Annotated in this window: 54 protein-coding genes and 1 tRNA gene (2 of these 55 running past the window's edge); 35 read left to right on the forward strand and 20 right to left on the reverse strand. The window is 64.5% G+C overall.

Annotation, left to right across the window (positions count from 1 at the left end; translation table 11 throughout):
* From PATSB16_RS01590 to dacB, 3 genes are all read right to left on the reverse strand, one after another.
* A protein-coding gene (locus tag PATSB16_RS01590) for an amidase (RefSeq protein WP_047216143.1) crosses the window boundary here: on the reverse strand, positions 1-1082 show its 5' portion. It extends 418 nt beyond the left edge of the window; only the first 1082 of its 1500 coding nucleotides appear in the window; its start codon is at positions 1080-1082; its stop codon lies beyond the left edge, outside the window.
* Between the two features lie 17 nt (positions 1083-1099).
* A complete protein-coding gene (locus tag PATSB16_RS01595) occupies positions 1100-1954 on the reverse strand; it encodes a sterol desaturase family protein (protein WP_047216144.1) in 855 nt (284 codons plus the stop codon).
* Between the two features lie 130 nt (positions 1955-2084).
* Positions 2085-3596 (reverse strand): D-alanyl-D-alanine carboxypeptidase/D-alanyl-D-alanine endopeptidase, encoded by a 1512-nt coding sequence (dacB, locus tag PATSB16_RS01600; protein ID WP_047216145.1) that lies wholly within the window; start codon positions 3594-3596, stop codon positions 2085-2087.
* 99 nt (positions 3597-3695) lie between these two features.
* On the opposite strand from dacB, the gene PATSB16_RS01605 reads away from it, so the two are divergent.
* The 4 genes from PATSB16_RS01605 to PATSB16_RS01620 all read left to right on the forward strand — a co-directional run bounded on the left by PATSB16_RS01605 (position 3696) and on the right by PATSB16_RS01620 (position 7844).
* Entirely contained in the window at positions 3696-4367 is a 672-nt protein-coding gene (locus PATSB16_RS01605; protein WP_047216146.1) for a response regulator, read from the forward strand.
* A gap of 8 nt (positions 4368-4375) precedes the next feature.
* Positions 4376-5686: an ATP-binding protein gene (locus tag PATSB16_RS01610; protein WP_047216850.1), complete on the forward strand. Its 1311-nt coding sequence runs from the start codon at positions 4376-4378 to the stop codon at positions 5684-5686.
* Positions 5687-5853: 167 nt separating this feature from the next.
* Positions 5854-7335 (forward strand): DegQ family serine endoprotease, encoded by a 1482-nt coding sequence (locus tag PATSB16_RS01615; protein WP_047216147.1) that lies wholly within the window; start codon positions 5854-5856, stop codon positions 7333-7335.
* Positions 7336-7418: 83 nt separating this feature from the next.
* Entirely contained in the window at positions 7419-7844 is a 426-nt protein-coding gene (locus tag PATSB16_RS01620) for a carboxypeptidase-like regulatory domain-containing protein (protein ID WP_047216148.1), read from the forward strand.
* A 102-nt stretch (positions 7845-7946) separates the two neighbouring features.
* On the opposite strand, the gene PATSB16_RS01625 is transcribed toward PATSB16_RS01620, so the two are convergent.
* Complete coding sequence (locus PATSB16_RS01625; protein ID WP_047216149.1) at positions 7947-8954, reverse strand: XdhC family protein; 1008 nt, start codon at positions 8952-8954, stop codon at positions 7947-7949.
* Between the two features lie 254 nt (positions 8955-9208).
* Here PATSB16_RS01625 and PATSB16_RS01630 point away from each other — a divergent pair, with 254 nt between their 5' ends.
* From PATSB16_RS01630 to PATSB16_RS01660, 7 genes are read left to right on the forward strand one after another with little or no spacing between them, the layout of a single operon-like run.
* Complete coding sequence (locus PATSB16_RS01630; RefSeq protein WP_047216150.1) at positions 9209-9682, forward strand: (2Fe-2S)-binding protein; 474 nt, start codon at positions 9209-9211, stop codon at positions 9680-9682.
* A gap of 4 nt (positions 9683-9686) precedes the next feature.
* Positions 9687-12059, forward strand: coding sequence for a xanthine dehydrogenase family protein molybdopterin-binding subunit (locus tag PATSB16_RS01635; RefSeq protein WP_047216151.1), 2373 nt, complete (start codon positions 9687-9689; stop codon positions 12057-12059).
* Positions 12060-12074: 15 nt separating this feature from the next.
* Positions 12075-12875 (forward strand): FAD binding domain-containing protein, encoded by an 801-nt coding sequence (locus PATSB16_RS01640; RefSeq protein WP_047216152.1) that lies wholly within the window; start codon positions 12075-12077, stop codon positions 12873-12875.
* A complete protein-coding gene (locus tag PATSB16_RS01645; RefSeq protein WP_418303881.1) occupies positions 12872-13828 on the forward strand; it encodes an AAA family ATPase in 957 nt (318 codons plus the stop codon). The genes PATSB16_RS01640 and PATSB16_RS01645 overlap by 4 nt, the downstream gene beginning before the upstream one ends.
* Positions 13828-14991 carry a vWA domain-containing protein gene (locus tag PATSB16_RS01650; protein ID WP_047216153.1) on the forward strand — a complete coding sequence of 388 codons (1164 nt, stop codon included), beginning with the start codon at positions 13828-13830 and terminating at the stop codon, positions 14989-14991. The genes PATSB16_RS01645 and PATSB16_RS01650 overlap by 1 nt, the downstream gene beginning before the upstream one ends.
* Positions 14992-15036: 45 nt before the next feature.
* A complete protein-coding gene (locus tag PATSB16_RS01655; RefSeq protein WP_047216154.1) occupies positions 15037-15636 on the forward strand; it encodes a CoxG family protein in 600 nt (199 codons plus the stop codon).
* A 12-nt stretch (positions 15637-15648) separates the two neighbouring features.
* Positions 15649-16020 (forward strand): winged helix-turn-helix domain-containing protein, encoded by a 372-nt coding sequence (locus PATSB16_RS01660; protein WP_047216155.1) that lies wholly within the window; start codon positions 15649-15651, stop codon positions 16018-16020.
* Between the two features lie 6 nt (positions 16021-16026).
* Here PATSB16_RS01660 and PATSB16_RS01665 read toward each other — a convergent pair whose 3' ends face one another.
* On the reverse strand, positions 16027-16674 hold the full coding sequence (locus tag PATSB16_RS01665; protein ID WP_047216156.1) for a TetR family transcriptional regulator: 648 nt from the start codon (positions 16672-16674) through the stop codon (positions 16027-16029).
* Positions 16675-17036: 362 nt separating this feature from the next.
* On the opposite strand from PATSB16_RS01665, the gene PATSB16_RS01670 reads away from it, so the two are divergent.
* The 9 genes from PATSB16_RS01670 (at position 17037) to PATSB16_RS01710 (ending at position 26595) form a co-directional block, all read left to right on the forward strand.
* A complete protein-coding gene (locus PATSB16_RS01670) occupies positions 17037-18227 on the forward strand; it encodes an efflux RND transporter periplasmic adaptor subunit (protein ID WP_047216157.1) in 1191 nt (396 codons plus the stop codon).
* Between the two features lie 15 nt (positions 18228-18242).
* Positions 18243-21413 (forward strand): efflux RND transporter permease subunit, encoded by a 3171-nt coding sequence (locus tag PATSB16_RS01675; RefSeq protein ID WP_047216158.1) that lies wholly within the window; start codon positions 18243-18245, stop codon positions 21411-21413.
* On the forward strand, positions 21410-22906 hold the full coding sequence (locus PATSB16_RS01680) for an efflux transporter outer membrane subunit (protein WP_047216159.1): 1497 nt from the start codon (positions 21410-21412) through the stop codon (positions 22904-22906). The genes PATSB16_RS01675 and PATSB16_RS01680 overlap by 4 nt, the downstream gene beginning before the upstream one ends.
* A 95-nt stretch (positions 22907-23001) precedes the next feature.
* Positions 23002-23259 carry an acyl-CoA-binding protein gene (locus PATSB16_RS01685; RefSeq protein ID WP_047216160.1) on the forward strand — a complete coding sequence of 86 codons (258 nt, stop codon included), beginning with the start codon at positions 23002-23004 and terminating at the stop codon, positions 23257-23259.
* A 173-nt stretch (positions 23260-23432) separates the two neighbouring features.
* The gene (gene pilV / locus PATSB16_RS01690; RefSeq protein WP_047216161.1) at positions 23433-23915 is read left to right on the forward strand and encodes a type IV pilus modification protein PilV; all 483 of its coding nucleotides are present in this window, start codon (positions 23433-23435) and stop codon (positions 23913-23915) included.
* A gap of 6 nt (positions 23916-23921) precedes the next feature.
* Complete coding sequence (locus PATSB16_RS01695) at positions 23922-24797, forward strand: PilW family protein (protein ID WP_047216162.1); 876 nt, start codon at positions 23922-23924, stop codon at positions 24795-24797.
* A gap of 44 nt (positions 24798-24841) precedes the next feature.
* A complete protein-coding gene (locus PATSB16_RS01700) occupies positions 24842-25531 on the forward strand; it encodes a PilX N-terminal domain-containing pilus assembly protein (RefSeq protein ID WP_156884546.1) in 690 nt (229 codons plus the stop codon).
* A gap of 15 nt (positions 25532-25546) precedes the next feature.
* Complete coding sequence (locus tag PATSB16_RS01705) at positions 25547-26008, forward strand: type IV pilin protein (protein WP_052892787.1); 462 nt, start codon at positions 25547-25549, stop codon at positions 26006-26008.
* Between the two features lie 5 nt (positions 26009-26013).
* Positions 26014-26595, forward strand: a complete 582-nt coding sequence (locus PATSB16_RS01710; protein WP_052892788.1) for a GspH/FimT family pseudopilin — start codon at positions 26014-26016, stop codon at positions 26593-26595.
* A gap of 7 nt (positions 26596-26602) precedes the next feature.
* Here the strand turns inward: PATSB16_RS01710 and PATSB16_RS01715 are convergent, their stop codons facing one another.
* Positions 26603-27934, reverse strand: a complete 1332-nt coding sequence (locus PATSB16_RS01715) for a ferredoxin reductase family protein (RefSeq protein WP_052892789.1) — start codon at positions 27932-27934, stop codon at positions 26603-26605.
* 370 nt (positions 27935-28304) lie between these two features.
* On the opposite strand from PATSB16_RS01715, the gene PATSB16_RS20980 reads away from it, so the two are divergent.
* A complete protein-coding gene (locus PATSB16_RS20980) occupies positions 28305-28817 on the forward strand; it encodes a cytochrome b (RefSeq protein ID WP_047216855.1) in 513 nt (170 codons plus the stop codon).
* A 49-nt stretch (positions 28818-28866) separates the two neighbouring features.
* On the opposite strand, the gene PATSB16_RS01725 is transcribed toward PATSB16_RS20980, so the two are convergent.
* From PATSB16_RS01725 to PATSB16_RS01735, 3 genes are read right to left on the reverse strand one after another with little or no spacing between them, the layout of a single operon-like run.
* A complete protein-coding gene (locus tag PATSB16_RS01725) occupies positions 28867-29334 on the reverse strand; it encodes a DUF3318 domain-containing protein (RefSeq protein ID WP_156884548.1) in 468 nt (155 codons plus the stop codon).
* Between the two features lie 5 nt (positions 29335-29339).
* Positions 29340-29723: a phage holin family protein gene (locus PATSB16_RS01730; RefSeq protein WP_047216165.1), complete on the reverse strand. Its 384-nt coding sequence runs from the start codon at positions 29721-29723 to the stop codon at positions 29340-29342.
* Between the two features lie 22 nt (positions 29724-29745).
* Complete coding sequence (locus tag PATSB16_RS01735; protein WP_072628590.1) at positions 29746-30054, reverse strand: ElaB/YgaM/YqjD family protein; 309 nt, start codon at positions 30052-30054, stop codon at positions 29746-29748.
* A 194-nt stretch (positions 30055-30248) separates the two neighbouring features.
* Between PATSB16_RS01735 and PATSB16_RS01740 the strand changes: the two genes are divergently transcribed.
* Positions 30249-30887: a peroxiredoxin gene (locus PATSB16_RS01740; protein WP_047216166.1), complete on the forward strand. Its 639-nt coding sequence runs from the start codon at positions 30249-30251 to the stop codon at positions 30885-30887.
* Between the two features lie 82 nt (positions 30888-30969).
* On the opposite strand, the gene PATSB16_RS01745 is transcribed toward PATSB16_RS01740, so the two are convergent.
* Positions 30970-32160, reverse strand: a complete 1191-nt coding sequence (locus PATSB16_RS01745; RefSeq protein WP_047216167.1) for an acyl-CoA dehydrogenase — start codon at positions 32158-32160, stop codon at positions 30970-30972.
* Between the two features lie 149 nt (positions 32161-32309).
* Between PATSB16_RS01745 and PATSB16_RS01750 the strand changes: the two genes are divergently transcribed.
* Complete coding sequence (locus tag PATSB16_RS01750) at positions 32310-33107, forward strand: IclR family transcriptional regulator (RefSeq protein WP_047216168.1); 798 nt, start codon at positions 32310-32312, stop codon at positions 33105-33107.
* Between the two features lie 3 nt (positions 33108-33110).
* On the opposite strand, the gene kynA is transcribed toward PATSB16_RS01750, so the two are convergent.
* The 3 genes from kynA to kynB are packed head-to-tail and all read right to left on the reverse strand — an operon-like array spanning position 33111 to position 35907.
* Positions 33111-33992: a tryptophan 2,3-dioxygenase gene (gene kynA, locus PATSB16_RS01755; protein WP_047216857.1), complete on the reverse strand. Its 882-nt coding sequence runs from the start codon at positions 33990-33992 to the stop codon at positions 33111-33113.
* 23 nt (positions 33993-34015) lie between these two features.
* Positions 34016-35269 carry a kynureninase gene (kynU, locus tag PATSB16_RS01760; protein WP_047216169.1) on the reverse strand — a complete coding sequence of 418 codons (1254 nt, stop codon included), beginning with the start codon at positions 35267-35269 and terminating at the stop codon, positions 34016-34018.
* A gap of 23 nt (positions 35270-35292) precedes the next feature.
* Positions 35293-35907, reverse strand: a complete 615-nt coding sequence (kynB, locus tag PATSB16_RS01765; RefSeq protein ID WP_418303889.1) for an arylformamidase — start codon at positions 35905-35907, stop codon at positions 35293-35295.
* Between the two features lie 154 nt (positions 35908-36061).
* Between kynB and PATSB16_RS01770 the strand changes: the two genes are divergently transcribed.
* Positions 36062-36556 (forward strand): Lrp/AsnC family transcriptional regulator, encoded by a 495-nt coding sequence (locus PATSB16_RS01770; RefSeq protein WP_047216170.1) that lies wholly within the window; start codon positions 36062-36064, stop codon positions 36554-36556.
* A gap of 7 nt (positions 36557-36563) precedes the next feature.
* On the opposite strand, the gene PATSB16_RS01775 is transcribed toward PATSB16_RS01770, so the two are convergent.
* Both PATSB16_RS01775 and PATSB16_RS01780 read right to left on the reverse strand, forming a co-directional pair.
* A complete protein-coding gene (locus PATSB16_RS01775) occupies positions 36564-37016 on the reverse strand; it encodes a MarR family winged helix-turn-helix transcriptional regulator (protein ID WP_047216171.1) in 453 nt (150 codons plus the stop codon).
* 1 nt (position 37017) lies between these two features.
* Positions 37018-37530: a flavin reductase family protein gene (locus PATSB16_RS01780; RefSeq protein ID WP_047216172.1), complete on the reverse strand. Its 513-nt coding sequence runs from the start codon at positions 37528-37530 to the stop codon at positions 37018-37020.
* A 141-nt stretch (positions 37531-37671) separates the two neighbouring features.
* Here PATSB16_RS01780 and PATSB16_RS01785 point away from each other — a divergent pair, with 141 nt between their 5' ends.
* The 5 genes from PATSB16_RS01785 (at position 37672) to msrA (ending at position 43022) form a co-directional block, all read left to right on the forward strand.
* The gene (locus PATSB16_RS01785) at positions 37672-38718 is read left to right on the forward strand and encodes a 2,5-dihydroxypyridine 5,6-dioxygenase NicX family protein (protein ID WP_047216173.1); all 1047 of its coding nucleotides are present in this window, start codon (positions 37672-37674) and stop codon (positions 38716-38718) included.
* Complete coding sequence (locus tag PATSB16_RS01790) at positions 38715-39560, forward strand: alpha/beta fold hydrolase (protein WP_047216174.1); 846 nt, start codon at positions 38715-38717, stop codon at positions 39558-39560. Before PATSB16_RS01785 ends, PATSB16_RS01790 begins: the two co-directional genes overlap by 4 nt.
* Before the next feature lie 9 nt (positions 39561-39569).
* On the forward strand, positions 39570-40823 hold the full coding sequence (locus PATSB16_RS01795) for an acyl-CoA dehydrogenase family protein (protein ID WP_047216175.1): 1254 nt from the start codon (positions 39570-39572) through the stop codon (positions 40821-40823).
* A 39-nt stretch (positions 40824-40862) separates the two neighbouring features.
* On the forward strand, positions 40863-42374 hold the full coding sequence (locus PATSB16_RS01800) for a class I adenylate-forming enzyme family protein (protein WP_047216859.1): 1512 nt from the start codon (positions 40863-40865) through the stop codon (positions 42372-42374).
* A 102-nt stretch (positions 42375-42476) separates the two neighbouring features.
* Positions 42477-43022, forward strand: coding sequence for a peptide-methionine (S)-S-oxide reductase MsrA (msrA, locus tag PATSB16_RS01805; RefSeq protein WP_047216176.1), 546 nt, complete (start codon positions 42477-42479; stop codon positions 43020-43022).
* Here the strand turns inward: msrA and PATSB16_RS01810 are convergent.
* From PATSB16_RS01810 to PATSB16_RS01825, 4 genes are all read right to left on the reverse strand, one after another.
* Entirely contained in the window at positions 43009-44100 is a 1092-nt protein-coding gene (locus tag PATSB16_RS01810; RefSeq protein ID WP_047216177.1) for a DUF72 domain-containing protein, read from the reverse strand. The genes msrA and PATSB16_RS01810 overlap by 14 nt on opposite strands.
* 18 nt (positions 44101-44118) lie before the next feature.
* Positions 44119-45327, reverse strand: a complete 1209-nt coding sequence (locus PATSB16_RS01815) for an SAM-dependent methyltransferase (RefSeq protein ID WP_047216178.1) — start codon at positions 45325-45327, stop codon at positions 44119-44121.
* Positions 45328-45405: 78 nt separating this feature from the next.
* On the reverse strand, positions 45406-46050 hold the full coding sequence (gene pdxH / locus PATSB16_RS01820; RefSeq protein WP_047216860.1) for a pyridoxamine 5'-phosphate oxidase: 645 nt from the start codon (positions 46048-46050) through the stop codon (positions 45406-45408).
* Positions 46051-46180: 130 nt separating this feature from the next.
* Positions 46181-48259 (reverse strand): AsmA family protein, encoded by a 2079-nt coding sequence (locus PATSB16_RS01825; RefSeq protein ID WP_052892792.1) that lies wholly within the window; start codon positions 48257-48259, stop codon positions 46181-46183.
* Between the two features lie 61 nt (positions 48260-48320).
* Here PATSB16_RS01825 and tcdA point away from each other — a divergent pair, with 61 nt between their 5' ends.
* The gene (gene tcdA / locus PATSB16_RS01830; RefSeq protein ID WP_047216179.1) at positions 48321-49112 is read left to right on the forward strand and encodes a tRNA cyclic N6-threonylcarbamoyladenosine(37) synthase TcdA; all 792 of its coding nucleotides are present in this window, start codon (positions 48321-48323) and stop codon (positions 49110-49112) included.
* Between the two features lie 7 nt (positions 49113-49119).
* Here tcdA and PATSB16_RS01835 read toward each other — a convergent pair whose 3' ends face one another.
* Positions 49120-50772: an AMP-binding protein gene (locus PATSB16_RS01835; RefSeq protein ID WP_047216180.1), complete on the reverse strand. Its 1653-nt coding sequence runs from the start codon at positions 50770-50772 to the stop codon at positions 49120-49122.
* 300 nt (positions 50773-51072) lie between these two features.
* On the opposite strand from PATSB16_RS01835, the gene PATSB16_RS01840 reads away from it, so the two are divergent.
* From PATSB16_RS01840 to PATSB16_RS01865, 5 genes are all read left to right on the forward strand, one after another.
* Positions 51073-51149, forward strand: a tRNA-Arg gene (locus tag PATSB16_RS01840).
* A 728-nt stretch (positions 51150-51877) separates the two neighbouring features.
* A complete protein-coding gene (locus tag PATSB16_RS01850; RefSeq protein ID WP_047216182.1) occupies positions 51878-53191 on the forward strand; it encodes an MFS transporter in 1314 nt (437 codons plus the stop codon).
* 454 nt (positions 53192-53645) lie between these two features.
* Entirely contained in the window at positions 53646-55193 is a 1548-nt protein-coding gene (locus PATSB16_RS01855; RefSeq protein ID WP_237170339.1) for an acetolactate synthase large subunit, read from the forward strand.
* 52 nt (positions 55194-55245) lie between these two features.
* On the forward strand, positions 55246-56058 hold the full coding sequence (locus PATSB16_RS01860) for an SDR family NAD(P)-dependent oxidoreductase (protein ID WP_047216184.1): 813 nt from the start codon (positions 55246-55248) through the stop codon (positions 56056-56058).
* Positions 56059-56082: 24 nt separating this feature from the next.
* Positions 56083-56119: the start of a WD40/YVTN/BNR-like repeat-containing protein gene (locus PATSB16_RS01865; protein WP_047216185.1), read on the forward strand. 1001 nt of this gene lie beyond the right edge of the window; only the first 37 of its 1038 coding nucleotides appear in the window; it begins with the start codon at positions 56083-56085; its stop codon lies off the right edge, out of view.

Here is a 56119-nt window from a genome sequence, read left to right on the forward strand (position 1 = left end):
CGTTCGTAAGCACCGTAATACTCATCGGCGCGCGTGGCGCGGCCCATCGCCGCGAGCGACAGCGTGTCGGGCTCGAAGCCATGACGGCCGCATCCAAGAAGGGTCTGCGCCTGGCCTAGAACATGGGCGGTGACGGCGAACCAGATCGTCATGAAATCGCGCGCCAACTGGTGTCCGTCGATTGCCGGCGCGGCCGGCTCGACGTCATGCCCCAGCGAGTCGAGCAAACTGGCGGTGCGCTCCACTGCGTCGACGGCCTCGGGATGGAGCGGCGTGTCGATCGGCGAGCGCGTCATGAAGGCGATGCGCAACGGTTCGGGCTCGCGAGATACCTCGGCCAGATACGAGCCGGCCGGCGGCGCCGGCACATACAGCGAGGCCGGTTCCGGGCCGTGAGTCGCATCGAGCATGGCGGCGCTGTCGCGCACCGAACGCGTGAGCACGTGGGTCATTGCCGCGCCGTGCATCTGCTCGCCCAGGTCGGGGCCCCATGGCGTGCGTCCGCGCCCGGGCTTGAAGCCAAACAGGCCGCAATACGAGGCGGGAATACGGATCGAACCGCCGCCGTCGCTGGCGCCGGCGATCGGCACGATGCCGGCGGCGACCGCGCTGGCCGAGCCGCCCGAAGATCCCCCCGAGACATGCTCGAGGTTCCAGGGGTTGCGCGTCGGGCCCCAGGCCAGCGGTTCGGTGACCGCCTTGCTGCCGAATTCAGGAGAATTGGTGCGACCGAATACCACCACCCCCGCGTTCAGCCAGCGCTTGACGATTTCGGCGTGCACCGCCGGTCGGTAATCGGCGTCCTTGAAAGCGCGGCTGCCGGAGGTGCTTGGCGCGCCGGCATAATCCTGCAGCAGATCCTTGAGCAAAAACGGCACGCCGGCGAACGGCCCGTGCAACGCCTCGCCAGTCCTCTGGCGGGCAATCTCGGTCATCGGAATCACGATTGCATTGAGTGCCGGATTGACCGCTGCCGCGCGCGCGAGCGCCGCCTCCAGCAATTCGGCCGCACTGACTTCGCGCCGGCGCACCAGATCGGCCAGCCCGAGTCCGTCGTAGCGGACATATTCCCCGTATTCCAATCAGTTCTCCCCGTGGATCACGACGGCAGGTCGGTACGCCGACGGCGCCACTCGGGCGGCCCGAACACCGCCATCCATTTATTTTTCCAACCCGGCAACAATAGAAAATCCCGTAGCATAGCGCGCCATTCGTGGAAGGTGAGCGTCACCGGGTTGTGCGAATGAATTTGCTCGACGATGCCATACTCGCATGGGTCGGCCTCGTTCTCTGGCACGAACGAGCCGAACAGACGATCCCAGATCACCAGCACACCGGCGTAATTGCGGTCGATGTAGCGCGGATTGCGTGCATGATGGACGCGATGGATCGACGGCGTGTTGAACACGTATTCGAGCCAGCCGAGCCGGGGGATGGCCTGGGTGTGCACGAAAAACTGAAATGCAAGATTCAACAGCACGATGGCGACGATCTGGCGCGGTGGAAAACCCAGCAGCGCCATTGGCGCCCAGAACAGCCACATGCCGGCCACCGGGTACATCAGGCTCTGCCGGAACGCGGTCGAGAGATTCAGGCGGGTCGACGAATGGTGCACGACATGCGCGGCCCACAGCCAGCGCACGCGGTGGCTGGCGCGATGGAACACGTAGTACAGCAGGTCCTGCACCAGGAACAGCAGCAGGAATTCGACCCAGCCCGGGCGCATCGTGAAGATCCGGTAGTGCGTGTAGATCCACGCATAGACCGGAATCACGAAGAGCCAGGCCAGCTTGTCGGCCCCCTGATGCATCAGCGCCAGCGCCGCGTTACTGACAGTGTCGGTCAACGAGTAGATGGGCTGCTGGCGGCGTCGCCAATACCACGCCTCCCAGCCGATGCACAGCAGGAATACCGGCGCGAGGGCCAGCAAAATGAGTTCGGGGTCGAAATGCACGCGCGTCTCCTGGCGGCTGGTTGTGCCGCTCGGTATTGTCGGTTTGCCCGCATGATGGCATGCGCAGCCGAGCGCGCGCGCTGCGGCATGTAGAGTAATGCTTCGAAATTTCGCCGCTCGCGCCGGCGTATTACGGCGCGTGGTGGTAAACCCAGTCGAGCAGCCCATTGAGCAGCGCAATGCCGTCGCGCGCCTGCGGGTCGTTGACGATGCCCACCACCACATAGCTGCTGCCCGCGGCGGTGCCGACGTAGCCGGCGATGGCACGCACGTCATCGAGCGTGCCGGTCTTGACGTAGGCATTGCCGCTTACGCCGTCGCCCCGGAGCCGATTGCGCATCGTGCCGTCGACGCCCACCAGCGGCAGGCTCTGCATGAACTGCTGGCCGGTCGGACGATTGATCGCGTACTGCAGCAGCCGGCCCATGTCGGCCGCGGTAATACGCGCACGGCGCGACAGGCCGGAGCCGTTGTCCAGCACCAGGCCAGGCATCGACAGACGGGCTTGCGCCAGCCAGGCGTGAACCGCCTGACGTGCTTTGTCGAGCGTCGCAGGCGGCCTCTCCTCGCGCGCGCCCAGGGTCAGGAAGATCTGGCGTGCCATCACGTTATTGCTGAACTTGTTCATGTCGTAGATCGCCTGCGCCAGGGTCTGGCCGCGATACGACGCAACCAGGCGGGCGCCGGGCGGCACCACACCGTCGCGCACACCGCCGTCTAGCTGTCCGCCGGCGGCTAACCAGAGCGCACGGAAACCGTCGAGGAAAAACTGGTTGGCGTCAGGTGCGGCGACGTTCCACTGCTGGGCGCCGCACGACACCGGGTAGCCGCCCGAGAAATGTGCCACCAGTGCGCCGTTCGCGTCGGCCTCGAGTCGCGGATGGATGCGGCTGAGCCAATCGCCGCAGGGCCCGCCGACGGCAGTCAAGCCGTTGTCGATGGTCAGTGGCGACAGCGGCGGCAGCACGCTGATATCGACGCCTTGCCCGGCGCTCGCATCGAAACTGAACGACAGCGCCTTGAATGCATACAGCAACGGATCTGGAGAAACGTTATACGGACGGTCGAGTCCGTCGTCGATCGGCCCGCCATCGCGGATGCCGGGGCCGTAATAGCTGCGGTCGAGCACCAGGTCGCCGTCGATCCGGTCGATGCCGGCATCGCGAATGTCGGCGACCAGCTTGACCATCTCTTCGGGCACCAGCTTGGGATCGCCCGTGCCCCGTACATAGAGATTGCCGTGCAGCACGCGGTTCTCGATCACGCCATCGGTGTAGGTGGCCGTGCGCCATCGATAATCCGGACCGAGCAGATCGAGCGAGGCCGCCGTGGTGACCAGTTTCATGGTCGAGGCGGAGTTGCGCGGCAAATTGGCGTTCAGGGACAGCAGGGGCCGGGGGCTCGCGCGGCGTGTCGCATCGGCGTCGCCGATCGGTGCCACGTAGAGGCTGACGTGGGCGGCCGGCAGCCGTGACGCGGCCAGCAGGCGAGCGAGTTGCGGCGGCAGGCCGGTATGCCGCGCGAGCGCGTGAGGCGGACGATGGCGCGCCTGCTTGCCGTGGGCCTGGCTTTGCGGCGCACCGATCAGACCGAGGGCGCAGACAGCGCAGAGCAAGGGGGCAAACAGGAATTTGGAACGCATGAGCAAATCGCTGGATCGAACGGATTGGGTAGGGCAGCCGTCATTGTAGATAAAATGGCCGGCAACCGACGATTCGATAAAGCAATGGGAGCAAGCGCGATGCGGATTTTGCTGGTGGAAGACGATCGCATGATTGCCGAGGCCGTGAGCAAGGGCTTGCGTCAGGATGGCTGGACGGTCGACTGGGTGGCCGATGGGCAGCAGGCGCTCAATGCCGTCGACCTCCAGCCTTACGATGGCGTGCTGCTCGATCTTGGGTTGCCAAAGCGCGACGGCATCGACGTGCTGCGCACGCTGCGCGCGGCGGGCAAGACGTTGCCGGTGCTGGTGGTGACCGCACGCGATGCGGTCAAGGAACGCGTGCTGGGCCTGGATGCCGGGGCCGACGACTATCTCGTCAAGCCGTTCGAGCTCGACGAGCTGGCAGCACGCATGCGCGCGCTGCTGCGCCGCCACGCCGGGCGCAGCGAGCCGGTGATCCGCCATGGCGCGCTGACACTGGATCCGGCGGCGCACGCGGTCAGCCTCGACGAGCGGCCGGTGCCGCTGTCGGCGCGCGAATACGCATTGCTCGAGGCGTTGCTGATGCGCCCCGGCGCAGTACTCTCGAAAAGTCAGCTCGAGGAAAAACTCTATGGCTGGGGCGAGGAAGTGAGCAGCAATACGGTCGAGGTCTACATTCACGGCTTGCGCAAGAAACTCGGCGGAGACTGGATCCGCACCGTGCGCGGCGTCGGCTACATGGTGGCGCCCGCCGGCGCCGCGCAATGATGCGTGCGATGCGCTCGATCCGGCGCGAATTGCTGGTCAGCCTGCTGCTGACGATGCTGCTGGCGCTGGTGCTGGCCGGCGTGGCCATCTACCGGCAGGCGTTGTGGCAAGCCAATGAGCTGTTCGATTTTCAATTGCAGCAGATGGCCCTGTCACTGCCGCCGGAGGCGTTCTCCTCGGTACCCGGCATGCGTGACAGCGAGGGCGGGCTGGTCATCCAGATCTGGAGCCGCAATGGCGTGCAGCTCTATTATTCGCATCCGCGCGCGCCATTGCCGCACCGGGCCGAACTCGGCTTCAACACCATCAGCACGCCCCAGGGCGACTGGCGCGTCTACGGCGCCGTGGTCGGGCACAACGTCGTGCAGCTGGCGCAGCCGATGAGCGTGCGCGATACGCTGGCTGCTGCGCTGGCGGTGCGTACGCTGCTGCCATTGGTCATACTCGTACCAGTCCTGGCGTTGCTGGTGTGGCTGATCGTCGGACGCGGCCTGCGTCCGCTCCGACGGGTCGCGCACGCGCTCGATCAGCGCGCGCCGGGTGCGCTCGAGCCGCTACCCGACACCCGCCTGCCCGATGAGGTGCGCCCGCTGGTGCTGGCGCTCAACAGCCTGCTCGAACGTCTATCGCATGCCCTGGATCAGCAAAAGGCGTTCGTCGCCGACGCCGCGCACGAACTGCGCACGCCGCTTACCGCCCTGCAACTGCAGTTGCAGATCGTGGAGCGCGCGAGCGACGACGAGGAGCGGCGTGGTGCGCTGGCGGACTTGCGGCACGGCATGCAGCGCGCCACGCGTCTGGTGCAGCAGTTGCTGACGCTGGCGCGACAAGATCCCGAAGCGCCCAGCAATCTTCAAAAAATCAATCTGGACGATGTGTTGCAGGCCGTTGTCGCATCCTATGCGCCGCTGGCCGAAGCGCGCCGCATCGATCTGGGTCTGGAGCGCGCCGTCTCGGATGAGATGCCGACTCAGGTGTCGGGCGATGCCGACGCACTGCGCACCCTGTTCGGCAATCTGATCGACAATGCCATCAAATACACGCCCGAAGGCGGGCGCGTCGATGTCCGGCTCGCGCCGCGGCGGGTCGACGTGATCGACACCGGGCCGGGCATTCCGGCCGACGAGCGCCCGCGCGTGTTCGATCGCTTTTATCGCCGCACCGGGCAAGCCGGCGACGGCAGCGGCCTGGGCCTGGCGATCGTCAAACGTATTGCCGAGGCCCACCATGCCGACGTCATCCTGAGCGACGGCGCCGATGGCCGCGGCCTGTGCGTGAGCGTGCGATTCGCCGAGCCCGCTGCCGCCCCGCTGCTGTAAGCCGATCGCCCGAAGGCGGGAGCGGTCCTGGTTGAACGCGGATGCCGGCGTGGGGGGAACCTTGGCCGTTTCATCCCCGCACAAAATCCAAACCTGCCGTTAAGGTTGCCTTAAGTCTGCCTCGTTACGCTGCAGTCATACGAACTGCTTTGTTAGAGGAGAGGCTCATGCAAACCAAGAAATTAACGCGTGCGCTGGTCGCCGGCGGGGTGATCGCCGCGCTGTCGGCGAGCTATCTGGCGGGACGCCAACACTGGGAGACCACCATGGTCACGCCCGCGGTGGCGGCGGCAACGACCGTGTCGCAACCGGCGCCGCAGATGATGGTGCCGGACTTTTCCTCGATCGTGCAGCACTATGGCCCGGCCGTGGTCAACATCAGCGCTTTGCACGACGCCAGCGCCGCAAGCGAGTCGAATACGGTTCAAATGCCACCTGGGATGAATCAGAACGACCCGTTCTATCAGTTCTTCCGGCAGTTTTACGGCGGCATGCAGCAGCAACCGCAAAACAGCCAGCCTTCGGAGGATCTCGGCTCGGGGTTTATCGTGAGCCCGAATGGGTATATCCTGACCAATGCGCATGTCGTCGACGGCGCGCAGCACGTCACCGTCAAGCTGACCGACAAGCGTGAATACAAGGCCAAGGTCATCGGCAGCGACAAGGCCAGCGACGTTGCGCTGCTCAAGATCAATGCCACCGGCCTGCCGACGGTCAAGATCGGCAATCCGGCCGATACCAAGGTCGGCCAATGGGTGCTGGCGATCGGCTCGCCGTACGGCTTCGACAACACGGTTACCTCCGGTATCGTCAGCGCCAAGTCGCGCTCGCTGCCGGACGAGAACTATGTACCGTTCATTCAGACCGATGTGCCCGTCAACCCCGGCAACTCCGGCGGGCCGCTGTTCAACCTCAAAGGGGAGGTGATCGGTATCAACTCGATGATCTATACCCGCACGGGCGGCTTCCAGGGTCTTTCGTTCGCCATCCCGATCGATCTGGCGATGAAGGTCAAGACGCAGCTGCAGCAATACGGCAAGGTCACGCGCGGCCGTCTCGGGGTAGCGATCCAGGAAGTCAGCCAGCCGCTGGCCAAATCGTTCGGCCTGTCCTCGCCGACCGGCGCGCTTGTCAGCTCCATCGACAAGAGCGGCCCGGCCGCGAAATCCGGCCTGAAGCCGGGTGACGTGATTCTCGCGGTCAATGGCAGCAAGGTCGACGACTCGACGCAATTGCCGGCGATGATCGCCGACATGCGCCCAGGCGATACCGCCGATCTGCTCGTTTGGCACGATGGTGCGAAGCATCACGTGAGCGTCAAGCTCGGGTCGTACAACGCGACCGAACTTGCGTCGAATGGCGGCAGTCAAACAACGCATACGAAGCTTGGCGTGAGTGTGCGCAGCCTGACGCCGAACGAAATGAGCGAGGCCCAGGTCTCGCACGGCCTGCTGGTCGAGCGCAGCAGCGGTCCGGCCGAACAGGCGGGCGTGCAGGCCGGCGACATCATTCTGTCGATCGACGGCACGCCGGTCAGGAGTGCGGCGCAACTGAGCGCCAAGATCAAGACTGCCGGCGAGAACGTGGCCTTGCTGATTCAACGCGATGGCCAGCAGATCTTCATCCCGGTCGATCTGGGCCTCGGTTGAGCGGGTGTGAGCCGCCCGCGAAGCTTGGGGCGGGGCCGGCCCACACCGGCCCCGTGAGGCGGTGTTCTAAAAAGGAGTCGAACATGAAACAGGGAATGGTACGGTGGGCCGCATGTGCGACGTTGGTGCTGGCAAGCGGTGCGCAGATCGCATGGGCGGAGCCGGCGGCATTGCCGCAAGTGCATCACTCTGGCGCGGTGAGCTATCTGTCCGGCGGCGTCGGCAGCGACGAATCGTCGGCGATCAAGGCGGTCACGCCCGACTACCCGCTGGCCCTCGAGTTCTATGGGAAGAGGAAAAGCGGCAACGTGTACCTCGCCGACGTGCCGGTCACGATCACTTCGAACCATGGCACGGCGGTGCTCGACGCGACGTCCCAAGGGCCTTTCATGCTGGTCAAGCTGCCGCCCGGCAATTACACCGTGACGGCGCGGCACGACGGCAAGAAGCTCAGCCGCAACGTGTCGATTTCCAAGGCCGGACATGCCAGAGCCGCGTTCTTCTGGTAGGCGCGGCATATCGAATTGAGTCTCCAACGCGAACTTGCGCCGCCCGCGGGCGGCGTTTTTTTGTTGGGCGGCAGCCGGCGCGCAAGCGCCGATGCGCCGCGCTCAAGCGGTGGTCGCGCAGGCCGTGCCAAGCGGCGCCGATTCCTTGGCGGAGAAATTCTGCAGCACCGGAATGCCGTTCTTGATGGCGGTCATCTCGGCCATGATCGCCACGGCGATCTCGGCCGGCGTGCGCGCGCCGAGATATAACCCTATGGGGCCATGCAGCCGGGCGATTTCGCTGCTGCTCAGATCGAACAGCGACAATCGCTCGCGGCGCTTTTCATTGTTGATGCGCGAACCGATCGCGCCGATATAGAAAGCAGGTGACTTGAGCGCTTCGAGCAAGGCCATGTCGTCGAGCTTGGGGTCGTGAGTCAGCGTGACGACGGCACTGTGCGCGTCCAGCCGCAAGCGCACGATCAGGTCGTCGGGCATCTCTCGTACCAGTTCGGTATTCGGCACATCCCATTCCTCGGCATACTCCTCACGCGGGTCGCAGACGATTACGTGATAGTCGAGCGCCACCGCCATGCTCGCGACATAACGGGAGAGTTGCCCGGCGCCGATCACGATCAGGCGAAAGCGCGGTCCATGGGAAGTGATCAGGCGCCGGCCATCGAATTCCAGCGCGGGTGTGCGATGGCCGGGCACGATGCGAACCTCGCCGGTGGCCATATCCAGCTCCCGCACCACCAACCGGTACTGGGCGATCGCCGCCAGCAGGTCCCGCAGCCGCGCTTTCGCCCCGATCGGCTCGAGCACGATCTGCAGTGTGCCGCCGCACGGCAGGCCAAAGCGCTGCGCCTGCTCGGCCGATACACCATAAGTCGTCAATTCGGGTGTGCTGCTCGGCCACTGGCCGCCGCGCACGCGGTCCATCATGTCGTCCTCGACGCAGCCGCCCGAGACCGAGCCCTTCAGGTGGCCGTCTTCGCGAATCACCAGCATCGAGCCCACCGGGCGAGGTGCCGAGCCCCATGTGCGCACGACCGTGCCGAGGGTGACGAAATAGCCGGCCTCGGTCCATGCCGCCGCAATTTTAAGAACCTCCAGATCGACGCTGTCCATGCGTTTCTCCCATCGGAGTTCGCCCGCCGATGGGCGCTCCGAAGCACAATCGACGTACGCGGCCTGACGGCCGCACGTCCTACCCGAACCAGTATAGCGGCAAATCTCTCGCTGTATACCGCGGAATATACGGGGCCGGTAGCGCGAGGCGGTGGCCGCAACCCGGGAAAATGCGCTTGCGTTGCAGCAGGCTTGGGACAACAATGAAATCTGCTTGTCGGTTCATGCCTTCACCAAAACCTGAGGAGACACGCATGACAGTCAAGGTGTCCTTGACGGTCAACGGCCGCGCCGTGACCGCTGAAGTTCCTCCCGAAACCCTGCTGGTTCAATTCATCCGCGACAACCTCCGCCTGACCGGCACCCACGTCGGTTGCGACACCTCGCAATGCGGCGCGTGCACGGTGCTGCTCGACGGCCGCGCGGTCAAGTCGTGCGCGATGCTGGCGGCGCAGGCCGACGGCGCCTCGCTGACCACGATCGAGGGGCTGGCCGCCGCGGATGGCGCATTGCATCCGATGCAGGCGGCATTTCGCGAACATCACGGGCTGCAATGCGGCTTCTGCACGCCGGGCATGGTGATGAGCGCGTGCGAGCTGGCCGGGCGCAAGCCGGCGCCGAGCGAAGCGGAGATTCGGCGCGCCCTGGAGGGCAATCTGTGCCGTTGCACCGGTTACCACAACATCGTCAAGGCGGTGCAGGCCGGCTTGGCAGCGATGGAGGGCTGACACCATGACGACCGATCTCGCGGGCGGCATCGGCCAGGCCGTGCGCCGCAAGGAAGACTATCGTTTTCTCACCGGCGCCGGCCAGTACACGGACGACGTCCAGATGGACGGGCAGACGTATGCGTACTTCGTGCGTTCGCCTTACGCCCACGCGCGCATTCGCGGCTACCGGCTCGACGCCGCGCGCCAGGCGCCCGGCGTGGTGGGGATTTTCACGGGCGAAGACATCAAGCGCGCCGGCATCGGCGGCTTGCCGTGCGGCTGGCTGATTACCGACGTGCACGGCCAGCCGATGAAGGAGCCGCCGCATCCGGTGCTGGCCATCGACACGGTGCGCTATGTCGGCGACCAGGTTGCGCTGGTGATCGCCCAGACGCTGGCGCAGGCGCGTGATGCGGCCGAGTTGGTCGACGTCGATTACGAGCCGCTGGATGCAGTTGTCGCGCCCGATGCCGCAGTGCGCAGCGGCGCGCCGGCGGTCCACGATATCGCGCCGGACAACGTGTGCTACGTGTGGAGTCTGGGCGACCAGGCGGCGGTCGACGCGGCAATGGCCAAGGCCGCGCATGTCACGCGCCTGGACTTCGTCAACAACCGCCTGATTCCGAATGCGATCGAGCCGCGCGCCGCGGTGGCGCACTACAGCCGCGCCGACGACAGCTACACGCTCTATGTCGCTAATCAGAACCCGCACGTCGAACGCCTGCTGATGGCCGCTTTCGTGCTGAACCTGCCCGAGCACAAACTGCGCGTGGTGGCGCCCGACGTGGGCGGCGGCTTCGGCTCGAAGATTTTCCTGTATGCCGAGGAAACCGCGCTGGTATGGGCCAGCAAGCAAATCAATCGCCCGATCAAGTGGACCGCCGAGCGCTCCGAGTCGTTTCTTTCCGACGCGCACGGGCGCGACCACGTGACCACGGCCGAGCTCGGGCTCGACGCGAACGGCAAGTTTCTCGCCCTGCGGGTGCATACCAAGGCCAACCTGGGCGCCTACCTGTCGACCTTTGCCTCGAGCGTGCCGACCATCCTGTATGCGACTTTGCTCGCCGGCCAGTACACCACGCCGGCGATCTTCTGCGAAGTCACGGGTGTTTTCACGCATACCGCACCGGTCGATGCCTACCGCGGCGCGGGCCGCCCCGAAGCGACCTATGTGGTCGAGCGCATCGTCGAGACCGCGGCGCGCGAGATGAAGATCGATCCGGTCGAGCTGCGGCGCCGCAATTTCATCACGCAGTTCCCGTATCAAACGCCTGTGGCCTTGTGCTACGACACCGGCAATTACGGCGCCAGTCTCGACAAGGCGCTGCAACTGGCCGATGTCGCGGGTTTTCCGGCGCGCCGCGAGGCGGCCCGGCAACGCGGCAAACTGCGCGGACTGGGTTATTCGTGCTACATCGAGGCCTGCGGCCTGGCACCGTCGAATATCGCCGGACAGCTCGGCGCGCGCGCCGGGTTGTTCGAGGCCGGCGAAGTGCGCGTGCATCCCACCGGCAAGGTGACTGTATTCACCGGCTCGCACAGTCATGGGCAGGGACACGAGACGACCTTCACGCAAATCGTTGCCGACCGGCTCGGTATCGCCTACGAGGACGTCGACATCGTGCACGGCGACACCGGACGCGTGCCGTTCGGGATGGGCACCTACGGCTCGCGCTCGCTCGCGGTGGGCGGCTCGGCGATCGTCAAGGCGCTCGACAAGGTGATCGCCAAGGGCAAAAAGATCGCCGCGCACATGCTCGAGGCGGCCGAAGGCGACATCGAGTTCAAGGACGGGAAATTCAGCGTCGCGGGCACCGACAAGGCGCTACCGTTCGCGCAGATTGCCCTGTCGGCTTACGTGCCGCACAACTACCCGCTCGAATCGCTCGAGCCTGGGCTGGACGAGTCGGCATTCTACGATCCGACCAACTTCACTTATCCGGCCGGCAGTCATATCTGCGAGGTCGAGGTCGATCCGGATACTGGCCAGACCGAAATCGTCGCCATGACCGCGGTCGACGACTTCGGCAACATCGTCAACCCGATGATCGTCGAGGGACAAGTGCATGGCGGCCTGGCGCAGGGCATTGGCCAGGCATTGCTCGAAGGGTGCGTCTACGATCCCGAGAGCGGACAGCTGCTCACGGGCTCCTACATGGATTACGCGATGCCGCGCGCCGACGATCTGCCCAGCTTCGCGGTGGACACCACCTGTACGCCATGCACCCACAACCCGCTGGGCGTCAAGGGGTGCGGCGAGGCCGGCGCGATCGGCTCGCCCCCAGCTGTCATCAACGCGATCACCGACGCGCTGGGCGTGCTGCATCTGGAGATGCCGGCCACGCCCGAGCGCGTGTGGCGTGCGCTGCAAACGTCGTCCAATGGCCGTGCCTGAAGCGAGGGAGTCCTAATGAAATCATTCAACTACCATCGTCCGGCCGATCTTGCCGATGCGGCGAAGTGGCTTGCCGCGCACCCCGAGGCCCGCCTGCTGGCCGGCGGCCAGAGCCTGTTGCCGGCGATGAAACTGCAATTGGCGGCGCCCTCCGATCTGATCGATTTGGGAGCGCTGGCCGCGCTCAAGGGCATCCGCGTCGACGGCTCGCAGGTGGTGATCGGCGCGATGACCCCGCACGCCGAAGTCGCCGCATCGGCCGAAGTGAGACGGGCAATTCCCGCGCTGGCGGCACTGGCCGACGGTATCGGCGACCGGCAGGTGCGCAATCGCGGCACCCTGGGCGGCTCGCTGGCCAATAACGACCCGGCCGCGTGCTATCCGGCGGCGGTGCTCGGCCTGGGCGCGGTGGTGCGCACCGACCGGCGCGAGATTGCCGCCGACGATTTCTTTCTCGGCATGTACGAGACCGCGCTCGCGCCCGACGAAATCATCACGGCGGTGGCGTTCCCGGTGCCGCGCCGCGCGACGTATCTGAAATTCCGCCAGCCGGCATCGCGCTTCGCGCTGGTCGGCGTGTTCGTCAGCGACGGGCCGCAGGGCGTGCGCGTGGCCGTCACTGGAGCCGGGCCGTGCGTGTTTCGCGCGAGCGCGCTCGAGGCGGCGCTGGGCAAGCAGTTCAGCGCCGACGCACTGCGCGGCATCACCGTCGACCCGGCGGAGCTGAATTCGGACATGCACGCCAGTGCCGACTATCGCGCGCACCTGATTCCGGTGCTGACCGGGCGTGCCGTCACCGCGGCGCTGGCTGCATGAGCGACGCGACCGGCATGCCGGACTTGCCCGGCACGGTCGACGCGGTGCAGGCGGCGTTGGCCGGGACCGGTTATATCGCGCCGCGCAATCTGGCGACCACGATTTTCCTGGCGCTGCGCATGGGCCGGCCGTTGTTTCTCGAGGGCGAGGCCGGCGTTGGCAAAACGGAAGTCGGCAAGGCCCTGGCCAGCGTGCTCGGGCGCCGGCTGATCCGTCTGCAATGCTATGAAGGGCTAGATATCTCGGCGGCCGCCTACGAGTGGAACTACGCGCGCCAGATGCTCGAGATCCGTCTGGCCGAGGCCACGCGTGCGGCGCCCACGCTGGACAACCATGCGCTGAGTGCGCATCTCTACAGCGAGACTTTCCTGCTCAAGCGGCCGCTCCTGCAAGCGCTGGAGGCCGACCTGGCCGGGCCGCCGATTCTGCTGATCGACGAACTCGACCGGGCCGACGAGCCATTCGAGGCCTTTTTGCTGGAGATCCTGTCAGACTTTCAATTGACCATCCCCGAGTACGGCACGATCCGCGCGGCCGAACCGCCGGTGGTGGTGCTGACCTCCAATCGCACCCGCGAGATTCATGACGCGATCAAGCGCCGCTGCCTGTATCACTGGGTCGACTACCCGAGCGCCGCGCGCGAGCTGGAAATTCTGCAGAGCAAAGTGCCGGATGCGCCGGCCGCACTGTCGCGCCAGGTGGTCGCGTTCGTGCAGCGCCTGCGCGGCGCCGACCTGTTCAAGTCGCCCGGCGTGGCAGAAACGATCGACTGGACCCGCGCCTTGACCACGCTTGATAGCCTGGTGCTCGACCCCGACACCATCGATGCAACGCTCGGCGCGCTGCTCAAATACCAGGACGATCTGCTGCGCGTTCAGGGCCAGGTCGCCGCCGATATGCTGCGAGACATTCAAGCCGGCTTGGCTCAGGCCGCGCCGGGCGCCGTATCGTGATGGCGGCAGCGGCACCCGCCGGCAAGCTTGCCGAGAACCTGCTGCATTTCGCCCGCGTGCTGCGCGCCGCGGGCGTGCCGGTCGGTCCGGCGCAGGTTGCCGATGCGCTGGTCGCCGTGCAGCTGATTGGCGTCGAGCGGCGCGACGACTGGTACGCCGCGCTGGCAGCGCTGTTTTTGACGCGGCATGAACAGCGCCCGCTGTTCGATCAGGCTTTCCACGTGTTTTGGCGCGCGCCCGACCTGCTGGGCCAGGCGCAGCGCCTGCTCTTGCCGCAGATTACGGGACGTCTGCCGCGCCCGCGCGAGCTCAGCCCGCGCCTGGCCCAAGCCTTCGCGCCGAGCGGGCTCGAGCAGCCGCGCGTTGGCGCACCTGCCGAGCAGCAGGAATTCGACGCGGTGCTCGAATTTTCCGCGCGGGAACGGTTGCAGTCGCGCGACTTCGAGCAGATGACGCCGGACGAGTGGGCAGTGGCGCGGCGTTATGCGGGACGCCTCGCACTGCCATTGCGGCCCGTGCTCACGCGCCGCTGGCGACCGGGCGAGCCGGGCGCTGTTGACATGCGGCAGACGTTGCGCGCGAGCCTGCGGTGCGGCGGCGAACCGGTGCTGTTGCGCCGTCGCCGCCAGGTGCGCCGAACTCCGCCGCTGGTGGCGCTGTGCGACATTTCCGGCTCGATGCACCGTTACACCCGCGTGCTGCTGCATTTCCTGCATGCGCTGGGGCAGCAGCAGAAGCTGTCGGTGTTTCTGTTCGGCACGCGCCTGAGCAATATCACGCGCTGTCTGCGCGCGCGCGACGTCGATGACGCGATGCGCGCGGTGAGCCGCGCGGTGCCCGACTGGTCGGGCGGTACACGGATCGGCCCCTGTCTCGAGCAGTTCAATCGTGTGTGGGCCCGGCGCATGCTCACGCAGCGGGCCGCGGTGCTGCTCGTGACCGACGGTCTCGACCGGGCCGAACCGGGCGTGTTGCAGGCAGCGATGCAGCATCTGCGACTGGCCAGCCGGCAAATCCTGTGGCTCAACCCACTGTTGCGGTACGAGGGGTTCGAACCCAAGGCCGCCGGCATTCGTGTCATGCTACCGTTGGTCGACCGGCACCTGCCGGCGCACAATCTCGACTCGCTCGCGCAACTGGCGCAAGTGCTGCGCGGCGCCTGAGCGGCGTGCCGGCGCCGCAACCCGTTCAAGCCAAGGAGGTTGGTCATGGAAATGCAGAATTCCCGCGTGCTGCCCGTGTCGCAAGAGGCCGTGTGGCAGGCGCTCAACGACCCGGCCGTGCTGCGCCAGTGCATTCCCGGGTGCGAGTCGCTGGAGCGGGCCGCCGACGACACCTACGACGTCGCGATGCTCGCCTCGGTCGGGCCGGTCAAGGCCCATTTCAAGGGGCGCATGACGCTGGCCGACGTGGTGCCCCCTACCTCTTACGTATTGCGCTTCGACGGGCAGGGTGGCGCCGCCGGGTTCGGGCGCGGCGAGGCACAGGTCACGCTGGCCGCGCAGGGGGCGGCCGAGACATTGCTGACCTATCACGTCAAGGCCCAGGTCGGCGGCAAGCTGGCCCAGCTCGGTTCGCGGCTGGTCGATGGGGCTGCACGCAAGCTGGCGGACGATTTTTTCTCACGCTTTACCGACGCGCTGGGCGTGACGCCCGAGGCGCCGGCACCAGCCCAGGCCGACGCTGCCTCAACGGTGGCCGAGCCGGCCGCGCGCCAGCCTACGCCGGCGATGCGGCGGCTATGGCTGTGGGTCGCACTGGCTGCTGCCGTAGTCGTCGCGGTGCTGTATGGCGGCCACGTGGGCTAGGGGCGCGGCGCAATGAGCGAGATCGGCTATGACCTGCGGGTACGGATTCGTTGCGGCCAGACCCGCGTGCTCGGGCCCGGCAAGGTGCAATTGCTGCGGGCCATCGAGCAGACCGGGTCGATCTCGGCCGCGGCGCGGCAACTGGAGATGTCGTACCGCCGCGCCTGGCTGCTGGTCGAGGCGATGAATCGCGATTTTCGCGAGCCGCTGGTGACGCGTCACATCGGCGGCGCGGCCGGTGGCGGCGCCAACGTCACCCCGTTCGGTCACACGGTGCTCGAGACTTACGCGCGCCTCGAGACCGATCTGCGCGAACAGCTCGACGCCCGCGCGGCGGTGTTTGCGCCGCTGCTCAATCAGGCGTGCGCCGACCGGTCGCCGTGAATTGCATCAATTCGCCGTGGCCACACGCAGTGCCGGACTGTAGCGCAGCATGTCGAAGAAGCCGTCGGCCATTGCGCTGGCCTCGGCCTCGAGATCGAAGCTGCGCGGCAGGAACAGCCAATTACTGATCAGGCCGGTGAGCATCGCGTGCATCAGCACGGCGGCGCGGCGCGTATCGAGGTCGGCCGGCAATTGCCCCAGGGATACCGCGTCGCACAGACAACGCTCCATGCGGTTGCGCCCGTCGGCGCAAGCCTCCTGGTGGCGCTCCATCACCGGACCCATTTCCTCGGTGTATTCGCACTTGTGAAACAGGATGTCGAGCACCCGGCGGCGGTGCGGATTGCGCGCCGTCTCGCACAAAACCTGGGTGAATACGCGGCGTAGCGTCTGGGCGGGATCCGGGTCGGGATCGCTGATGCGGCAACGCTCGACCATGGTTTCCATCGGCAGCCGAATGCGGTCGAACATGGCCGTGAAAAGATCCGCCTTGTTCTTGAAATGCCAGTAAATCGCACCGCGCGTGACGCCCGCGGCCGTCGCGATATCGGCCAGCGAGGTGCGCGAGACACCCTGCTCGAAAAACACCTGTTCGGCGGCATCGAGAATCTGGTGACGGGTTTCGAGAGCCTCTTCCTTGGTTCTGCGGACCATTTTTCTGGTTCTCTGGAGCGTTTCAGAAAGCCGCCGGCGCAGCCTTGCGGCGCGGGGCGAGCGGGCATGCGATCGGCGAATTTTTACTATGTGGAACCGATCATTACAACGTATTTCAATTAAAACATTCATTAATGAATGTATATATAATAGCAGCCGCACAACGGACTAGCCACACCGGTTGCCACACGTGTGACGGCGTCGCCGCCAGTGGGCGGATTGCCAGGAAAGCCTGGGCAGCGCCAAGTCAGGCGAGGCACGTCCCATCCTTTGACGTCGCGGGGCCGGGCGCTGCCCGGCGATCACGATGCCGCCGCTTACCCCGTTACCGAATGACTCAGCCTAGACACAGAGGTCGCTCCATGCGTTTTGGTCGGAATTCCACGCGTTTGATCTACGCCGTTGCTGCGGTTTCGGCGCTGCTGCTCGCCGGCTGCGCCAAGAAACAGACGCCGTCGCCGAAGCCGTTCGAAGTCGGCGTGGTCACGGTACATGCGCAGAGCGTGCCGGTTACCACCGAATTGCCTGGGCGCACGTCGGCGTATCTGGTTGCGCAAGTGCGCGCCCGCGTCGATGGCATCGTGCTGCATCGCGAGTTTACCGAGGGCGGCCAGGTCAAGGCCGGCCAGCGTCTCTATCAGATCGATCCGGCGCCCTACCGGGCGGCTTTGGACAGCGCTCGCGCAACGCTGCAAAAGGCGCGCGCCAACCTGAGCTCGACTTCGGCCCTGGCGGCCCGCTACAAAGTGCTGGTGGCCGCGCATGCGGTCAGCCAGCAGGATTACGACAACGCCGCGGCCGCGCAGGCACAGGCGGCCGCCGACGTCGCCGCGGGCAAGGCGGCGGTGGAAACCGCGCGCATCAATCTTGGCTACACGGACGTGATCTCCCCGATCACCGGCACCATTGGCGTGTCGAACGTCACGCCCGGCGCCTATGTGCAGGCGAGTGCCGCGACACTGATGGCGACCGTGCAGCAAACCGATCCGATCTACGTCGACGTCACGCAATCGACCGTCGATCTGCTGCGCCTGCGCCGCGAGCTGGCCAACGGCCGGCTGCAATCGGCCGGCCCCAACGAGGCCAAGGTCAAGCTCGTGCTGGATGACGGTTCGATTTACCCGCTCGAAGGCAAACTCGAGTTCACCGACATCACGGTCGACCAGACCACGGGCACGGTCACGCTGCGCGCGGTTTTCCCAAATCCGAAGCATGAGCTTCTGCCCGGCATGTTCGTGCGGGCGCGCCTGGAGGAGGGCGTCAACGACCGCGCGATCCTGGTGCCTCAGATCGGTGTCACGCACGATGCGAAGGGCACGCCGACCGCGTTGGTGGTCGGCGCCGACGACAAGGTCGTGCTGCGCACGCTGAGCGCGAGCCAAACCTACGGCAATGACTGGATCGTCAACAGCGGCCTCAAGCCAGGCGACAAGGTGATCGTGGCCGGCGTCCAAAAAGTGCAGCCCGGCATGACGGTCAAGCCGGTCGAGCAGCCGATGCCGCCGGTGAACGCTTCCGGCGCGGCGGCTGCCGCGGCCGGACAGGCCCAATAAGCGGGAGCGCGGTCCATGGCCAAGTTTTTTATCGATCGCCCCATTTTTGCGTGGGTGATCGCAATCGTCCTGATGCTGGCCGGCGCGCTGTCGATCAAGACACTGCCGGTCGAGCAGTATCCGACCATCGCGCCGCCCGGCGTGCAGATTCGCGCGTCCTATGCCGGCGCCTCCGCGCAGACGGTGGAAGACACGGTGACGCAGGTCATCGAGCAGCAGATGAACGGCCTCGACAATCTGCTCTACATCGCCTCGACCAGCGACGACTCCGGCACGGCGCAGATCACGCTGACCTTCGCCCCGGGTACGGATCCGGATATTGCCCAGGTGCAGGTGCAGAACAAGCTGCAGTTGGCCACGCCGTTGCTGCCCCAGGCGGTGCAGCAGGCGGGGGTGAGCGTGACGAAATCGCGCACCGGCTTCCTGATGGCGATGGCGTTTGTCTCGACCGATCACAGCATGACGAAGTACGACCTGGCGAACTACCTCGTCTCGCATGTGCAGGACCCCATCAGCCGGGTCAACGGCGTTGGCACGGTGACGGTGTTCGGCACGCAATATGCGATGCGCGTCTGGCTCGATCCGAACAAGCTGGCTCGTGTGGGCCTGACCCCGGTGGACGTCGTCAATGCGCTCAAGGAGCAGAACGTCCAGGTCGCCGCCGGGCAACTGGGCGGCACGCCGGCGGTGCCGGGCCAGTCGCTGACCGCGACCATCAGCGAGGCGACCCTGCTGCGCACCCCGGCGCAGTTCGGCAACGTGCTGCTCAAGGTCAATCCGGACGGCTCCCAAGTTCGCATCAAGGACGTCGCACGCGTTGCGTTGGGCGGCGAAAACTATATTACGGCGACTAAATACAATGGCGCGCCCGCGGCCGGCCTGGGCATCCAGTTGGCCACCGGCGCCAACGCGTTGCAGACCGCCGATGCGGTACGCGCGAGAATCAACGAGCTGTCGCGGTATTTTCCGCATGGCCTGAAAGTCGAGTATCCGTACGATACGACGCCGTTCGTGAAAATCTCCATCGAGGAGGTCGTCAAGACGCTGCTCGAGGGGATCGTGCTGGTGTTCCTGGTGATGTATCTGTTTTTACAGAACCTGCGCGCCACCCTGATTCCGACCATTGCGGTGCCGGTCGTGCTGTTCGGCACGTTCGGCGTGATGGCGTTGGTCGGCTTCTCGATCAACACGCTCTCGATGTTCGGCATGGTGCTGGCGATCGGGCTGCTGGTCGATGACGCGATCGTGGTGGTGGAGAACGTCGAGCGGGTCATGGCCGAGGAGGGCCTGTCGCCGCGCGACGCGACACGCAAGGCCATGGGGCAGATTACCGGAGCGCTGGTCGGCGTGGCGCTGGTGCTCTCGGCGGTATTCGTGCCGATGGCGTTCTCCGGCGGCGCGGTCGGGGCGATCTATCGGCAATTCTCGCTGACCATCGTGGTGGCGATGATTCTGTCGGTGCTGGTGGCGTTGATCCTCACCCCGGCGCTTTGCGCGACGCTGCTCAAGCCGATTCCGAAGGGGCATCATGCCGAAAAGCAGGGCTTTTTCGGGTGGTTCAATCGCACCTTCGACAATGGCCGGCAAAAATATCACGCCGGCGTGCACCACGTGCTCAAACGCTCGGGCCGCTGGCTGCTGCTGTATCTGTTGCTGATCGGCGCGGTCGCGCTGCTGTTCGTGCGCATGCCGACTTCGTTCCTGCCCAACGAAGACCAGGGCACTATGTTCATCCAGGTGCAGACGCCGCCGGGCACGACGCAGCAGCGCACCGAGCAGGCGCTCGACGACGTCAGCCACTACCTCCTGAATCAGGAGCGTGACGTGGTCCAGTCGACCTTCGAGGTGGCGGGCTTCAACTTCGCCGGGCGCGGCCAGAATTCCGGGTTGGTATTCGTGCGGCTCAAGGACTGGAGCCTGCGCACGGCCGACAAGGACAAGATGCAGGCACTGATCGGACGGATCTTCGCGCATTTCTCCTCGTACAAGAATGCGGTGGTGATCCCGATCAATCCGCCGCCGATCCCGTCGCTGGGCACCGCATCGGGCTTCGACTTCGAGCTGGAAGACCGTGCCGGCCTCGGCCACGCGGCCCTGATGGCCGCGCGCAACGAGCTGCTGAGAACGGCCGCGAAAGACCCCGATCTGTCGCTGGTGCGGGCCAATGGCCTGGACGACCAGCCCGAGTTCAAGGTGCATATCGACCGCGAGAAAGCCAGCGCGCTGGGCGTGCCGCTCGCCTCGATCGACCAGACCTTCTCGATTGCCTGGGCCTCGGCCTACGTCAACAACTTCCTCGACACCGACAACCGCATCAAGCGTGTCTATGTGCAGGCCGATGCGCCGTATCGCATGAATCCCGCCGATATCGACCGCTGGTACGTGCGCAACACGCAAGGAAAAATGGTGCCGTTCTCGTCGTTCGCCACCGGTTCATGGACTTACGGATCGCCCAAGCTGGAACGCTATAACGGCGTCTCGTCGATCGAAATCCAGGGTAGCGCCGCGCCCGGCAAGAGCTCGGGCCAGGCGATGAACGAAATCGAAAAACTCGCCAGCAAGTTGCCCAAGGGCATCGGCTACGAGTGGACCGGGCTGTCCTATCAGGAGCGCCTGTCGGGCTCTCAGGCGCCGGCGCTGTACGCCATCTCGATTCTGGTGGTGTTTCTCAGTCTGGCGGCGCTGTATGAAAGCTGGTCGATCCCGTTCTCGGTCATCATGGTGGTGCCGCTTGGCATCATCGGCGCCTTGCTGGCGGCGACCGGGCGGGGCCTCTCGAACGACGTGTACTTCCAGGTCGGCTTGCTGACCACGGTGGGGCTATCGGCGAAAAACGCCATTCTGATCGTCGAGTTCGCCAAGAGCCTTCAGGAGCAGGGCATGTCGGCGATGGCCGCGGCCATGGAAGCGGCCCGCCTGCGGCTGCGGCCGATTCTGATGACGTCGATGGCGTTCATTCTCGGCGTGTTGCCGCTGGCCATCAGTAACGGCGCGGGGTCGGCCAGCCAGCACGCGATCGGCACGGCCGTCATCGGCGGCATGGTGACGGCGACCTTCCTGGCTATCTTCATGATTCCGATGTTCTTCGTGGTGATTCGCGAGAGATTCTCCAAACGCAAGCCGGACTCGCGGGGCGCATCGGCTGTCAATGGCGATGCGCAGGATTCCGAAGGAGATCAATCATGAACCGGCTTTCTCTGCCGCTCGCCCTGGGAGTCGCCGCCCTGATGGCGGGCTGCTCGCTGCAGCCGCATTATGAGCGTCCGGCAAGCGGCGTGGCCTCGGCTTTTCCTACCGGCGCCGCGTATCGGAGCGGCGCGCCGGCCGATGGCGCCAAGCAGCTTCCGGCGATCGACATCGGCTGGAAGAATTTCTTCGGCGACCCTCGCTTGCGCGCATTGGTGGCGCTGGCGCTGCGCAATAACCGGGATCTGCGCGTCTCGGCGCTCCAGGTGCAGGAAGCGGCAGCGCAATACCGGATCGTGCGCGCCGGCCTGTTTCCGACCGTCAACGCGACGGCCAGCGATACGCGTTCACACGTTCCTGCCGACTTGAGTTCGTCGGGCAAGCAGGTGTCCGGCGCATATTCGGTAGGGTTGGGCGCGGCATCCTGGGAGCTCGATTTCTGGGGCCGCATCCGCAGCCTCAAGGCACAGGCGTTGGCTCAATATCTGGCGAGTGCGCAAGCGCGCAAAGCGGCGGAAATCTCGCTGGTATCCCAGGTCGCCGACCAATACATCACAGTACGTGCCTACGACGAACAGCTCGAGGTCACGCGCGAGACGCTGCGCAATGCCCAGGCGTCCTACCAGTTGGCCAGGCTGCAGTTCAACGTCGGCACCGGTTCGGAGCTCACCCTGCGCGAAGCCCAGGGCGTGGTCGAGCAGGCCCGCGCCAGTCTGGCCAGCCAGGTGCGTTTGCGTGCGCAGGCTGAGAACGCCTTGACGCTGCTGGTCGGCGAACCGCTGCCGGCCGATCTGCCGGCCCCCATGCCGCTCGACGACCAGCATATCCTGGCCGACATCCCGGCCGGGCTGCCGTCCGACCTGCTGGTGCGCCGGCCCGACATCATGGCCGCCGAACAGCGGTTGCGCGCGGCCAATGCGAATATCGGCGCGGCTCGCGCGGCATTCTTTCCGAAGATCGCGCTGACGGCCCAGTTCGGGACCGAGAGCGCGACGCTCGGCGGGCTGTTCAAGGCCGGCTCGGCGGCATGGACGTTCGCGCCGCAGATCACCTTGCCGATCTTCGATGCGGGCACCAACCTGGCCAATCTCGACCTCGCCCATCTGCAGAAGAACGTGGCGATCGCGCAGTACCAAAAGACGATTCAAACGGCTTTTCGCGAAGTCTCGGATGGTCTGGCCGCGCGCGGCACCTACGACGATCAGATCGCGGCGTTGCAGCAGTACGTCGTTTCTCAGCAGCGCCGGCTCGACTTGTCGAATCTGCTTTACAAGAACGGCGCCGCTAGCTATCTGACGGTGCTGACGGCACAAACCGATCTGTACTCGGCCCAGCAGTCGCTGATTACCGCCCGCATGCAGCGCCTGACCAATCTGGTCGATCTGTACCAGTACCTCGGCGGCGGTTGGATAGCGCATACGGGCGATGCGCCACGGCCGCCGGATGCGCCGCTACAGGTCGGCGCATCCGGCACCGGCGCGGCGTCCGACTAGAGGCATGCGTCTAGCCGCGCGCTAGGTGCGCGCGGCAATCGCAGCTATGCTCGAACTCATCGCATCCGTTCGATTCTTTATGGAGGAAGTTTGCAATGAGCGATTTGAAAGCGCGTTTCGACGACGCGGTGGCCGCGTCCAAGGCACTGTCCGAGCGCCCCGATAACCTGACGCTGTTGCGCATCTACGCGCTGTACAAGCAAGCCACTCAGGGCGACGCGAGCGGCGAGCGTCCCGGCATGACGGCGATGGTCGAGCGCGCCAAGTTCGACGCCTGGGCCATGCTCAAGGGCGTCACGCCAGACGCCGCGATGACGAGTTATATCGAACTGATCGAATCGCTCAAGCGTTGAGAGATCGACGCCGCCCGTCTCCCCGCTAACGGCAGCCTCGGCTGCCGTTTTCCTTTGCATTAACATCATTCACTCTGAATGCCATGCATTTCGGAATCTTCACCTTTGACGAAGATTCCGCTTCTCCGCACAATGCGCGTTCCTGAACCAGTCCAGTCGGAGAAGAGGCGTCAATGCAAGGGTTCTCGCTGATCGAGATTCTGATCGCGATGGCGATCATGACGGTCGGCCTGCTGGGCGCCGCAAAACTCCAGGCGCTGGTTCTGCAGGCTCACCGCGATGCATCCCACCACATGACTGCGGCAGAGCTGGCCGGCGATCTGGCCGAGGCGATGCTCGTCAACCCTGCGCTGGCGCATGCGGCCGCCCTCGGTGCCCATGGCGATTCCCGGGCTGGGTGCCATACCGGCCCCTGCCAACCCGATGTCCTTGCAGCCGCACAGTGGGCTTCGTGGCAAGCGTCGCTGCGCACGCGGTTGAGCGGCGCACGCGGCGTGTTCTGTCCGCGAGGCAAATTGCTCGTGTCGGGCGCTCAATGGCGGTGCGGCGATATCGGCGCGTCGGCGCCCTCGCTCGGCATCGGTTGGCGGGTTGGCACGCAATCCGAGCATTTGCGGGTTTTCTATCTGCCGGCGCCCCATTATTTTTCGAACTGATACCGCATGATGCGAGCGCTTGGGCAATCGCACTGGCGAGGTGCGTCGCTGATCGAACTGATGATCGCGCTGAGCCTGGGATCGCTGCTGATGCTTGCCGCCACCGCCATGCTGCTCGCCTCGAAGCGAGCTTACGTGCACCAGATGGAGCTTGCCGCGTTACAGGAGCGAGGCGCCTTCGCATTGACGATCCTCAGGCGCGTGGTGCGCATGGCAGGGTATCGCAACTGGGATCTCGACGCTGGCCGTGTCGTCTGGCCGCCGCCGCGCGAGCGGGTGCCGGCCATTCGCGGCAAGGATAACTGCGCGCTGGCGTTTGCCGCCTGCGGGCCGAGCGTGAGTGGCAGCGATTTGCTCGAGGTGCGGCACGAAGGCAGCGGCGCGGGCGACGGTGACGGCGGCGTGCTCGACTGTGCCGGCCGGCGCGTGCCGGGCCCCCGTGCCAATGGCGCGGGCTCGGCCGACGAGCGCGGTCGCAGCGTCTTTTATGTGGCACGCAGCAGCAGCGGCGAGCCAGCATTGTATTGCCGCTATTTCCGCGCGTCGGGCGGCAGCCGCGCCGAGGCGCTGGTCGAGGGAGTCGAGAACTTTCAGGTGATCTACGGCATCGATGCGAACGGCGATGGCGTGCCGGAGCAGTTTCTGCCGGCGCGTCGGCTGCAGGCTGCGCAATGGCGGCAGGTCGTCGCCATACAACTGGGCCTGGTGTTGCGCAGTCCGATCGCGCTCGGCTCAGCGGAGCCGCCCGGCGTGTTTTATCTGTTCGGGCGAGATTATCCGGAGGCGGACGGCATATACCGCCCGGCTGCCGACATACCACGGGCGCGCCATCAGGTGAGCGCTACGATTCAGTTGCGCAATGCAATGCGCCAACCATCGTGAGCGAGAGCGGGGCGGCGCCTCGCGCGACGTTCGCCCAGCGCGGCATGGCTCTGGTCGTAACGCTGTTGACGCTGGCCGGCATGATGATGCTTGGTATGTCCGCGCTGCGAGTGGTGCAACTGAGCACGCGCATTGCGCACGCCGAGCGTGAGCGCACTCACGCGTTTTACGCGGCCGAAGCGGCGTTGGCCGATGCCGAGCGCGATATCGCACTCGGTTCTCGGGCCGCGCTGTTTGCGACGTCGCCGGCGATGCCTCGCCGGCTTGCCGAGCGCGCGCGTGAGTCCTTCGTGCCCGGCGTATGCCAGCGCGGGGGTATGCGGCAGGGGCTGTGTCAGAGCGCGCCCGGGCAACCTTCCGTTTGGCTGACGGTGGATTTCGACGACGTTACCGCGAGCGCAGCGAGTGTCGCCTACGGCACCTTCACCGGCGCGCGGCTGTCCGTCGCCCGGTTGCCGCGCTACGTTATCGAGGCATTGCCGGCGGTCGCGCGGGCGCGCGGCGCGGCGCCGCTCGACGCGCTATATCGGATCACCGCGGCCGGCTACGGGCCGACACTGCGGCAACCGGTGATCCTGCAAAGCGTGTATCGCCTGGCGCGGCCGGACGGCGAGGGAGCGACAGTCGAGCAGCTCCCGGCGGGCCGCCTGAGCTGGCGAGAGATCACCACCTGGGACGAGATGCGGGCCGGCATGGCTCGCGCGGTCCGGCCGATCGACGGCGCAACCGATTAACGAGATCGACGAGAGATGAAAAGACATACCGCAACCGCCGGATTCACGCTGATCGAGTTGCTGATTGCGATGGCCATTGTCGCCGCGCTGGCGTCATTCGCATACAGCGGCTACGCGACCTATGTGCTGCGTGCGAAGCGCGCCGAAGGCCAGGCCGCGTTACTGCGCAATCTGCAGCGACTCGAACTGCACTACCTGACGAGCGGCACCTACGGTCATGACCGTGACAAGCCCGAGGATCCGTGGCAGGGCCTCGATGCCTATTCGTCCGACACGCCGGCGCGCAGCGCTTACCGGTTGGCGATGGCGAGATGCGCTGCCGCGGCGTCGGGCGAGCAGACCTCCTATCGCCTGTGCGTGCGTTTGCGCGCGATCCCACACAGGTTCGACGACAGCATCTGTGGCGAGCTGCTGCTGCAAAGCGACGGTCAACGTGGCGCGGCAGGGCGCCTGCCTGGCCCGGCCGGCTGCTGGTGAGGCCGATGCGCAATGCATGGTGGCGCGCAATCCCCCGGGCGAGCGGCGTGACCCTGGTCGAACTCCTGATCGTGCTGGCCATCGTCGGCTCGCTCGCCTTGGCCGTGACACCTTCGCTGCAAGGTGTGATGGGCCGTCTGGCCCTGCGCAGCGCCGCCCGCGATTTTCTGGCGACACTGCACCATGCGCGCGCTGCCGCGCTTGCCCGTCAGGCGCGCGTGGTGGTCGCGCCGCTCGATGGCGCCGACTGGTCGTCCGGCTGGATCACGTTCGTCGACAGCAACCTGAACAACCGGCACGATCTGGGCGAGGCCATATTGATACGCCAGTTGGCGCTGCGCGGCGGGATCGTTGCGACGTCGCGTCAGAGCGGTGGTGAGGCGATGCCCTTTATCGCTTACGCGGCCAATGGCTACACCCGCGCGGGTCGTTGGAACTGGCTGTCGGGAACGGTCACGTTTCGGCAAGGCGACGAAGCCCGCGCCATTGTGGTGAATGCGCTCGGACGGGCCAGACTGACCGATGCGGCGCCGGCATCGCCACCGGTTGCCCCGGCAACCTCCACGGACAGGTTGCGAGCCTCATAGGCCGCGCTCAGCGCATTTCGAACCATTCACGGTGAAAGCGCCGGCCAGGCAGCCCGGTGGCGCGCCAGGCACGCTGCAGCGCCGCGCCGAAGCGGGCCGGGCCGCAGAACCACAGCTCGGCACCGGCCGGATCGTGCAGTCCCGCGGTGATCGCTTCGAAGTCGAGCGGTCGTTGGCGCGCGCTGTCGACCAGCACGAGCGTCACGCCCGTCTGCGTGCAAAGCGCGCGCAACCGCGGTACGTAGGGATCCTTTGCGGTGTCGCGCGTGCAGTAAAAGAATGTCACCGACGGCGAGCGGCGGCCGAGCCAGCGCAAATATTCGAGACGCGCCAGAAATGGTGTCAGGCCGATGCCGCCGGCGACCCAGACCTGCTCGCTAGCCGTGCCGCGAAAATCGAAGCCGCCATAGGGTCCTTCGATCGTGACCGGCTGTGCGAGCGCCAACCGTCTGGCGAGCTGCCCGGTGTAGTCACCGAGCGCCTTGATGACAAAACGGATTTTCCTCGCCTGCGGGTCGGCGCCGGCAATCGTGAATGGGTGTGGTCCCTCGGCGGGATCGAAGCAGACGTAGGCGAATTGCCCCGGCCGATGCGGCAGGCTGCGTGTGTCCAGCGTGCACTCGACTTCCAGCATGCCATCATGGGCTTCGAGCCAGGTGATCGTTCCGTTCACGCGCCGGTGCCGCCCGACTCCGCCAGTGGCGGACACGGCGGCCGCGGCGCCCCCCAATAATGCGCTCAGCCCGACCAGCGCGCCGAGCGGTGTGAGGCGCAATTGCGGCGGCAGTAGCAGCAGCGCATGCCAGGTCGTCGCCAAATACAGCAATGCCGATAGCCGGTGTGTTTTGCGGAACCAGCGATAAGGAATGCTGCGCAACAGCGCAATAGCAATCAGCGCGCACAGCAGCGTACCGTTGGCCAGTTCGGCCATTTCCTGCGTCGCTGCGTTCCAGTCCAGGCCAACTTGTCTCGACGCGTCGGCCGACTGTGCGGTGCGAATTCGGGCGAGTCCATCGGGAAGCCATTCCAGGATGCAATGGAGCAACACCACTGCGCCGGTCGCAATGCCTGCCCATTTGTGCAGCCGGTAGCACCGGTCGAGTCCGCCCAACGGTTTCTCGATCCAGCGCCAGCGCATTACCACCACGATCGCCAGCGTCAGCAGCACGTAGGCCCAGACTCCGCTGAGCACGATGGCTTCGCGCGCCAGCACGGCAGTGCTTGGTGGCGCGGAGAATAGATCGCGCGGAGCGCTGAGCGACCAGAGCACGGCAACCAATAAGGTAACGCCCAGCAGAAGTCGGCCCAGGGATTGTTCAGCGGCTTTCGTTGGAAACATGGTGAGTGGTTCGGATGGACTGAGTCGGCACGACTGTATCGATATCCGCTGCCGGGCGCGGCGGGAAGGCGTCACTGGAGAGATAAGAATTTGCCGGCCCTGGCTTCGGAATGTTTCCGACTCCGCCGATCGGGCGTGGGCTCGCCCGATCGGCCTGTCGGGATTGCCGTGGGACGGGGTGGTGGTGGGAATTGTCTTAACGTGCGGCGGCGCGGTTCTGCCACGGCCGCCTCTTTTTCTCGTTCAGCAGTCTCGCTCCCGGCAGCACAATGCAGGCGGTGAAATCACTGACCTGTTGCCCGCGCGTGCGATTGCAGCCATTACGGCTTCGCCCATGGGGGTAACGATTTTTTGGATGAATCAATCGATCATGAAGACTCAAAAATTCCCGCCGCTGGCGGTTGTGCTGCACTGGCTGTTTGCCGCTCTGATTATCTGGGGCATTTTTTCCGGCTTTTACGCGTCGTTCGGCAAGCCGAGCCCGGCGGTGTTCAATTGGATTTCATTTATCAATGTGTCGGCCACCGCGCTGTTCACGCCGCTGTTTTTCTTCCGCGTCTTTTACCGCATGACTTTTCGCGCGCCGCCGCTGACCGAGCTCAGCGTGCCCAACGTTGTGGTGGCCAAGGGGGTGCAGGTCCTGATTTATTCGATGGCATTGGTGTCGTTCGTATCGGGCTGGCTCATGATGTCGCGGCCCGTGAACGTCTTTAACCTGATTCACATTCCTCAGCCGTTGCACGATCCGCGAGTCCTGGCGATGTGGGTGAGTATCCACTTCTACTCGAACGCCTTGCTGGCCGGATTTGTCTTTCTGCATGTCGCCGGCGTACTCAAGCATCAGGTGATGGGCAAGCGCATTTTGCAGCGCATGGCATTCTGACCGGGATCCACCGCGGTGCCACCCCGGCCGACCAGGCGCGGCGCGTCGGTCACGGCGGGGAGAAATCGTCGTCGCTGTTCGGTGCGCCACGCGTTGTGCCGGCGGTGTCGCCGCCGGCGGTCGCGGCTTGCCACAGCGCGTAGCCTTTCCATGCGAGCATGCCGAATGCGCCCCATTTGGCCAACGGCCGCGCGAATTTACCCAGCCGGGTGCGCGTCAATCCGGTCAGGACGAGCGAGGCAACCGAGCTCAGGTACGGATAACGCTGCAACAGGCCACTGAGCGTCAGCAGGCGCTGTGCGGCGGATTGCCCGCGACCGCGCGCCAGCAGGCGCACCCAGCCAAAGCCGCGCGCGGCGCTGCGCCATTGGTCGAGGGCCTCGCCAAGTTCGGCGCGCTCGACGGTGATGCGGGTCAGCACGATCTCCTTGCGCAACGCCAGCAGGTCGCGCCGAGCGTAATGCGAACGGTGCGGTCGCGGCCGCATGCGAGACGGGTCAGGCGAGCGGGGTGCCATGGCGTTCAGTCTCCGCGCAGTGCATCGCGATCTTTCTGAAATTCGTTGAGGGTTGCCTCGAACGGCAGCGGCGCCTCGCGCAGCATGCGCCGCGCCAGCGCCGCGCAGATCAGCCCGGCCACCAGATAAATCACCGCGATCGCGCACAGGGCTTGCCAGCGGTAGGTGTCCCAGAACAGTACGGCGACCAGCGCGGTCAAGGTGATCAGCGCCAGCAGGCCGAACAGCATGCCGGTGAGCCCGAGAAAGGCGATTGTCAGCAGGCGATCCTTTTCCTCGCTCAGTTCGATGCCGATCAATTCCAGCCGGGATTGAACGATCTCGAGCGCTACGCCGACCGTGCGGCGCAGCGAGGGACGGCCCGCAGCGGAGCGGTCGTTGTCGGTCATCGGTGTCGGCCGCGTGCCCGCTTTATTTGCGATTGATCAGCAAGCCGAGCAGCAGGCCGACGCCGGCGGCGATACCAACCGCTTGCCAGGGATGGTCATGCACGTAGTCATCGGTGGCGCGCGCCGCCAGCTTGCTTTTCTCCACGACCACGACCTGGACATCGGAGGCCTTCTCCTTCGCCTGCTTGAGCAGGGCCATGGCATTTTCGCGCAATTCGGTGGCACGCTCGCCAGTGGCGTTGGTGGCTTGTTTGAGCAGATCTTCCGCGTCGGCGAGTACCGCCTTGATATCGGTCATGAGCTTCTCCTTATTGGCTTGCGATTGCGACATGGTCATTCCTGCATGAATACGAATACGTCAGTGTCTATGCTACCCCGGGTTGGCATGCGTTGCCACGAAACGACAACCGGCGGAGACCCATATAGCAAAAAATTATTTGCTACTGATTTTATATTCCTTTTGCCGGCCTCCCGCATCCTATAATCTTCTAAGACCGCAATGAAGCACCTCAAGGAGACCATGTCATGAGTTTGCGTTTGGGCGATACCGCTCCCGATTTCGAACAGGATTCCTCGCAAGGCCGCATCAAATTCCACGAGTGGCTCGGCAACAGCTGGGGCGTGCTGTTTTCCCATCCGGCCGATTACACGCCGGTGTGCACCACCGAGCTCGGTCTGACCGCCAAACTCAAGGGCGAGTTCGAGAAGCGCGGCGTCAAGGCTATCGCGTTGTCGGTCGACGACGTCGAATCGCACAAGGGGTGGATCAACGACATCAATGAAACCCAGAGCACGTCGGTGAATTTCCCGATTCTGGCGGACAAGGACCGCAAGGTGTCGAATCTGTATGACATGATTCACCCGAACGCCAATGAAACGCTGACGGTGCGCTCGCTGTTCGTGATCGATCCGAAAAAGAAAGTGCGCCTGATCATCACTTACCCGGCCAGCACCGGCCGCAATTTCGATGAAGTGTTGCGCGTCATTGATTCGCTGCAGCTGACCGACAATTACTCGGTCGCCACGCCCGGCAACTGGAAAGAAGGCGAAGACGTCGTGATCGTGCCGTCGCTGCAGGATCCGGAAGTGCTGAAACAGAAATTCCCGAAGGGCTACAAGGTCGTGCGTCCGTACCTGCGCATGACGCCGCAGCCCAACAAGTAATTCGGCATCGAGTTTCGCGGCGTGCGATCCATGCCGTATTTCGGGCCCACCGCTGACACGGTGGGCCATTTTTATTGGTGCTTCAGAAAAACGCCTGGATGCCGGTTTGCGCGCGCCCCAGAATAAGCGCATGGATATCGTGGGTGCCTTCGTAGGTGTTGACGACTTCCAGGTTGACCAGATGGCGTGCCACGCCGAACTCGTCGGAGATGCCGTTGCCGCCCAGCATGTCGCGCGCCAGGCGGGCCACGTCGAGTGCCTTGCCGCATGAGTTGCGTTTCATGATCGAGGTGATTTCGACGGCCGCCGTGCCTTCGTCTTTCATGCGGCCCAGCCGCAGGCAGCCCTGCAGACCCAGCGTGATCTCGGTCTGCATGTCGGCCAGCTTTTTCTGAATCAGCTGGTTGGCCGCGAGCGGGCGGCCGAACTGATGCCGGTCGAGCACATACTGGCGAGCCGTGTGCCAGCAGGCTTCGGCCGCACCAAGCGCGCCCCATGCGATGCCGTAGCGCGCCGAATTCAGGCACGTGAACGGACCCTTGAGGCCACTCACGCCGGGCATCAGATTCTCTTCCGGCACGAACACCTGATCCATCACCACTTCGCCGGTGATCGAGGCACGCAGGCCGACCTTGCCGTGAATCGCCGGTGCGCTCAAACCCTTCCAGCCCTTTTCCAGAATGAAGCCGCGGATTGCTTCCTTGCCGTCGTCGCCCTGCAGCTTGGCCCAGACGACGAACACGTCGGCGATCGGCGAATTGCTGATCCACATTTTGCTGCCGCTGAGCTCGTAGCCGCCGGCGACTTTTTTCGCGCGGGTGGTCATGCCGGCAGGGTCGGACCCGTGATTCGGTTCGGTCAGGCCAAAGCAGCCGATCCATTCGCCGGTGGCCAGCTTGGGCAGGTATTTCTGTTTTTGCGCTTCGCTGCCGAATTCATGAATGGGCACCATCACCAGCGAGGACTGCACCGACATCATCGAGCGGTAGCCCGAATCGATGCGCTCGACCTCGCGCGCGATCAGGCCATAGCTGACGTAATTCAGCCCCGGGCCGCCATATTGCTCGGGAATGGTCGGGCCGAGCAGGCCGAGTTCGCCCATTTCACGAAAGATCGCCGGATCGGTTTGCTCGTGACGAAACGCCTCCAGCACGCGGGGGGCCAATTTGTCTTGGGCGTAGGCCTGTGCGGCGTCGCGCACCATCCGCTCTTCTTCGGTGAGCTGCATGTCCAGCAGCAGCGGATCTTCCCAGTGAAATTGCGCTTGACTCATACCCACTCTCCTTTTTCCTTCGGCATCAAATGAAAAATTGCAGCTTGACGGAAGTTCCGCAATGCGGAACAATGTTCTGAAATCCGTTTTAGTTTAGCACTAAAGTATTTGTGCGACAAACGCAAAATAACCTGTCGGAGGGAGTCACTATGAAAGCGTTGGCGCGTCTGCCACAAATCGATGCCGCGGCGGTGGACGAGCGCAAATTCGTTACCGCGCTTGCGCGCGGCCTCGACGTGCTGCGCTGCTTCGGCGCCGACGATGGCCTGCTCGGCAACCGCGAGATCGCCGATCGCACCGGTTTGCCCAAGGCAACCATCAGCCGGCTGGTGTATACGCTGACCGAACTCGGTTACCTGCGCTACGACGCCGACGTCGGCAAATATGCGCTCGATGCCGGCGTGCTGGCGCTTGGCTATGCTTTCCTCGGCGGCGCCGACATTCTCACGCTGGCGCGGCCTCACATGCGCGCGCTGGCCCGCGAGATGCAAAGCGCGGTATCGCTCGGTTGCCGGGAAGGCCTGGAGATGGTCTATCTCGAGACGATCCGCAGCGAGGCCGCGCTCACGCTCGGGCTGACCGCTGGCTCGCGCCTGTCGATGCTGACCAGCTCGATGGGCCGCACCTGCCTGGCAGTGATGTCGCCGGGCGAGCGCAGCGCGACGCTTGCGGCACTGCGCAAGGCGCATCCGGATAACTGGGAGCAACTGAGCGCGGGGGTCGAGCGGGCGGTGGAGACGTTTCAGCGCGACGGTTGCTGCTATTCGTTCCGCGAATGGCACGAGGGCGTCAACGCCGTCGCGGTGCCGGTGCGCGACACGCGCCAGCAGCGCTGGCTGGCGATCAGCTGCAGCGGACCGGCCTCGTCGATCCCGGAGGAGAAATTCCGCCTTGAAATCGGTCCGCGCCTGAAGGCGATGGCCGCGCGCCTGAGCGGCCATCGCTAAGCGTTATAGCGCCGTGCGTACCTGCCACAATTCGGGAAACAGCACGACGTCGAGCATCTTGCGCAGGTAAGGCGCGCCGCTCGTACCGCCGGTGCCCTGCTTGAAGCCGATGATGCGCTCGACGGTGGTGACGTGCCGAAAGCGCCACTGGCGAAAGGCATCCTCCAGATCCACCAGTTCCTCGGCCATTTCGTAGAGGTCCCAGTGGTGCGAGGGGTCGCGATAGACGGCCAGCCATGCGGCTTCGACCGATGCGTCGTGCGGCGTCGGCTGTGTCCAGTCGCGCGCCAGGCGCGTTGGTGCGATCGCAAAGCCGCGCCGCGCCAGCAGTGCAACCACCTCGTCGTAGAACGACGGTGTCTCGAGCGCGGTCTGGACCTGCGCGAGCAGGTCCGGTCGATGCGCGTGCGGTTTGAGCATGGCGGCATTTTTATTGCCGAGTATGAATTCCAGCACGCGGTACTGATACGACTGAAAGCCCGATGAGGTGCCCAGATACGGGCGCATCGCCGAATATTCCGATGGCGTCATGGTCGCCAGCACGCTCCAGGCCTGCACCAATTGCTCCATGATGCGCGAGACGCGCGCCAGCATTTTGAACGCCGGCGGCAAGTCGTCCTGCCGCACCGCTTCGCGCGCGGCCTGCAGCTCGAACAGCGCCAGCTTCATCCACAGCTCGGTGGTTTGGTGCTGGATGACGAAAAGCATCTCGTTGTGGTCAGGCGAGCGTGGGTGCTGCGCCGACAGAATCGCGTCGAGCGACAGATAGTCGCCGTAGCTCATGGACGTCGAAAAATCCAGTTTCGCGCTGTGCCAGCCGCCCTCGGCGGCCTTGTCTTCCCCGTGAGAGGTGGACGGGTGATTCATGGTTTTTTTACTCCGCAGGAGATGGGTTTTCGGTCGATCGATCAGGTAACGGCGCCGCGGCGGTGAAATTCCGGCCGATCCCAACTGCCCGTGGCGAGAATCTCGCGCAGGATGGCGACCGCGTCCCACACGTCGGCGAAGCGGGTGTAAAGCGGCGTGAAGCCGAAGCGCATGATGCCCGGCTCGCGGTAATCGCCGATCACGCCGCGCGCGATCAGCGCCTGCACGATGGCGAAACCTTGCGGATGCTCGAAGCTCACCTGGCTGCCGCGCATGTCGTGCGCGCGCGGCGTGACCAGCGTCACCGGAAAGTCCGCACAGTGCTGCTCGACCAGTTCGATGAACAGATCGGTCAGCGCCAGCGATTTGGCGCGGATCGCCCGCATGTCGGTTTTGCCGAAGATATCGAGCCCGCACTGCACGAGCGCCAGCGACACCATCGGCTGCGTGCCGCACAGGTAACGGCCGATGCCCTCGTCGGGCTGATAGTCGGGCAGCATCGCGAACGGCTGGCGGTGCCCCCACCAACCCGACAGCGGTTGCCAGAACGTCGCCTGATGGCGCGGATTCACCCACACGTAGGCCGGCGCGCCGGGCCCGCCGTTCAGGTATTTATAGGTGCAGCCGATCGCATAGTCGGCGCCCGCGCCGTTCAGGTCGACCGGCACGGCGCCGGCCGAATGGCTCAGATCCCAGATCGCCAGCGCGCCGGCGGCCTGGATGAGCGAGGTTTGCGCGGCCATGTCGTACATCGCGCCGGTCCGGTAGTTGACATGGGTGAGCAGCGCCACGGCGACGTCGTCGCGCAATGCCGCCGGCAGTTCCTCCGGCGCATCGATCAGGCGCAGCGCATAGCCGTCGTCGAGCAGGTTCGCCAGGCCTTGGGCGATATACAGATCGGTGGGGAAGTTGCTCCGTTCGGAGACGATGATCTTGCGCTGCGGCGCATGCTGCTTCTGGTGATGCAGTGCCGCGGCAAGCACCTTGAACAGATTCGACGAGGTGGTGTCGGTGACCACGACTTCATTGGCGCCCGCGCCGATGAGCGGCGCCAGCTGGTCGCCCAGGCGACGCGGCAGCGCGAACCAGCCGGCGTCGTTCCAACTGCGAATGAGGCCGTTCCCCCATTCCTGCGTGATGACCTGCTGCGCGCGCGCGGCCGACTGGCGCGGCAGCGCGCCCAGCGAGTTGCCGTCGAGATAGATCACACCCTCGGGCAGATCGAAGTGCTGGCGCAGCGCGCCCAGCGGGTCGTCGCGATCTCGTTGCTCGCAATCGGGGCGGGTTATCGTCATGGCATTTTCCTTATCGAAGAAATTCAAAGCGCGCGCAGTACGGCTCTGACCGGACTGGCGTCGAGGTTGGTGAATTTGAGCGGCAGGGCGATCAACTCGTAATCGCCGGGCGCGACGCCGTCGAGCACGATGCCCTCGAGGATCGCCATGCGATGGGCGCGCACGCGGTGGTGCGCATCCATGGTCTTGGAGGTTTGCGGATCCAGCGACGGGGTATCGATGCCGATCAGCTGCACGCCGTGCGCGGCGAGCAGGTCGATAGTGGCCGCCGCCACGGCGCAGAACGCTTCGTCCCAATCGGCCGGGCTGCGCTCGTACGTGCGCAGCAGCACGCGCGGCGGAACATCGAGCAAGTGGCCGTCCAGGTGATGGGGCTCGACGCGCGGCTGCGCGCCGATGCAATCGATGACGCGGCATGGCCCCAGGTACGGCGTCAGCGCGACCGCGCCGATGGCGTCACCGGCGGCATCGTAGTGCAGCGGGGCATCGGTGTGGGCACCGGTATGCGGCGACAGCGTGATCCGCCCGACATTGACCGGACAGTCGGGACTCATCGTCCATACGCGTTCTTCCGTCACGCGTGTGTCGCCCGGCCAGGTCGGTGTCTGTGGATTGACGGGAGGGCTGATATCCCAAATTTTGCGGGGGGTGTCCACGATGCGCAAACCTGCCAAGAAATGTAATTGTTAGCGCATGATAGAAGAAAATTATTCGAAAGTGCTTGCTAAATGATCTAATTAAATTCGATTGATTCGAATATAATTCTTTTTTTATTTTGTTTTAAGAAATAATATGCAATCGATTTCCCTCGACACGCTGGATTGCAAGATTCTGTCGTTATTGCAGGCCAACGGCCGGATCAGCAATCTCGAGTTGGCCGAGCATATCGCGCTGTCGCCGTCGGCGTGTCTCAGACGCCTGCGCCTGCTCGAGGAGCAGGGGGTGATTGCCCGCTATCAGGCATGCCTGAGCCACGAGAAGCTGGGTTTCGAACTCGAGGCCTTCGTGCACGTGTCGCTGCGCCATGACCTGGAGAGCTGGCACGAGAAGTTCGCGCGCACCATTCAAGAGTGGCCTGAGGTCGTCGGCGCGTTCGTGGTGACCGGCGAGAGCCACTATGTGCTGCGCGTGCTCACGCCGAGTTTGAAGCACTATTCCGATTTCGTGTTGCAGCGCCTCTATAAGGCACCTGGCGTCATGGACATCCGCTCGAATATCGTCTTGCAAAAACTCAAGGATGAAATCGGCGTGCCGGCCGAATTGCTATCGGCCGTGGCTCGCGCCTGAGCGGGCACTAAGCGCGCCGCGGGCCCAATTCGTCGATCAGCGCGCGCAGGGTGGCCTTGAGCTGCGCCGATTCGGTTGCCCCGAAGCGCTGCAGCAAGCGTTCCTCGTGCGCCTTGGCGCTGGCCACCAGCGGTGCGGCCAGGCGACGGCCGGCGGGCGTGCCGCTTACCAGTGACTGACGGCGATCGACGGTGCCGGGCTGGCGTATCACCAGGCCCGCGTTTTCAAGCCGGTCGACCACCTTGGTCACCGTAGGCTGCTTGGCCAGCACGATGTCGGCCAGTTCGCTGATCGTGCAGGCGCGCCCGTCCGAGAGCGTGGCCAGGATGCGCCATTCCGAGACGGCCAGCCCGGCTGCCTGCACTTCCTGATGGAATTCATGCGAGACCAGGGTGCTCGCGCGCGCCAGCAGGTAGGCGAAATAGTCGTCGATGAAGGGTGAGCGCTCAGGATGTTTCATATCAATCGAGCGACTGGGGTTCGTGAAAACCGCCGCGATGAAAGATCAGCGGCGCTACGTTCTCGGCATGCGGATGGACGCCGCAGCGCTCAACCTCGCCGACGAAAATCACATGATCGCCCTCGACGTAACGGCTGCGGTTGTGGCATTCGAACCACGCCAGCGCGCCGTCGAGCACCGGTACACCGGTCGCGCTCAGCGTGTAGGGAACACCGGCGAAACGATCTCCCTTGAGCGTGGCGAAACGCCTGCACAGATCCAGTTGCGAGGACGCCAGTACGTTGACCGCGTAGTGCGAGTTGTCGCGAAACACCGGCATGCTGCCGGCGGCGCTGGACAGGCTCCACAGAATCAGCGGCGGCGCGAGCGAGACGGAATTGAATGAACTGGCGGTGATGCCGATCAGTTGACCGTGGTCGGCGCGCGTGGTGATCACTGTCACGCCGGTTGCGAATTGCCCCAGCGCCCGTCTGAAACTGGCGTCGTCGAAGTCGGGAGCGGCGGCGCGCCTCATGACGGAAGACTCCTTGCGGCGAGTTGATTTATATGATCTTTCATATACTATGACGTGGATAATAGATCGACAAGCGTTCCGTTACCCGCGCGGCCATGACCTGCCTCGCTGGGCCGGGCGCTGCTGCCATCAGGAGACGACGTGCTGATCGAGCGTATCGAGCATAAATGGATCGAGGCGTTCGCCGCGACCTTGCGCCTGTGCGATATCCAGCCGGGCGATGCGGTGGCGATTGTAGCCGAATCGCAATCCCGCCCCGTCAACGTGGAATTGGCCCAGTTGGCGCTGGAGCGGCTCGGCGCGCGGCCTTATCGTATTGTGATGCCATCGCCCGCGCAGAGTGCACCCGTGCCGGTGCGCTCGACCGGGGCAAGCGATGCGCTGCAGGGACTCGCCCCGGTGATCGCCGCGCTCAAGGCCTCGACGCTGGTGGTGGACTGCACCGTCGAGGGACTGCTGCACGCGGCCGAATTACCGGCGATCCTGGCCGGCGGGGCCCGCGTGCTGATGATTTCCAACGAACATCCGGAGATTCTCGAGCGATGCGCGGCCGACCCCGCCCTCGAGGCCAAGGTGCGCCAGGGCATCAGGCGTCTGCGCGCTGCCGGCCGGATGCGTGTGAGCTCGAGCGCCGGCACCGCGCTCGATGTCGCGTTGGGCGGCGCTCGCGTGGGCGGCGTGTGGGGGTGGTGCGCCAAACCCGGCCAGGTCGCGCACTGGCCCGGCGGCCTGGTGCTGGCCTTTCCCGCCGCGGGCAGTGTGAACGGCACTTTGGTGCTGGCGCCCGGCGATATCAATCTGACCTTCAAGCGCTATTTGCGCGAGCGTGTGGTGCTGAGCATACGCGACGACTACGTGACCGATATCGACGGCCATGGGCTGGATGCCGATCTGATGCGCGAATATTTCGCCGCATGGGGCGAGCGCGACGCCTATGCGGTGTCGCACGTCGGCTGGGGCATGAATCCGCGAGCGCGCTGGGAGTCGCTGGCCTGCTATGACAAGCGCGACTGCAATGGCACCGAGCAGCGCGCCTTCGCGGGCAACTTTCTCTATTCGACCGGCGCCAATGAGGTGGCGGGGCGGCATACGCTCGGGCACTTCGACCTGCCGCTGCGCCACTGCACGGTCGCGCTGGACGACGAGGTGATCGTGCGCGACGGCGTGCTGCAGGGAGATCTCGCATGAGTTCCAGTCTGCCCCGATCCGGCATGGCGTTCGACGTGACCGGCGATGGCGACACGGCAATCTTTCTGTTGCACGGCATCGGCGGCAATCGGCACACCTGGCCGGCGCTGGTCGATGCGCTCGGTCGGGCCGGTTACTGCGCGGTGGCCTGCGATCTGCCAGGGTACGGCGCCAGCGCGACAGTCGAACCATACACGCTCGAGCAACTCGCGCTCAGTTGTGTGCAATGCATGGATATCGTCGGCGCGCGCCGCGCAGTGGTGCTTGGCCACAGCATGGGCGGCATGGTGGCGCAGACAATCGCTGCACTGGCGCCGGGCAGGGCCGATGGCCTTATCCTTTACGCTACCTCGGCGGCGTTCGGACGGCCCGACGGCGATTGGCAGCGGGATTTCGTGCGGCAGCGTACGGCCCCCCTCGATGCGGGCTGCAGCATGAGCGAGCTTGCCCGGGATCTGGTGGCGCGCATGGTCGGCCCCACCGCATCGGCCCAAGCCATCGCCGCCGCGGTTGCCGCGATGGGCGCGGTGCCTCCCGAGACCTACCGCGCCGCACTCGGAGCGCTGGTCGCGTTCGATCGTCGCGCCGACTTGCCGCGCATCGCCGTGCCGACCCTCGCGCTGGGCGCCGAAAACGACGGCAACGCGCCACCGGCGGTGCTGCAGAAAATCGCACAACGCATCCCCGGCGCCGAATACGTTTGCCTGCCGCAGGCCGGCCATTTGGCGCACCTCGAGACGCCGGCCGCATTCAACGCGGCGGTGCTCGCATTTCTGTCCCGGCACTTTCCGGCAGCCTCGGCGACATCGCCGATGCCGCCGCGTCCATCCCGTTTTTCGTAGGAGGCTGTCTTGCCATCTCCGTCACGCTCGATCGTCGGCGAACATTTTCCCCTGACCGACGAACAACAGAATCTGCTCTCACTGGCCGAGCAGGTCGGCCGCGAGTCGCTGGCCCCGCGCGCCGCGCGGTGGGATCGCGAGGCGTCGTTCCCGTTCGAGAACTACCATGACATGCGCGCCGCCGGCTTGCTGGGCTTGTGCGTTCCCAAGTCACATGGCGGCCTGGGAGCGGACTATGCGACCTACATGATGGTTTCGGCCGAACTCGGACGTCATTGCGGCGCCACTGCGCTGACGTTCAACATGCACAGCTGCTCGATGATGTGGACCGGCATTCTGGCGGACGATCTCGATATGTCGGACGCGCAGCGGGCCGAGCACCTGCGCTACCGGGAACACCATTTCGAGCGGGTGGTGCGCGATGGCGCGATCTATGCCCAACCATTCTCCGAGGGCAGCGCCGCGGCTGCCGGCAAGGCGCCGTTCGGCACCACCGCGACCAAGGTGGCGGGCGGCTGGCGTATCAACGGTCGCAAGATTTTTGCCTCGCTCTCCGGTGCCGCCAATTACTACGGCGTGCTGTGCACTGAGGAAAGCGCCGCGCCGAGCATGCGCGATACGCTCTACATTGCGGTGCCGGGCGATGCGCCCGGCCTGACCGTGACTGGCGAGTGGGACCCGCTGGGCATGCGCGGCACCGTCTCGCGCACGCTTATCTTCAAGGACGTGTTCGTCGCCGATGAGCTGCAACTGATGCCGCGCGGCGTCTACTATCAGGCCGCCGGCCGCTGGCCGCACATGTTCATGACGCTGGCGCCTACCTATATGGGCATTGCGCAAGCCGCTTATGATTTCACGGTGCAGTACCTGCGCGGCGAGGCGCCCGGCATGGGTGCCCCCGTCAAGCGGCGCATGTACCCGACCAAGCAGATTGCCGTGGCGCAGATGCATATCATGCTCGAACAGACACGGGCGCTGTTCCTGCGGGCGATTCAGGACGCGCGTATCGATCCGGGCAAGCAGGCGCGCTTGCGGGCCTATGCCGCGCAATACACCATCATGGAAAACGCCAATGCGTTGTGCCAGTTGGCGATTCGCACGTGCGGCGGCCAGTCGATGCTCAAGACGCTGCCGCTCGAACGGCTTTACCGCGACTCGCGCTGTGGCGCCCTGATGCTGCCCTGGACGGCCGAACTGTGCCTCGACCGGATCGGCCGCGAGGCGCTGTACGAGCCGGGCGAGAGCGACGACAGTCCGGCCTGAACTGGCCGAGCGATGATCCAACCGGTGCAAGGGAACTCGATGAACAGTCTGGCCGATTTGATTGAACAACATGCGCAGCGCACGCCGCAGCAAATCGCCGTGCGCTGCGTGTCGGCGCGTGACGGCCAGGCCGCGGCGGTCTTCGACTACGCGACGATGTGGCGGCGCATCGAGCGTATCAGCGGTCATTTGAGCGAGACCTGGCGGATCGCGCCCGGCGATCGGGTGGCGTGCCTCGGCTTCAATCACGAGTTGCAGATTTCTCTGCTGTTTGCCTGCATGCGAGTCGGTGCGATGCTCGCGCCGCTCAATATCCGGCTGGCCTTGCCGGAGCTGGCCGCGATCGTGCAACAGGCGGGCGTGCGTGTGCTGTGGTTCGACGAGGCGCATCGAACCCAGGCCGAGGCGCTGCAGGCGCGCCTGGCGGGCCTGCATGCGCTGGAAATCGGTTCGATTCACGACCTGGTGATTCACCCGTCGCCAAAGGGGCTGACGTACGCGCCGGTCGACCCGCATACGCCGGCATTGCTGGCATATACATCGGGTACCACCGGCGAGCCCAAGGGGGCCGTGCATACACAGGCCGCGTTGCTGGCCAACGCCCGGGCGAGCTGGTGGGCGCATGATATGAGCGCGGCCGATCACGTGCTGTCGGTGCTGCCGCTGTTTCATGTCGGCGGCCTGTGCATCCAGACCCTGCCTGCGCTGTTGTGCGGCGCCAGCGTGACGCTGCACGCGCGCTTCGACGCGGGCGCCTGGCTCGATGCAGTGCGCACCGACCGTCCCACGCTGTCGCTGATGGTGCCGGCTACGCTGCGCGCGGTGCTCGGTCATGCCGGCTGGGCCGACGCGGACCTCTCGTCATTGCGCGGCGTGATGGCGGGCTCGTCGGTCGTGCCGCGTGCTTACATCGATGCCTTCCACGAGCGCGGCGTCCCGCTCGGGCAGGTCTATGGCGCCACCGAGACCGGGCCGGTGTCGATCGTGCTCAAATTCGCGCGGGCCATGCGCAAACCCGGCAGTACCGGCATGCCGTGTCCTGGCGTCGAAATCCGCTTGGTACGGCACGGCAAGGATGTCGCGCCCGGTGAGGTGGGCGAGATCTGGGTGCGCGGTGCGAATCTGATGCAAGGCTATTGGGGCGCGCCCGATCATCCGGCGTTCGTCGATGGATGGTTTCACTCGGGCGATCTGGCGCGCTGCGACGCCGAGGGCGATTACGAGGTCGTCGGCCGCAGCAAGGAGATGATCATTTCCGGCGGCGAGAATATCTATCCGGCCGAGATCGAAAACTGGCTGGTGGGATTGCCCGGCGTGGCCGAATGCGCGGTAATCGGGGTGTCCGACGAACGCTGGGGCGAAGTGCCGGTCGCGGTGCTCAGCCTGCATCAGGCCGGGTCGCTCGATGCCGATGCCGTACTGGCGTTTCTCGGCGAGCGTATCGCCCGCTACAAGCTGCCGCGCCGTATCGTGTTCCTGCCGGCGCTGCCCAAGAGCGCGCTGGGCAAGGTGCAAAAGGCAGTGCTGCGCGACGAACTCGCGAAGGGGTAACGCACCGGCGCGGGCGCGGCGGCCCACCGGCGCAACGCTTGCTGCCAGGAATCGCCGCTTGGGCGACAATAGGCGTTTCGTGTCAGCCAGAGAGAGGGCATCATGACGGATTCTGCTGAAACGGCGACCTTGGGCAACGGTTGCTTCTGGTGTACCGAGGCGGTATTCCAGCAGGTCGAAGGGGTGCAGCGGGTGGTCTCGGGGTATGCCGGCGGGCATGTGCGGCAGCCGACGTATCACCAGGTGTGTGACGGCGATACGGATCACGCCGAAGTCGTGCAGGTGACGTTCGACCCGCAGGTGATCAGTTACCGCGAGATCCTGGAAATTTTCTTCGCCACGCATGATCCGACCACGTTGAACCGGCAGGGCAACGACGTGGGCACCCAATACCGCTCGGTGATTTTCTATCACTCGCCGGCACAGCGCGAAGTCGCGGAGCAGCTGATTGCGGAACTCACGCGAGAGCAGTTATACCCCGGTCCGATCGTCACGCAGGTGGTGCCGGCGGCCGAGTTCTGGCCTGCCGAGGGCTATCACCAGAATTACTATCGCGAAAATCCGCAACAGGGCTATTGCGCCGTGGTGATTTCACCGAAGTTGGCGAAATTCCGCGCCAAATTCGCCTCGCGCCTCAAGGCGTCGTAGCCGTATCGGCTACGGCCTCTGCCAGTTTCAGGCAGCTCAGCGGCGACGACCCCTCGGCCTTGTTGTTGACCACCAGGTAGACCGGCTGGCCGGCGCGCGCATAGTGCGCCGCCAGCGTCGCCAGCACGCGGCGTGTATCGGGATCAGGATCGACCAGCTTGTCGAACGGCGCGTATTTCGCTTTGGCCTGTTCGTAGCGATGCGCACTGTTCAGGCTCCAGCGCACCACCAGCGGTCCGGCTGCCTGCTCGTCGAGCAGCGCCAGCGCCGCGGCCTGGCGGGCGGCGTTCGGCGTGCGCGCGTGCAATCCCAGGCAGTAGCGCACGCCTGCCTGACGCAATGTCTTGATGAGTCTGGGCGTGAGTAGCGTCGCGTCACGGATCTCCACCGCATAGCATGGTCCTGTGCCGGACGGCGAGCGCGCCAACGGCGGCAGGGCGGAGAGAAACTCGCCGAGTCGCTCGGCGAAGCGGTGGCCGGTTCCCAGCCACTCGGACGGCAATGGCGAGAACTGAAACACCAGCGCTCCCGCCTTGTCGCCCAGCCCCAGCAGGCAGGGCGTGACGAATTTGTCGACAGCCAGCGTGGCGTCCAGAAAGCAAGGGTTGGCGCTCACACCCTGGCCCTTGTCGTTGCGTACCGTGGCGTCGCACACCAGGCTCGGCGCCTTTACGACGAAGCGGAAATGCGCCGGCACCTGGCTGGCATAGCGCTGGTAATCGGCCAGGGCCAGCGGTGCGTAAAACGACCGGTCGATGCCGACGCAGCGCAGCAGCGGGTGGTTGGCGTAGGCGCCGAGGCCTTGCCGCGCGAGCTTGGTTTCCGCGTAATCGTCATCCCATACGATGCCCCGCCAGCCGGGGAATGACCAGGAAGACGTGCCGAGATGCAGGCCCGCGGGCAAGGCTGCGGCGAGTCTCAGGAGTGCAGTGTCGGCAGGTGCGGGCAGGACAGCGCCTCGCCGGGGCGACGGAGTTTTCGTGACGGCGATCACCTCCGGCGAACCATCGGCCGCATCCATTGGCTCAGTTGGCGCGGCAGCGGCATGCGCCGATCCGAACAGGTCGAACTGACTCACGTTCTGCCGCGCACTGCCTTATGCGCCGTAAATGTAGCGGCGCGACCAGGGCAGCCGGCTGGCAGGCTGGCCGGCTTTGCGGCAAATGACCTGGAACAGCGACGTGTGATCGTGCTCGAATGCATAGGCACAGCCGGCCAGATAAACCCGCCAGATTCGGTAGCGCTCTTCGCCGACCAGCGCCTTGATCTGGTCGGTGTGTGTTTCGAAGCGCTCGGCCCAAAGCGTGAGCGTGCGCGCGTAATGGCGTCGCAGGCTCTCGGCATCGAAAGGCTCGAGGCCGCCGCGCTGCATGGTTTCGAGCACCATGCTGATATGCGCCAGTTCACCGTCGGGGAAGACGTATTTGTCTATGAACTCGCCGCCGCCCAGCGCTGTCTCGCCGCTGTCCGGGTCGGTCGACGTGATGCCGTGGTTCATGGCGACGCCGTCGTCCTTGAGCAAGGCGTTCATCTTGCTGAAATAGGTCACCAGATTCTTGCGCCCGACGTGTTCGAACATGCCGACGCTGGTGATGCGGTCGAACTGGCCTTCGAGATCGCGGTAGTCCTGCAGGCGAATTTCGATGCGGTCCTGCAACCCTGCAGCCTTGATCCGTTCGTTGGCCAGATCGAACTGGTTTTGCGAGAGCGTGACGCCCAGGCACCTGGCGCCGAATTTTTGCGCCGCGCGGATCACCAGCGCACCCCAGCCGCAGCCGATATCGAGCAGTTGCTGGCCGGGTTGGACCTGAATCTTGGTGAGGATGTGATCGATTTTTTTCAGCTGCGCGGTATCGATGTCTTCGTCGCCGTTTTCGAAATAGCCGCACGAATAGACCATGTTCTTGTCCAGCCAGAGCTGGTAGAACTCATTCGACACGTCGTAGTGGAATTGAATGGCGCGCTTGTCGGTCTGCTTGCTGTGCGTGAAGTGCCGGGTGATCCGGCCGAACTTGCCGGTCGGGCTCACCGTGCCTCCGGCCAACGCATAGCCCATGTCGATCACGTCGGTGAGCCTGCCTTCGATGTCGATCTCGCCCTTCACATACGCCTCGCCCAGATTGTCGAGACTCGGCGTGAGCAGGCGGGTTACCGCGCTGGGCCCGGCCACGCGCAGCGTGACCTGAGGTGCTTCAAAGTGGCCAAAATCGTATTGTTGTCCGTTCCACAACGCTAGACGCACTGGCAGATTGGACGATTGTTTGATGCCGGTAACCCAGTTTTCGAGCTTTTTCTCCCACAACATGGATATTCTCCGTGTCTATAAAAGAGGTTGGCTGGTCATCTGCGTTGCGGTGATATCCGATAGGTGATCCCGCTATTTTTAGGGCGAGAGCCGGACGATTTTCCATTGACCGTCGGCGCGCCGCATGTATTTGATGCGATCGTGCAGGCGCGAGGGCCTGCCTTGCCAGAATTCGATCGCTTCCGGCTTGACGATGTATCCGCCCCAGTGCGGCGGGCGGGGCGGATGCTCGCCGTACTGGGCTCGAAATTGGGCTTCGCGTTCTTCCAGAATGCGGCGATCGCCGATTTCCGCGCTTTGCACCGAGGCCCACGCGCCAATGCGCGAATCGAGCGGGCGAGACTGGAAGTAGGCATCGCTCTCGGCCGCCGGCACCTTTTCGACCTTGCCCTCGATGCGCACCTGCCGCTCGAGTTCGATCCAGTAAAAGAGCAGGCAGGCGTCAGGGTTTTGCGCCAGTTCCTGGCCCTTGCGGCTTTCGTAATTGGTATAGAACGCGAAGCCGCGCTCGTCGACGCCCTTGATCAGGACGATGCGCGCATCGGGGCGACCGTCGGCGCCGGCCGTGGCCAGCGTCATCGCGTTCGGCTCGGGCAGCTTCGCTTCGAGTGCCTGTTGGAACCAAAGCTTGAATTGCTGCAGCGGGTCTTGCGCGACATCGGACTCGGCGAGCGATCCGAGGGCGTATGTTTTCCTCAAATCTGCGAGGGAAGATGCGTTCAACGTCACGATATCTCAGTAGTTTTATGAGCAGACGGTTACAGTATAACGAAGAGTTCGTCGTCGCGTGTGATTGCGATGCGGTCGGGATTGGGGGCCTTTCGCGCCCATTTCGACGCATCGCGCAGTCTGCTCATGGAGCTCCGTCGGGACGCCCGAACGGCCCCGTGACCTGCGCGGATGGCGCGTGAACGGTAGGGGGCGATGCCGCATTGCCGGACCCGCGACCCGTAGCGCCGCCCACGCTGGCGGGATGTTCCATCGCTTTGAGCAGCTTGTGGCACGGGCTGTTTTCGCCCGGACCTGTCTCCAGCAACGGCAGCAGCGCGCTGACCGGCGCGACGATGCCCAGGGCGATTGCGCCTCCGGCGCGCGCGAGCAGCGTGCCGGCGTCGACGCCGACGTCGGGATGCTTGAATGTTCCTTTGACATAGAGCGGAGACCGAAGCGATAGTATGCCGAAATGCTTGGGCTCGGGTTTGATATCCAGATCGAACCGTTCGTTTTTCATGTCGATCTTGCCCTTGACGCCGATGCTCATGTCGGCGGTGTCGATCACAAAAGTACGAGCGTTCATCACGCCGTTGTCGACCCCGAAATCGGCTGCGGCGCAGCGCATCTCGATTTGCTTGTCGCCGAACAGCTTGTAGAACACGATGTTGCCGACGTTGAGCCCAAGGTACTCCGTCAGAAGCTTGCTGATCGAGCCGCGATCGACCAGGGCCTTGACCTCGCCGTTCGACGAGCCGAGCAGCGCCGCCACGGAATTGCCCGTGCCGTCCAGGGCGACGTCGCCGTTGACCTCGCCCAGGCTGGTTTTCATGAGATTGACTTCGGGCAGCAGTTTCTTGATCTTGAGATGTCGCAGCGACATCTGCATGCGGGCCCGCATCGGCGTGGCGCGCCCGTCCAGGGTGATATTCGAAACCATCTGCCCGCCGGCCACGCCGAATTGCAGGGGATCGAGGCTCAGCACGCCGTCGCGCAGGAGCAGATGCGTGACTAGGTTCTCGATGGGTAAATCCTTGCCGCGAATGATCTTGCGCCCGGTGAATTTGACGTCGGCGTCGAGCGCGCGCCAGCGATCGGTGTTGAACGGCGCCACCGGCAGCACCTTACCCGGCGGTTGCGGCGGCGGCTTGCGGCCCAGATCGCCCCCGCTCGCGTGCTTGCCCGGGGTCTGCGCGCCGATCAGCGGTCCCAGATCCGCCAGGCGCAGCAGGTTCGAGACGACCGCGCCTTCTAGCAGCGGCCGCGGCTGATCGGCGTGATACGTCAGCGTGCCGCTCAGATCGCTGCTGCCGACCTGACCGGTGAATTGTTCATAGCGCCACGTCCGCGGCGAATGTACCAGGCGGCCGGTGGTGCGGTAGGGCGGCGTGTTGGGCAGCACCACGCCGGTGATCGGGTAAAGGTCGGCCATGGTCGGCCCCGACAGATACAGTCGCATGTCGAGCGCGGCCAGCGTCAGCGGATTGGTGAACGTGCCTTGCACCGCGATGGTGGTGCGGCCAATATGCATTGCCGCGTCGAGCGGGAACGGGGTGCCGTTATTCTCCAGCGAGAGCACGTCGCCGCTGCGGCCGCGACCGCTCACGAGCACGCCGTTGAAGTTGCCGTGCGTCCTGAAACCGATGCCATACGGGCGCTGGCCGTCGATGGTGGCCAGCTCGGTGGTCAGGTCGAGTTTATGGCCCAGGTCGCGCACGCGTATGATGCCGTCCTCGAGCACCAGTCTGTCGATCTTGAAGCGCCACAGCGAAGGCTTGCCCGTGCTTTGCTTGATGGTCCAGTTGTTGCGCCCGTCGGCCAGGCGTTCGAGGTCGACATGCGGCGCCGCCAGGGCGACTTCGGGCAACACCACGCGATGTTCGAGCAGCGGCATCCAGTCCAGAGAGATCGAGGCCTGCTGCACTTCGACCATGTTCGGCGACAAGCCCCACGGGGGGTTGCCAAGCACGATATCATTCGCTATAAGACGCGGGCGCGGCAGCCAACGGCCCATGCCGGAGGCCTCGGCGTCGGGCGGCAGCCATTGCAACGTCAGGTCGCCTCGAATCGCGAACGGCCGCTCGACGGCGGCGCTGACTTCCCGGTCGATCCAGCCGCGCGCGCGATTCCAGTTGAACACGGAGATAAAGATCGCGCAGCCGATGATTATCGCGGCGACCAGCAATGCCAACCATTTGATTACACCCGCAATCACTTTCATGACGAATAACACGGCTCGACCAGTTAACGACAATGTACCGCCCACGCCGGACGGTGCCAACATGGGGAGTGCGTCTTCGCAGACGCTTCTGGTCGACTCGCGCCGCTTCGGGGGCATCGCGCGGCTTTATGGCGATGCAGGCCTGGCGGCTTTGCGTGCTGCGCACGTCTGTGTCATCGGCATCGGCGGTGTCGGATCCTGGGTGGCCGAAGCGCTGGCGCGCAGCGCGGTCGGACACCTGACCCTGATCGATCTCGACCACGTCGCCGAGAGCAACACCAACCGGCAGATTCATGCACTCGAGGGCAATTACGGCAAGGCCAAGGTGCAGGCCATGGCCGAGCGCATCGGCGCAATTAATCCGCAGTGCCAAATCACCATTATCGAGGACTTTATCGAGATGGACAATCTCGATGCCCTGCTGGGCTCGGGCTTCGACTGGATCATCGATGCAATCGACAGCGTGCGCGTAAAAACGGCATTGATCGCGTGGGCCGCCCGGCGCGGTCAGCCGATCATCACGGTCGGCGGCGCGGGCGGCCAACTCGACCCCACGCGCATTCGCATCGACGACCTCGCACGCACCATCCAGGATCCGCTGCTGTCCAAGGTGCGTGCGCAGTTGCGACGGCTACACGGTTTCGCGCGCGGCCCGAAAGCCAAATTCGGGATACCTGCCGTCTATTCCGACGAGCCGCTGATTTATCCGGATGCCGCCTGTGCGCCCGATGGCGAACCGGTTGCCGGGCCTCAGGGGCTCAATTGCGCGGGCTTTGGCGCCAGCATGTGCGTGACCGCTGGTTTTGGCCTGGCCGCGAGCGCTTACGTGCTCACGCGGCTGGCCAAAAAATAGATGCCGACTAGCGCAGTTCGCGGCGCAGCACTTTGCCCACGGGCGTCTTGGGCAATTCCGTGCGGAATTCGACGATTCGGGGAATCTTGTAGCCGGTGAGATTCTTGCGACAGTAATCGATCACGGCCTGCTCGGTCAGTTCGGGCGATTTCTTGACCACCACGACCTTGACCGCCTCGCCGCTGCGCTCGTCGGGCACACCCACCACCGCGCACTCCAGCACGCCGGGGCAGGCCGCCACCACACCTTCGACCTCGTTCGGATAGACGTTGAAACCCGACACGATGATCATGTCCTTCTTGCGGTCGGTGATGCGCACGTAGCCCTGTTCGTCGACCACCGCGATATCGCCGGTGCGCAGCCAGCCGTCGTCGCTGAGCACTTGAGCGGTTTCGTCGGGGCGATGCCAGTAGCCTTTCATGACCTGCGGCCCGCGCACGCACAGCTCGCCCTCCTGGCCGACGCCGAGATCCTGGTTGGCATCGTTGCGAATGCTGATCTCGGTCGAGGGAATCGGCAGCCCGATCGTGCCATTGTATTGGCTGCCGACCGGATTGATGCACACCGCCGGCGACGCCTCGGTCAGGCCGTAGGCTTCGATCAGCGGATGACCGGTCACTTGTTGCCAGCGGTCGGCCACCGCGCGCTGCACGGCCGCGCCGCCGCCCAGGGCAAACTTCATCGCGCTGAAGTCGAGGGCCTCGAATCCTGGCGTGTGCAACAACCCGTTGAACAAGGTATTGACGCCCGTCATCGCGGTGAAATGCCAGTGCTTGAGTTCGGCAACGAAGCCGCGCATGTCGCGCGGGTTGGTGATCAGCAGATTCAAGCCGCCCAGCTTCATGAACACCAGGCAGTTCGCGGTCAGACAGAAGATGTGGTAGAGCGGCAGCGCCGTGACGACGGCTTCCTTGCCGAGCTCGAGCCCGTTGCCGACCCAGGCATGCGCCTGTTGCAGATTGGCGATCATGTTGCCGTGGCTGAGCACGGCGCCCTTGGCCACGCCAGTGGTGCCGCCGGTGTATTGAATAAAGGCGATGTCGTCGTGCGTGAGGGGCGGCTCGTTCAGCGCGAGACGCGCACCCTTGGCCAGCACCGTGTTGAACCGCACCGCATGGCCGATATGCCAGGCGGGCACCATTTTCTTGACCCGTTTGACGACGAAATTGACGATCCAGCGTTTGGGTGCGCTCACCATGTCGCCGATCTGCGTCGTGATCACGTGCTTGACCGGCGTGCGCGCCACGACCTGCTGCAAGGTGGCGGCAAAATTCTCGACCACCACGATCACCTCGGCACCGGCGTCCTGCAACTGATGCTCGAGTTCCGGCGCGGTGTAGAGCGGATTCACATTGACCACCACCATGCCGGCGCGCAACACGCCGAACAGCGCGACCGGATATTGCAGCAAATTGGGCATCATGATCGCTACCCGTGCGCCCTTGGTCAGGCCTGGCAGCGACTGCAGATACGCGGCAAACGCGCGGCTTTGGGCGTCCAGTTCCGCATAGGTGAGAGTCGTGCCGAGATTGCAGAAGGCGGGCCGTTGCGGGAATTTGGCGCAGCTTTGGTGGAACACGTCGAGCAGCGACGAAAACTCGTCCATGTCGATTTCGGCGGGCACCCCGGGCGGATAACTCTTCAACCAGACCTTTTCCATAGACTCCTCCTCTACGTCCATATGGATTATCGTCAGCGGTGCCGCCAGCTATGCCTGCCGGCGTGGCGCCGCTTGGGAATCCCGGTAGCATAACCTGCACCACCCCTCCTGCACACTCGCCAAAGGTCGCCAAGCGGTGGATTTGCATGGAGTAAAAGTTCTAACTCGGGTTCCGTTCAACAGCCGCAACGAGGTATCCGATCCGATGGCAGGCAGCCCTCGGTCGTTGGTCTGGACCGTGATATTCAAAAAGTACTTGCATGAAAAGACGGAATCGGGGCATAATTCCGCTCCTACGACGCGGCTGTAGCTCAGTTGGATAGAGTACTTGGCTACGAACCAAGGGGTCGTGGGTTCGAATCCTGCCAGCCGCGCCACCTAATTCGCTTCAAGATCAACGGCTTAGAGACTTGCCTCTCTAAGCCGTTTTTCTTTTTCCGCCGGAACTTCACGGGACTCGTATCTGGTTCGTTCCTCGGCGAGCCGACTCCGATGGGGTCAGCGTTTCACAACCCGACGACGGCTGTTCTGCATCGCGTCCATGCCGCTCAGCGGTTCCGGCGCGCCGCGCGTGCTCCGGTACCCCTGCCACCTCCCCGCAATCGTCGAATGACCGGACAAGTCGCTCAGCGCTCGCTGAGGACTTGAGGCGTGCATCGGTAACTCCTCTAGGGCGGCGGCTTCGCGAAGCCGCCGATCCATTCACTCACTCAGAGAAATAATCTCGCGCACCGCTTCTGGGTGGGCTGTGGCGATGCTTTAGCCACAGGCGGAGCCCATCTGACGCCATTGTTCGGCGTGCATCCAGGTGGCTTTCATGGGAATTCAAAAAAAGGAATTTTTAAATATATTCCGTAATAAGGAATGTGAAATAAAAAAATATCGAAAAAATTCAGTGTAAACGATTATATATGTCTAATTAAGGGATTCAATAGAATTGACGGGTGCCGTCGAGAACCTCGTCCCATTGCCATCGCAGTCTCACGGGTTTTCGTTGGCGTGCGGCCCGCCAGGAAGCGCATGAGCGTGCCAGACCCGATCCGAAGGGGCGGTCTGAGGAGGTGGGGTACCGAGCCATGAAGTGTGCCTTTCCGAGGAGAAAGCGATGTCAGCGCCATCCCACTCGCGCCTGTATTGCAGGATCGCGGTCCGCATCATCCCGTTTCTGTTCATCTGCTACGTCCTGAATTTCATCGATCGCGTCAACATCGGCTTCGCCAAACTGCAATTTCTACATGACCTTGGGCTGGGGGAAGGGGCCTTCGGCATGGCGACGGGCATCTTTTTCATTAGCTACGCGGCGTTCGAGCTGCCGAGCAATCTGATGCTCGCTCGTATTGGAGCCCGCAAGACACTCATGCGCATCATGCTCCTGTGGGGCCTATGCACGGTTGGCCAGACATTCATGACTGGCGCGACCTCGTTGTATGTCCTGCGCTTTTTGTTGGGCATGGCCGAGGCCGGCTTTTTCCCGGGCCTTATTCTGTACTTGTCGTACTGGTTTCCCGATACCGTGCGAGCTCGCGTCAATAGCGTCCTGCTGCTGGCCGTGCCGATCGCGGGAATTGTCGGCGGACCGCTATCCGGCTCGATCATGAGCCAGTTGCACGATTTCATGGGCTTGCGCGGATGGCAGTGGCTATTCCTTATCGAGGGCGTGCCAGCCATCGTGCTGGGGTTACTCGCTCCGTTTATGCTCAGCGATCGCCCGGACACTGCGAAGTGGCTCTCCGGTGCTGAACGGCAGATGCTGCAGCAAGACCTGACGCACACGCATGCCAAGGCCGTTATCGGGCACGAGCACATAAGCCTGATGGAAATTCTCCGCAGCCGACGCATCCTCGGTCTTGCGACGGTGTACTTCTGCATCTACGTCGGGCTCGTTGCGGTGGCCTTCTGGGGGCCAACAATCCTCAAGTTCTCGGGAGTGGTCAGCGTCGCGAGCATCGGTTGGCTCTCCGGCCTGATCTCCGTGCTGACGATGCTCGGCAACCTCGCGATCGCATACAGCTCCGATCGCCGCATGGAGCGTCGCTGGCATATCGCCGGGTGCATGGTCGCCACGGCCGTTAGCCTGTTTCTGCTTCGCTTTTCTCTTGGCAACGTCCCCGTTACCGTCGCGCTCGTGGCAATTGCCCAGCTATCGATTTTCACGGTGCCGATTATCTACTGGACGATTCCCGCGGCTCAGTTGGTGGGGCGCAGCGCCGCAGCCGGGATTGCCATTATCAGCGCCTTGGGTTCGATTGGAGGGGCGTTCAGTTCATGGATCGTGGGCGGCATGATGGCTCGCACCGGTTCACCTTACGCCGGGCTTGCGATTGTCGGCGGGTTGCTCCTGTTTGGGGCGATTTTGCTGATGTGGATGGTCCCCGGCAAGTCGAGTGAATTTACCAAGCCTTTGCAGCAGGTCGCCTAGATGCTGCCCGGAAACTGGGCTGGTGGTCGGGCGTTGCGCCACAGCGCGCTGGGCCATGGCAGCCGCGGTCGACACAGTGCGTCGTCGAACGGCGCTCTGCCATACGCCGACGTTCTTCCAAAGGCATGCGGCGTATGCGTGGATCCGCTTATGCTGGCGCCCCGCCTCTCGTCGCGGGATGGGCGGCCCGGATCCCGCGCGAAACGAATCCCCAATAGAGGGATTGCGTTGAGATGTAGTCGTTGGGTTCCGTGCCGATGCTTTGGCTTATGTGTTCTCTTGCATGGCTTGTTGCCTGGCGAGACTGCCCCGCCGCACCAGTCGGCGGGAGCCTCGAGACAATTTCAATCGCCGCACCGCGTGTTTGACAAATCCCTTAATATGGGATTATATTCACGAAAATTTTATATTTATTAGATTTAAGAGAGTCACAATGCCAAAAAACGGTGAGGGTATGCAAAATGGCGCGTGCCTTGTGCTCAAGACCGCACGCGACGCGGGAGTGCGCGTTTGTTTCGCCAACCCTGGAACCACAGAAATGCCGTTTGTCGGGGCGCTTGACATGGTTCCCGGCGTGCGCGCCGTCCTCGGGCTATTTGAAGGGGTATGCACGGGGGCGGCAGACGGCTATGGCCGCATGGCCGGCACGCCAGCCATGACGCTGCTGCACCTCGGTCCGGGCCACGCGAATGGAATAGCGAATCTGCACAATGCTCGGCGCGCACGCACGCCAATCTTGAATATCGTCGGCGACCACACGCGGGCACACCTGAAGTACGACTCTCCGCTGACATCGGACATCGAATCGCTGGCTCGTCCAGTATCGGTGTGGTACCGGAGTGTGGCCACCGAGGCCGACCTGGCCCGCGATACCGCCGAGGCAATTCAGGCGACCATGGGCGCGCAGCGCGGTGTTGCAACGCTGGTGTTGCCCGTCGATCTGCAATCGGTCAGCGTTGACGCGACGCTTCAGGGCGTCGTGCCGAAAATTCCTGCGCCGACCTTCGATAGGCAGCGAGTCGCGAAGATTGCCGAGTTGCTGGGTAGCAAAAAGCCGGCGGTCCTGCTGATGGGGGACCGGGCGCTTTCCGAGCGTGGCCAGCGGGCCGCCGCGCGCATCGCTGCGGTGACTGGCGCTGTGTGTTTGAGCGAGACCTTCCCGGCGCGTACCGAACGCGGCGCCGGATTGCCCGACATCGACCGCCTGCCGTACTTCCCTGAACCGGCGCGAGAGGCGCTCGCGGGACGCCAGGTTGTGCTGGCCGGTGCGTTGGCTCCGGTGACTTATTTTGGTTACGAAGGTATTTCGAGCGAGTTGGCGCCACCCGAGAGCATTGCCTTGCTGGCGGCCCCGGGCGAGGCTGCCGACCAGGCATTGGAGGCGGTCGCCGACTGCCTTGGCGCGACGCAGGAGACTGCCGCCACAGGCGCCGAGCTCTGGAATATCGAGCCCGGTCAACTGACCCCACAGGCGATCGGCCGCATCCTGTCGAACGCATTACCCGAGAACGCGATCGTCTCGGTCGAGGGCGGTACTTGCGGATATCCATTCGTCACCGCATCGGCGCGGGCGCGACGCCATACCGTCCTGACGAATACGGGCGGCGCGATCGGGCAGGGATTGCCGGTTGCGCTCGGCGCGGCAGTGGCCTGCCCCGAGCGGCGCGTCTTTGCTCTTCAGTCCGATGGCAGTGCGCAATACACGATTCAATCGCTTTGGACCATGGCAAGGGAGCGCTTGCCAGTCGTCATTCTGATCGCGTCGAACAGGCGCTATGCAATTCTGCAGACGGAATTGACGCGCGGCGGATTGCCGACAGACGCACCGAACTCGCGTTTGCTCACGGAGTTGACCGACCCGGCGATCGACTGGATGTCGCTGTCGAGAGGCTACGGCGTGCCGGCCGAACGGGCAACCACGACACTGCAGCTGGTCCAGGCACTCGAGCGGGCGCTCGCTTACCGCGAGGGCCCGTGCCTCATCGAGATGTGCTTGCCCTGAAGCCGCCGTATGTCGTTGTCTTCCCCATTTTCTGACTGTCAACGTAAATTTTATGGATCTGCAACTCACTGGAAAAGCCGCCTTCATCACGGGCGGCAGCATGGGTATCGGCAAGGCGATTGCACTGGAGTTTGTGCGTGAAGGCGTGAATGTGGTGATCGCCGCGCGCCGACTCGAGCACCTCGAGGCCGCCGCCGCCGAGATACGCGAGGCGGTCAAGCCGTTGGGCGACGCCGCAGGGCAAATTTCGGTGGCCTGCGTCGACACGACCGACATGGATTCGGTGGAGGCGGCAATCGCCAGCGCGGCCGACCGCTACGGGCGCCTGGATATTCTTGTGAACGGCGCGGCCCACCCGGGCGGGTTGGTTCGCTCCGAACTCGAGAATGCCGACCCGCAGGGGCTGCTTCAGGACATCGATATCAAAGTAGTCGGCTATTTTCGCTGCGCGAAGGCTGCCGCGCCCCATATGCGGCGCAACGGCTTCGGCCGGATCATCAACATCGGTGGGCTGACCGGCCGCGGCAGCAAGCAGATCTCCGGCATGCGCAATGTCGCCATCGTCCATATGACCAAGACGCTGTCGGACCAACTCGGCCCTTTCGGCATTACGGTCAACACGATTCATCCCGGCGTGGTCGAGACGCCGCACATTCACGAACTGTACGAGAAGGAAGCCCAGAAGCAGGGGCTCACGGCCGAGCAGGTCGAAGCCAACTACATCAAAGTCACGCCGATTCGTCGCGTGCTGCAGCCGGAAGAAATGGGCTGGATTGCGGCGTTCCTGGCATCGCCCAAGTCCGGAACGATTACCGGCGAATCGATTGGCTGCGACGGCGGACTGACGCGCGGCATCTTCCTCTGAGACACGGACAAGGAGTATTTGGTTATGACCGCAACTGTATTGGTCGCAACCGCGGGACAAG

This window comes from Pandoraea thiooxydans (assembly GCF_001931675.1).
Classification (GTDB): Bacteria; Pseudomonadota; Gammaproteobacteria; order Burkholderiales; family Burkholderiaceae; genus Pandoraea; species Pandoraea thiooxydans.

What these genes read in the sequence shown, in the direction of transcription:
- PATSB16_RS01710 (WP_052892788.1), top strand. Translation starts at nt 26,014, where the DNA reads ATGCGCAATGCATGGTGGCGCGCAATCCCCCGGGCGAGCGGCGTGACC.
- PATSB16_RS01665 (WP_047216156.1), bottom strand. Translation starts at nt 16,674, where the DNA reads ATGGTCCGCAGAACCAAGGAAGAGGCTCTCGAAACCCGTCACCAGATT.
- PATSB16_RS01780 (WP_047216172.1), bottom strand. Translation starts at nt 37,530, where the DNA reads ATGAGGCGCGCCGCCGCTCCCGACTTCGACGACGCCAGTTTCAGACGG.
- PATSB16_RS01730 (WP_047216165.1), bottom strand. Translation starts at nt 29,723, where the DNA reads ATGACCGACAACGACCGCTCCGCTGCGGGCCGTCCCTCGCTGCGCCGC.
- PATSB16_RS01750 (WP_047216168.1), top strand. Translation starts at nt 32,310, where the DNA reads ATGAAAGCGTTGGCGCGTCTGCCACAAATCGATGCCGCGGCGGTGGAC.
- msrA (WP_047216176.1), top strand. Translation starts at nt 42,477, where the DNA reads ATGACGGATTCTGCTGAAACGGCGACCTTGGGCAACGGTTGCTTCTGG.
- PATSB16_RS01855 (WP_237170339.1), top strand. Translation starts at nt 53,646, where the DNA reads ATGCAAAATGGCGCGTGCCTTGTGCTCAAGACCGCACGCGACGCGGGA.
- PATSB16_RS01635 (WP_047216151.1), top strand. Translation starts at nt 9,687, where the DNA reads ATGACGACCGATCTCGCGGGCGGCATCGGCCAGGCCGTGCGCCGCAAG.
- PATSB16_RS01835 (WP_047216180.1), bottom strand. Translation starts at nt 50,772, where the DNA reads ATGGAAAAGGTCTGGTTGAAGAGTTATCCGCCCGGGGTGCCCGCCGAA.
- PATSB16_RS01615 (WP_047216147.1), top strand. Translation starts at nt 5,854, where the DNA reads ATGCAAACCAAGAAATTAACGCGTGCGCTGGTCGCCGGCGGGGTGATC.
- PATSB16_RS01790 (WP_047216174.1), top strand. Translation starts at nt 38,715, where the DNA reads ATGAGTTCCAGTCTGCCCCGATCCGGCATGGCGTTCGACGTGACCGGC.
- dacB (WP_047216145.1), bottom strand. Translation starts at nt 3,596, where the DNA reads ATGCGTTCCAAATTCCTGTTTGCCCCCTTGCTCTGCGCTGTCTGCGCC.
- PATSB16_RS01740 (WP_047216166.1), top strand. Translation starts at nt 30,249, where the DNA reads ATGAGTTTGCGTTTGGGCGATACCGCTCCCGATTTCGAACAGGATTCC.
- PATSB16_RS01815 (WP_047216178.1), bottom strand. Translation starts at nt 45,327, where the DNA reads ATGTTGTGGGAGAAAAAGCTCGAAAACTGGGTTACCGGCATCAAACAA.
- PATSB16_RS01770 (WP_047216170.1), top strand. Translation starts at nt 36,062, where the DNA reads ATGCAATCGATTTCCCTCGACACGCTGGATTGCAAGATTCTGTCGTTA.
- PATSB16_RS01675 (WP_047216158.1), top strand. Translation starts at nt 18,243, where the DNA reads ATGGCCAAGTTTTTTATCGATCGCCCCATTTTTGCGTGGGTGATCGCA.
- PATSB16_RS01725 (WP_156884548.1), bottom strand. Translation starts at nt 29,334, where the DNA reads ATGGCACCCCGCTCGCCTGACCCGTCTCGCATGCGGCCGCGACCGCAC.
- PATSB16_RS01800 (WP_047216859.1), top strand. Translation starts at nt 40,863, where the DNA reads ATGAACAGTCTGGCCGATTTGATTGAACAACATGCGCAGCGCACGCCG.
- PATSB16_RS01825 (WP_052892792.1), bottom strand. Translation starts at nt 48,259, where the DNA reads ATGAAAGTGATTGCGGGTGTAATCAAATGGTTGGCATTGCTGGTCGCC.
- PATSB16_RS01630 (WP_047216150.1), top strand. Translation starts at nt 9,209, where the DNA reads ATGACAGTCAAGGTGTCCTTGACGGTCAACGGCCGCGCCGTGACCGCT.
- pilV (WP_047216161.1), top strand. Translation starts at nt 23,433, where the DNA reads ATGCAAGGGTTCTCGCTGATCGAGATTCTGATCGCGATGGCGATCATG.
- PATSB16_RS01610 (WP_047216850.1), top strand. Translation starts at nt 4,376, where the DNA reads ATGCGCTCGATCCGGCGCGAATTGCTGGTCAGCCTGCTGCTGACGATG.
- PATSB16_RS01625 (WP_047216149.1), bottom strand. Translation starts at nt 8,954, where the DNA reads ATGGACAGCGTCGATCTGGAGGTTCTTAAAATTGCGGCGGCATGGACC.
- PATSB16_RS01735 (WP_072628590.1), bottom strand. Translation starts at nt 30,054, where the DNA reads ATGTCGCAATCGCAAGCCAATAAGGAGAAGCTCATGACCGATATCAAG.
- kynU (WP_047216169.1), bottom strand. Translation starts at nt 35,269, where the DNA reads ATGACGATAACCCGCCCCGATTGCGAGCAACGAGATCGCGACGACCCG.
- PATSB16_RS01660 (WP_047216155.1), top strand. Translation starts at nt 15,649, where the DNA reads ATGAGCGAGATCGGCTATGACCTGCGGGTACGGATTCGTTGCGGCCAG.
- PATSB16_RS01715 (WP_052892789.1), bottom strand. Translation starts at nt 27,934, where the DNA reads ATGTTTCCAACGAAAGCCGCTGAACAATCCCTGGGCCGACTTCTGCTG.
- PATSB16_RS01680 (WP_047216159.1), top strand. Translation starts at nt 21,410, where the DNA reads ATGAACCGGCTTTCTCTGCCGCTCGCCCTGGGAGTCGCCGCCCTGATG.
- PATSB16_RS01745 (WP_047216167.1), bottom strand. Translation starts at nt 32,160, where the DNA reads ATGAGTCAAGCGCAATTTCACTGGGAAGATCCGCTGCTGCTGGACATG.
- PATSB16_RS01700 (WP_156884546.1), top strand. Translation starts at nt 24,842, where the DNA reads ATGGCTCTGGTCGTAACGCTGTTGACGCTGGCCGGCATGATGATGCTT.
- PATSB16_RS01695 (WP_047216162.1), top strand. Translation starts at nt 23,922, where the DNA reads ATGATGCGAGCGCTTGGGCAATCGCACTGGCGAGGTGCGTCGCTGATC.
- PATSB16_RS01620 (WP_047216148.1), top strand. Translation starts at nt 7,419, where the DNA reads ATGAAACAGGGAATGGTACGGTGGGCCGCATGTGCGACGTTGGTGCTG.
- PATSB16_RS01605 (WP_047216146.1), top strand. Translation starts at nt 3,696, where the DNA reads ATGCGGATTTTGCTGGTGGAAGACGATCGCATGATTGCCGAGGCCGTG.
- PATSB16_RS01645 (WP_418303881.1), top strand. Translation starts at nt 12,872, where the DNA reads ATGAGCGACGCGACCGGCATGCCGGACTTGCCCGGCACGGTCGACGCG.
- PATSB16_RS20980 (WP_047216855.1), top strand. Translation starts at nt 28,305, where the DNA reads ATGAAGACTCAAAAATTCCCGCCGCTGGCGGTTGTGCTGCACTGGCTG.
- PATSB16_RS01670 (WP_047216157.1), top strand. Translation starts at nt 17,037, where the DNA reads ATGCGTTTTGGTCGGAATTCCACGCGTTTGATCTACGCCGTTGCTGCG.
- PATSB16_RS01705 (WP_052892787.1), top strand. Translation starts at nt 25,547, where the DNA reads ATGAAAAGACATACCGCAACCGCCGGATTCACGCTGATCGAGTTGCTG.
- PATSB16_RS01640 (WP_047216152.1), top strand. Translation starts at nt 12,075, where the DNA reads ATGAAATCATTCAACTACCATCGTCCGGCCGATCTTGCCGATGCGGCG.
- PATSB16_RS01685 (WP_047216160.1), top strand. Translation starts at nt 23,002, where the DNA reads ATGAGCGATTTGAAAGCGCGTTTCGACGACGCGGTGGCCGCGTCCAAG.
- tcdA (WP_047216179.1), top strand. Translation starts at nt 48,321, where the DNA reads ATGGGGAGTGCGTCTTCGCAGACGCTTCTGGTCGACTCGCGCCGCTTC.
- PATSB16_RS01850 (WP_047216182.1), top strand. Translation starts at nt 51,878, where the DNA reads ATGTCAGCGCCATCCCACTCGCGCCTGTATTGCAGGATCGCGGTCCGC.
- PATSB16_RS01650 (WP_047216153.1), top strand. Translation starts at nt 13,828, where the DNA reads ATGGCGGCAGCGGCACCCGCCGGCAAGCTTGCCGAGAACCTGCTGCAT.
- PATSB16_RS01655 (WP_047216154.1), top strand. Translation starts at nt 15,037, where the DNA reads ATGGAAATGCAGAATTCCCGCGTGCTGCCCGTGTCGCAAGAGGCCGTG.
- PATSB16_RS01860 (WP_047216184.1), top strand. Translation starts at nt 55,246, where the DNA reads ATGGATCTGCAACTCACTGGAAAAGCCGCCTTCATCACGGGCGGCAGC.
- PATSB16_RS01775 (WP_047216171.1), bottom strand. Translation starts at nt 37,016, where the DNA reads ATGAAACATCCTGAGCGCTCACCCTTCATCGACGACTATTTCGCCTAC.